The organism is Pseudoalteromonas tunicata (assembly GCF_002310815.1).
GTDB classification, from domain to species: Bacteria; Pseudomonadota; Gammaproteobacteria; order Enterobacterales; family Alteromonadaceae; genus Pseudoalteromonas; species Pseudoalteromonas tunicata.
This window is the reverse complement of record NZ_CP011032.1, coordinates 2,923,569-2,981,239: the sequence shown is the minus strand read 5'-3', so window position 1 is coordinate 2,981,239 and position 57,671 is coordinate 2,923,569. Positions and strand designations below refer to the sequence as shown.

Genomic DNA, 57,671 nt, shown 5'->3' with positions numbered 1-57,671 from the left:
CGGATAGCAAAGCGCTACAAAAGTTTGCCGCAGATAATCTGGTTAATCCAAAAGAAGTGCGTACTGACGACAGCAAACCAGCACTTGATAAAATTATTCATACTATGTATCGCTGTCATCGCGACCACAAACCTGAGAACTTATTAAGCTTAATTAATTTGGTCAATTGCGATCACGCGTTAATTTTTGCTCGCACTAAAAAAGACGTGACGTTTTTAACGCATCTATTAAATAGCAAAGGTTACAGCAGTGTGGGTATTCATAATGAAATCCCACAAAAGCAGCGCCAAGTAAGTTTAAATAGTTTTAAAAATCGCGAAGTTCAGTTTTTAGTGGCAACAGATATCGTATCGCGTGGTATTGATATTACCGATTTATATTACGTAATTAACTTTGATTTACCAGTTAACTGTAATGACTATATTCACCGCGTTGGTCGTACAGCACGTACTGCAAGCAGCCAGTCGGTTGATAAAGAAATGCTAGCAGAAAAAGCGAACAAACAAGCCGCTTCGCGTGAAATCACTGCCAGTAAATATGATTTTACCTCAGCACCTGCCGAAGTGGCCAAAGACATTCAAGGGCATATTTTCTCATTGGTATGTACAGAGCAAGATGCAATTGTGCCGCGCATTAGCAAAGCCGTTGGCAAAGAGATTAAAGTTGAATGGATTAAGTGGTAAAACCACGGTTAATCGATTTAAAAAAGCCTTTAGTATGTAACTAAAGGCTTTTTTTATTTCAGATTTTTAGTCGTTTAAAATCGGTTTTAAAGAGACAGTAATCAGACTTTATAAGGCATTGCGCCTAAATAATCTTTTTTACCGACATCAACACCATTATGACGCAAAATCGCATAGGCTGTTGTGATGTGGAAATATAGGTTTGGCATAGCATGCTCAATGGCAAACTCAGCACCTGTAACGTATTTTCCTTCCCAGCGCGGTTGACTAATTTGGCGCTCGCTTGCACCTGCAAAATCACTTTCGCTGAAACTTGCTAAATAGTTTAATGTTTCTTCAATACGTGTTTTAAGTTCCGCTAAGGTTGTTTCGCTATCGTCATGCTTAGGTGCATCATCAACTTTACCAGTTAATCGTGCCGCAGCTAATTTTGCAGTATCACATGCAATTTGAATTTGGCGGATGAGGTTAAATTGATCAGGTGCTAGGCGGGCATTAAGCAGCACACTCATATCATATCGTTTTTGCACCGCAGCGAGTTCTGCTTTTTCTAATATTGCTGCTAAGTTATTGAGCATCTTGCTAAATTGCACCACTGTTATTTCGTAATACATTATCATTTCCTCTGAAGTTAAAAAGCTCCTCAGTATGGTGGAGCGGCTATTTAATAGCAATGTAGCTTTTTGTTTTTGGTTGTTTAAAAGTAATTTATTGTTTAATTTCAATTAATCCAACTACTTTTTTTTGTTTGGCTGGATATGTTATGGTGCCAAAAAAATGAGAATTCAACATGAGTACAATTCCTAAATCGATCCCTCGGACCAATAGTCTACTTGGAAGATTGATCGGTACTTTAATTTTAAAGCTAACAGGCTGGACTGTGGTGGGGGCGTTTCCTGATTGCAGTAAATTTGTTGCCGCTGTCGCGCCACATACGTCTAATTGGGATTTTGTTATTGCCATTGGTGTTAAATTAAAGCTAGGTATTAAAATTCAATTTTTAGGTAAACATTCTATTTTTGTAGGACCGCTTGGTTGGTTGCTAAGGCGTATGGGGGGGATCCCAGTAGAGCGCAGTGCAGCTCATGGAATGGTTGAGCAAATAAGTGCTCGATTTAGCCAGCAAGATGCGCTGATTTTAGGCATTGCGCCAGAAGGAACTCGAAAATATAGTCCAAAATGGAAAAGTGGTTTTTTACACATAGCCAAAGCGGCCCAAGTGCCTGTTGTGCCAATGATATTGGATTATCGCAGCAAACAGTTTGTGATTTTACCTGCGATTTTTATTCAAGGGGATATTGATACTGAGCTGCAAAATGTACAAGATTTATATGTCATTGAAATGGCGAAATACCCACAACAAGTATCGGGTGATATGCAATCAGTATCAGCAAAACCAGACTAATAATATTTAAATCAATCAATTAATTAAGGCCAAAATATATTTTAGCCACAGGCTAGCCAAAGTGAGTATGGGTGTTATTCTTTGGCTTAACTTGACTCATATTTTTGGATAGTCCTTTGGCACACTTAGACTCAGCTTCTACAGCATTTGGTACGTTATTAGGCTATGCCCCAGGTTGTGTTGCCGCTTATTCTAGCGATTATGAAACTGCCTCAAAGCTGCAATACCCCAAGCGTAGTGCGTTTCGTAGTCATTATGATGGCATTTACATGGGTTACAAATGGCAATGTGTCGAATTTGCAAGGCGTTATATGTACATCAATCATGGTTATATTTTTGATGATGTTGCGATGGCGTACGATATTTTTGATTTACGCACGGTCCGAGATGTCAAAGAAAACCAATTATTACCCTTCAATGCTTTTGTTAATGGTAATAAACGCCATCCTGAAGTGGGGTGTTTGTTAATTTGGAAAGAAGGGGGTGAGTTTGAAGAAACAGGGCATGTAGCAATTGTTACCGAAGTGACCGAGCAATTTGTGCGTATTGCGGAGCAAAATGTGGGTCATGCTCTGTGGTCTGAAGGTGCCAATTACGCACGTCAACTTAAAGCTAAAGTGACAAAGGAGGGGGAATATTGGATCACCTGCTCTTACGGGGACGCACAAATTCTAGGCTGGATGATCCAAACCGATGATAACGAATATGCCGAACCTCATAACGAAAAAAATACCGCTTTATTCCAGTTGCATAGTAACCATGCTAACGAGATAACCGATGCCAAAAAGTCATGGTTAAATATTGCCAATGAAGATGAAGCGGCCTTTGTTGATGCAATGGGTGGTCACTACCTCACTTCGGTTATTGGTGAGCAAACTCGTTATTTTATTGCCTCACAGTCGGCAGAAACAGCATTAGAATATGCGACTAATGAGCTGCATAACATGTTTATGCACGCCACCGATTATGTACTTGAACATCCTGAATTGCTTGAAAAGTTTAATTTGCCTAACTCGGTATTGCCTAAAATACGCCAGTCGTGGGATAACCGCCTTAATCAATTGATCACCAGTCGCTTTGATTTTGCGATGACTAAAAACGGCCTTAAAGTTTATGAATATAACTGTGATTCAGCTTCGTGTTATATGGAGTCTGGCAAGGTACAGGGCAAATGGGCTCGTCATTATGGTATTAACGAAGGTCATGATGCCGGCAAAGATTTATTCAAAGACGTAGCTCGCGCCTGGAAAAAAAGTCATGCCAAAGGGGTGGTACATATTTTACGCGATGATGAAGCTGAGGAAGCCTATCATGCGCTCTTTATGCAAGATGCTCTGAAAAACGCCGGTATCGACAGTAAAATAATTATCGGTTTAACGGGGTTGCAGTGGAGTGAGCAAGGTGCAGTGATTGATGCCGAAGGTGAGCAGGTGCAGTGGGTATGGAAAACATGGTCATGGGAAACGGCGCTCGATCAAATTCGCAGTGAATGCGATGAAGAGACGCTCAATACAGGTGTTTATGAACCTGATTGGCAGCGCAATCAACCTCTACGTTTATCTGACGTACTATTGCGTGAAAACATCATGGTCTTTGAACCTTTATGGTCATTAATTCCAAGTAACAAAGCGATTTTACCAGTATTGTGGTCGTTGTTTCCAAATCATCCACTATTACTTAATAGTGCGTTTGAACTTACGCCAGAGCTCCAAGCCACTGGTTATGTTAAAAAACCGATAGTCGGACGTTGTGGCGCCAATATAGAGCTTATTGACCACAACGATACCGTAGTGGAAGCGACCCAAGGGAGCTTTGCCAGTCAAGATATGATTTACCAGCAGTTATTTGCATTGCCCAATATTGACGGTTATTTCACGCAAGTCTGTACCTTTACCGCAGCAGGTAGTTATGCTGGCAGTGGGATACGGGCCGATAAATCGATGGTGATTAATAAAGACAGTGATTGTTTTGCTCTGCGTTTTTACAGTGATAAAACCTTTTTAACTGAGTTTTAATATTTTAGATTTAAAGCGTGATCTCACAAGGTCTTGAAATGAGCGTTTTAATTCATATTCCAGCGGTGTTATTTTTGCTTAATAAGTGTTGCTGGCTATAGTTTACTTCAAGGTAACCAACCTGTGTTTGCCGTGAGGAAAAATATGGATATCAATAAAATACGCATTAAATACACCGCAGCTTTTTGTAGTATTGCGATTTTCTTTGTTGTGCTGCTAACAATGAATTATTTATTAGTAGCAAAAACGCAAACAGGGCTGTCGCTGTTAGGTCAAACTTTTAATCCTGCAATTTCTGCAGTACTTAATGCCGATAGAGATTTATATCAAGCAAAAGAAGCTGAGCTCAAAGCGCTGCTTAAATATGGCAATGCTAACTCAGCTAAATACTATCAAGATTATCAAGAAAATGTTCAGCAAGCCTACGATCGGATGCACAGCTATAAAAACTTCATGGCGCAATATCCGCAAGCTCAACAAAAGATTGCCCAGTTTGAGGGCGCATTTTTACAATGGAAAACCGAATCGCAAAAAGTATTTGATGCTCTTAATAACCAAGATTTGGCTTTAGCAACCAGTCAGAGCATCGGGGCGTCTAGTAGCAGTTTTAAGCAGTTACGGAGTTTTTATAATGAAGCGGGTGAAACTGCAGATGAAATCAGTGCAACAACAAGCCTGCAAATCACAGCATCAGTTGATAAGGGATTAATCTGGGTAACGGTAATTAGTGCCTTAGTGGTACTTATGACCTTTTTAGCTGGGATTATTGCTCCAAAAACCATGGCTGATGCGCTTGAGGATTTATCTCATAAAATTAGAGGGTTAAATAATGGTGATGGGGATTTAACGAAACGGATTAACTCAAAACGAAAAGATGAAATTGGCGATTTAGCCCATGAATTTGATCAGTTAATTGAGGGGCTTGCCTCACTCATTCAATCCATCGTCGGGCAATCAAATCAAGTGGTGCAAGGTATTGGCGAAGTTACACTCGGAGCACAACAAATTCAAAAAACCAGCTGCGGGCAACTAAAATCGGTTGAGACAATTGTCTTTGCCGTCAATGAATTGAGTGATGCAATTGCTGGTGTGGCGCAAAATGCTCAGCAAACTTCAGACGAGCTCTCTCAAGTGAACCAGCTGACAAGTGAAGGAAGTGAGATTACCCGCACCGCAGTGACTGAAATTGCAGGTTTATCGCAAACAGTAAATCAGGCTGCATCCGTAATTTCAAAACTATCCGAAAACTCTAAAGACATTTCATCCGTACTTGATGTGATTCGGGGGATTGCTGAACAAACAAATCTTTTAGCGCTAAATGCCGCAATAGAAGCGGCTCGAGCTGGTGAGCAAGGCCGTGGTTTTGCGGTCGTCGCTGATGAGGTTAGAAGCCTTGCAAGTAAAACCCAGCAATCAACACAAAGTATTCAAACGATGATTGAAACGCTGCAGCAGGGAGTTGAAGAAGCGGTGAGTTCAATTGCTAAAGGCAATGAAGCGACTCAAACAAGTGTTGAGCTTTCGAAGCAAACCCTTAATGCATTAGATAAAATTAGTGCCGCGTCGCATCGACTTGCAACAACCGCTTCACAAACCGCTGAAGCCACAGATGAACAAAGTAAAGTGGCTGCCGATATTAGTCAGAATTTAAGCCTGCTTTGTGATCAAACTAACGAGAACTTGCAAGTTGCAGAACTCAACAGCAAACACGCTCAGTCAACAAGCCAATTGGCTAATACGTTAACAAGTTCGGTGGCGCGTTTTAAATTGAGTTAATTGAATCCCCCCAACAATGAGGAGTGAGTTGCAGCCTATAGTTTAGGTTATTTAGCCACTGAGCGTGATGGCTCGTGACCATCGTAGTGAGGTAATGTGCAATCTAGGCTGTCCCAGTTTGCTTTGGAACTGACAAAGTTATGTGAAATCGGTTTTTCAGTAATTGCAGAATCTAAAATGCCTAAACGTAAGCGAACTCGTGTTGGTTCGGCTGCATTATCGCTAAAAATGGGGGAAGCACATTGGCGGCAAAAATGGCGCTTTTTACCAGGGCGCAACTCAAAAGATTGCAGCATGTCTTGACCTTTGGTGATCACTAAATCATTGGTTTGCACAAAGCCATTTGTCGCAAAAGCAGAGCCAGTCGATTTTCGACATAAAGAGCAATGACAATGAATAATATCTGAAATTGTGCCTGTAATTGTTAATGTAATTGACCCGCATAAACAGCTTCCTTGGTACATCATCTCACCTTTTTAAGTTACAAAACGTTAAGCGTAATTGCTCTTTGTGCTGGTAAGTGTAAGGGATTTGTTATTGATTTTTAATCATTTTATAGCTCAGTGGTGAGAATTTTTATTTTTGAGTTTATTTGTTAGCGGTATTTAGTTGGCTTAAATGCGGTTTTTTTGGCTTTGCATTAGTTTCTGGCTGATCATTTTGTTGCGATACGAGAAATAAGTGTTTGTTTAATATTCACTTTTTATTTTTGGGCTAAACTTATTTGACGAAAGAATGGGATGTCTATGTTTAACATTATTTATGCTATTAGAATGAGGTATCGGTGGGCGCTGATTGCGATTGCTATACTCGTCAGTTGTTCTGGTGTATTGATACAATATTTATTATCAATTCAAAAAACCGATAGCAAAATCATTAATATTGCTGGTAAGCAACGAATGCTTTCGCAAAAAATTGCGCTCGAAGCAAATATCTTAATCAATAGCTTAAATAATCCAGCCAATCTGATTGATATCGCATCACAACAACAACGATTACGTGATTCTTTAACCACATTTGTTGAAAATCATCACTTTCTTACCGCTAAAAATAATGCGGGTCATTATCACTACTTAAACCCACAATTGATTAGTATATACTTTAAACCACCTGTTTTACTTGATGAAAAAGTGGCTCTTTTTAGTCAAGAAGTTGAAACGATTTTAGCACGCAGCAATACATCTCTTGCTCAAACAGACATGTTGGATCTAGTTCAACTTTCGCTTTTGCTGCAACAGTTAAATCAAGCTGTAGCGCTCTTTGAGCGTGCTGCGGTAGATAAAGTAAATTTAATTTCACGTATTGAAGTTGTATTTTGGTCTATCACGTTACTTTTGCTTTTAATTGAATTGAAATTTATTTTTCAACCTATGGAAAAGCTAGTGATTGAATCAATTGAAAAAGTTGAGCTCCAAAAAAGCCAGCTAAAGCAAAGTTATCAATTAAAAGAGCGTTTTATTGCCAGAGCGAGTCATGAATTCCGTACGCCATTACAAGTTGTTATGGCAGCTATCGATGAATCACTGGCTAAAGACTCTAATAATAGTGCTTTGCAGCAAGCAAAAAAAAGCACCTTAAAAATAATCTCTTTGGTTGATGATTTAACCAAGCTTCAAACCTTACAAAGAGGGCAATGGCAGCTAGACCCTAAAGTGAGTAATTTAAAGGCTACGCTCACTACAGCGATTGCGCCTTTTAAAGCCCAATGTGAAGAGTTGCACTTAGCATGGCATGAATCAATAGCCTCTGAGCTAGATGTGTCGGTTTATTGTGACCATCACGCTTTGGCTCAGATAGCCATCGAGCTTTTGACTAACGCGGTCAAATTTACCTCAACTGGCGCGATTACTTTCACTGCAAAGTGGCAAGTATCAAATGATAGTGTGCTCAGTGTACTGATTAGTGATACAGGTGATGGTTTTGTTGATGGTTTTCCTTATCTAATTGAGGCGGATCAAAAAAACTACAACACTCATTTCCAAGGAATGCAAACAGGACTCGAACGAGTGCAGTATATGTTAGCTGCAATGTCAGCAACCATAACTTTAGTAGCCAACAGCCTGCATGGCGCTCAATTGCAGCTTGCGGTGCCAATGACATTAGTGACGCGAGCAGTATTACCTATAGTTATTACGTCTTGTTTAATCGTTGAAGATAATCCACTTAATGCCTTGGTTTTATCGCAATCACTACAAAAGTTAGCGATTGAAAGCCAGATTGTAGCCAATGGTCAAGCAGCACTTGATGTGCTTAATCACACATCATTTGATGTTATTTTTATGGATTTAAATATGCCGATATTAGATGGGTTTGAAACTACAACTGAAATTCGAAATACGCTAAAGCTGTCGACCCCTATTATTGTTGTGACCGCCAATACTGCCCAAAGTGAGATTCATCGTGCATATCAATGTGGTGCAAATTATCATATTCATAAGCCTTTTGATTTAGCTAACCTTAAAGCCGCTATTTCTGCATTGAGTTAATACGTATTCAAAGTTCTTGATATTTTTCCTTAACAAAAGAGTAAATCAGTCATGACAGTGATTTTAGATTGAGTAATGCCTGCTTAGTATATTATGATGTTGGTTCTTAATTTGAGACACCTATGCCTAAATTTTTTATCAGACTTCTGTTATTAACCATAGTGATGCTGACACATGCTGCTTTTGCGTGTGAGAGTACGGTTATGCATTTGCCTGCTGAAAATCACTCTTTGTCGATGTTAGATGCTAATACAGGTCATGACATTGTTGCGCATGCTGAACATCATCAAGGCCATGCCCTAGACTATCCCCATGAGGATGAAAGTGACGATGAACATCATTCTCCTCACGCTCATGTTACCTGTTACGTTACCAATCTTTATCATTTTGCGGCTTCACCAATTTTAGATACCGCCATTATCAGCAATGCTTTTTCATGGTTGCCTATTAGCTATAGCCCACCCGTACCACCGCCAAACGCTTAAATAAAATTCAATTTAAACAAAACCTTAAATTACTCTTTAAATTAATTTTATTGGAGCATAGTTATGACTATGACATTTTCATTTGCCGGCCTAATGCTGCCTGCAGACATGTGTTTGGCCACCGTTTTTAGCCACAATTGGTCAGTTTTTACCTTACAGGCTAAGGCATTTTCATCTGATTTATTGGTAGTTTTAAACACCATCAGCAGTGATTTCTTATTCATGCCGTTTTCTATTTTTGACTCTTTGGGAGCTGGACTATGAAATCATTATGGATAAAAGCGCGCTTATTTTTTAACAGTATCATGTTGTTTTTAATGGTGTTGACGTTTGTTGTGGGCAATGCAGAGGGCAGTAACATTATTAACTTTGCCTCTAAAGACTCTCACCAGCATGAGACTTTTGACAATCAAGACTCTCACCAGCATGAGACTTTTGACAATCAAGACTCGCAGCACACAGATGAGTCTTTGGATGATCATGATGAACGGATTGTCATGAGCGATGAGATTGTACAAAAAGCGGGGATAGGCATAAAGCATGCAGCTCCAGAAACCATTAAGCACACCTTGCAACTTTTTGGTGAAATTACCGCTATTCCCGAACAGCAATTTTTAGTGAGTGCACCTTATAGTGGTTTAGTTGAATCTCTTAAAGTGAAAGTTGGAGACTTGGTGGTTAAAGGCCAAGTGCTGGCAACTATTCATAATACTGCCAGTTTAAATAGTTACGATGTTGTTGCACCTGCAAGCGGTGAAATTAGCCACAAATATGTGCGCTTAGGAGAGCGCATCACCGAACAACCCTTGTTCGAAATTACCGATTTATCGACCGTTAGGCTACAAATGTCTGCTTTTAGTGCTGATTTAGAGCAATTAGCCTTAGGTCAAACGGTGCAAGTGCGCGATTTACACGACCACAATGCCACACTTACACAAATCAGCTATCTCTCAGCTCGGATGAATACGCAGCATATCGCGCAAGCTCAAGCGGTATTACCCAATAACATGGGTTTTTGGCGCCCAGGTGCCCATGTTAAAGCCGATGTCACGGTATCAAATCGTCAAGTAAAGGTTGTAGTCGCCAAAACAGCATTACAGCAATTTGAAAATCAATTAGTGGTCTTTGTGCGCCAAGATAATGCCTTTATTGTCAAGCCTGTGCAATTAGGTCAGGCCGATGATACCTATGTTGAGATTATCTCGGGTCTTGTGGCGGGGGAGCGTTATGCCAGTGACAATAGTTTTGTTTTAAAAGCAGACCTGATGAAGGCCAGCGCTAATCATGCACACTAGGAGAAAACCATGATAGATACGCTCTTAAAAGCCTCTTTAGCAAAGCCGTGGCGAGTTATGTTTTTGACCTTGCTGCTTGGTCTGTTTGCACTTTGGCAAGCGACAAAATTACCCGTAGATGCAGTGCCCGATATTACGAATGTGCAAGTGCAAATTAATACGGTGAGTGATGGTTTCTCGCCACTTGAAACCGAACAACGTATCACTTATGCCATTGAAACGGCTATGGCTGGTTTACCACAATTGGCTTATACCCGTTCTTTATCGCGCTTTGGTTTATCGCAAGTGACGGTGATTTTTAAAGAAGGAACCGATATTTATTGGGCGCGGCAATTAGTCTCTGAGCGTTTACAGCTGGCACGAGCCGAGCTTCCTGTGGGCATTGAGCCACAAATGGGCCCGATAGTGTCAGGCTTGGGTGAAATATTTTCGTATTCAGTCACCGCATTGCCAAATGCACAAAAACCCGATGGCAGCTTCTATAACGCTGAAGATTTAAGAACCTTACAAGATTGGGTGATCAAACCGCAATTGTTAAAAGTGGTAGGTGTCACTGAAATCAATACCATAGGTGGTTTTGTGCGTGAATATCAGGTTATCCCCGATCCGTTTAAATTATTGGCGATGAAATTGACCTTTGAGCAGTTGGCAAAGGTGCTTGAGCGTAACAATAACAATGTTGGTGCTGGGTTTATTGAGCAAAATGGTGAGCAATGGTTAATCCGTTCAGTTGGCCAATTGGGTGATATTCAAGACATCGAAAACCTAGTGATCGCATCAAAAGACAGTGCACTCATTCGTATTAAAGATGTGGCCGATGTCATTATTGCTAAGCAGTTACGCACCGGTGCCGCGACACAAAATGGTCAAGAGGTGGTACTTGGTACAGTCATGATGTTGTTAGGTGAGAACAGTCGTACGGTCGCAATTGATGTTGCTAAGCAATTAACCGCGATTAACAGTCGATTGCCAACCGGAGTGCTGGCGCAGGTTAATTACAATCGTACCACCTTGGTGGATAAAACGATTGCCACGGTTCGCACCAATTTGTTTGAAGGTGCGTTGCTGGTGGTGATTGTTCTGTTGTTGTTTTTAGGCAATATACGCGCAGCAATAATCACGGCATTAGTGATCCCGCTCAGTATGCTGTTTGCCCTTACAGGCATGGCAGCAAATAATATGAGTGGTAACTTAATGAGTTTAGGTGCAATTGATTTTGGCTTGATTGTGGATGGTTCGGTAATTGTGGTTGAAAACTGTTTGCGCCAACTGGGGATCGCTCAGCAGCAACGAGGTCGATTATTAGATTTAGGAGAGCGCCTTGCAATTGTGTTTGCTGCCACTAAAGCGGTAATGACACCTGCGCTATTTGGTGTGGGGATTATTATGCTGGTCTATGTGCCAATTTTTGCACTGGATGGTGTTGAAGGAAAAATGTTTCAACCAATGGCATTTACCGTTATTGCAGCACTTTTTGGTGCGCTTGTCCTTGCAATGACGTTTGTACCTGCAGCTATTGCTTTGTTTGTTAAGGGGCCTATCAGCGAGCATGAAAATAAACTGATGGTTTTGCTACGTAGCATGTACCGGCCTTTATTAAGTACGGCATTACGCTTACCTTTGGTGGTGATGATACTTGCTTTAGTAGTACTGATAAGTGCGTTTTGGCAAGCAAAACAAATGGGCTCTGAATTTTTACCTAAGCTTGATGAAGGTGATGTGGCAATGCATGCCATGCGAATTGTGGGCACCAGCTTGAGCCAATCTGTTGCAATGCAGCAATTGATTGAGCAAGAAATTATAACCCTTCCTCAAGTATTGCGGGTGTTTTCAAAAATTGGCACGCCTGAGGTTGCAACCGACCCCATGCCGCCAAATGTTGCTGATACCTTTATTATTTTAAAACCAAGAGCGCAATGGCCAGACCCTACTCTTACCCGCGAGCAGTTGGTGAACCAGATCCGTGAAAAAGTAACCCCTCTGCCGGGTAATAATTATGAGTTTACTCAGCCAATTGAAATGCGGTTTAACGAACTAATAGCGGGGGTGAGAAGTGATATTGCGGTACGAGTGTATGGTGATGACTTAGAAACATTACAGCAAGTTGGTAAGCAGCTGACAAAGGTATTAGAGAGTGTTGCTGGTACAAAAGATGTTGCGATGGAGCAGGCCGCTGGTTTACCTGTTATTTCAATCACGCCTAAAGCTGAGCATCTGGCGCTGGCTGGAATGGATGTGGCGACTATGCAGCAGGTTTTACAAAATGCCGTAGGTGGTCAACAGGTTGGCGTTATATTTGAGGGAGATAAGCGATTTAATTTAGTTGTAAGATTACCTGAAAATCAAAGAAGCAATATAGAAGCTCTGGGCCGTATTCCAATCGCACTGGCACAAGAAGGGCATGCAGAATTACAATTTTTGCCTTTGGCTGAGGTGGCGAGTTTGACTGAGCAAATTGGGCCTAATCAGATTAATAGGGAAAGTGGCAAACGCAATGTCGTGATCACGGCCAATGTCAGTGGACGAGATTTAGGATCTGTAATAAGTGACATTCAACAAAAAATGGCCGCAGTTTCGTTACCACCCGGTTATTGGCTTGATTATGGTGGCACGTTTAAGCAACTGCAATCGGCTACGGCGCGCTTAACTCTGGTCGTTCCACTGACGTTATTATTAATTTTGCTCATGCTTTACAGCGCATTAAATAATTGGCGTGATACTTTAGTGGTGTTTAGTGGTGTGCCTTTTGCGTTATGTGGTGGCGTGTTTGCATTGTTACTTCGTGATATGCCAATTTCTATTTCTGCAGCGGTTGGTTTTATCGCATTATGTGGTATTGCGGTACTCAATGGCATTGTGATGGTGAGCTTTATTCGTCAATTGCAATATCAGGGGCAATCCTTAGATGAAGCAATCATGTCGGGGGCGATGTCACGTTTGCGACCTGTGCTGATGACGGCTTTAGTTGCAAGCTTAGGGTTTATTCCGATGGCCTTTAATATTGGGACCGGCGCAGAAATTCAGCGCCCTTTAGCAACAGTCGTTATTGGCGGTATTGTGAGCTCAACCTTGCTGACGTTATTAGTCTTGCCTGCCATTTATCGTTTAGCAGAGCGTTTACGGATTAAATAACTAAATTAGCCCGTTACTACAAGAGCCTATTTTTAGGCTCTTTAATTGCTCTCAATTTCAGGTTAATTACGTCCTGTTACTGCCAAAAAACAGCAAGGTTTGTTAAAATGCGCCGTAATAGGAGCGTTTATGCAAATTTTTGAGTATCACCCACCCATAGAGCCTTGGCTTAATATTGTCCATGTAGATAAAGATATCATCGTGATTGATAAGCAATCGGGATTACTATCAAATCCTGGACGTGCTGCACATACTTTTGATTGCGCTTTAACACGGCTTCAACAAGCGTATCCCGAAACCTTATTAGTTCATCGGCTCGATTGTGCCACTTCAGGCATTATGGTGTTTGCTCGCTCTAAAAAAGCGGAATCTCATCTTAAAACTCAGTTTCAAGACCGACAAAATAAAAAGGTTTATATTGCTGAAGTTGCAGGACATTTAGCAGAGCCTAATGGCACTATTTTAGCTCTTTTAATGGCAGATAAAGAAAATCCCCCGTATCAAAAAGTAAGTCCGCTAGGTAAATCGGCAATTAGCCATTATAAGGTATTAGAGCAACGACCTGATAGCAGTTTAGTTGAGTTAACCCTTGAAACAGGCCGCACTCATCAGTTACGGGTGCATATGTTGCATTTGGGTCATCCAATTTTAGGGGATGATTTTTATGGCGATGAGGCGATTGTGAACGCTCGACCGCGATTATGTTTGCATGCAACTGAGCTTAGTATTATCCACCCGTACAGCGGTAAAACCCTGTCCTTTACTAGTCCACATCCATTTTAAGCATTGCAAGTTCAGCCGTTAGGCTGGGGTTGCAATTTGTGCTTGGGCATCAATCATTAAATTGACCAGCTCATCGTCAAGTTCAAACAATTCAGGTTCGATTTGACTTAGGCTTTGGTCTTGCTTTAAAGCTGTTTCGATAGTCTCGGCTAGTTGTTTAAGTTTTGGAACGCCAGTGTAACAACAGGCGCCATGAAATTTATGCACAATGTTAAGCACTCGTTGTTTATCTTCAAGCTCCGTTGCATCTCTTAGCTCGGCCAGCGTTTCTGGTACGCTTAATAACAACATGTTGAGCATTTCATGAGCGAGCTCTACTTTGCCGCCTGCGCGTTGTAGTGCAAGGGGCCAATCAATGCGTTTGCTGTCAAAAGGTGCAACAACAGGCTTGCTTTCAATGGGTTGGGCGATCAGCGTTTTGCTTTTGCCAAAATCAGGGCTGTACTCAAAAATTGTTTGTCTTAATACTTCTTCATCGAGTGGTTTGGTAAGGTAATTTTTAAAGCCAACTTTCAGTAAGTTTTCTTTTTCACCCGCTAAAGCGTGTGCGGTAACCGCAATAATAGGAGTTGATTCATTAATGGATGATTCAATTATTAGTTTACATGCCGTAACGCCATCCATTATGGGCATTTGAATATCTAAAAAGATTAAATCGTACTTATGAGTTTTAGCTAAGCTGAGCGCTTGTGAACCATTATGAGCAGTATCAATAAATTCTATTTGTTCCGCTAATAAGGTGCACATAAGTTTTAAATTAGCGTCGTTATCATCAACTACAAGTACTTTAATGGGTAATATTCGCTGGGCTTGTTCAGGAGTTTGAATGCTTGGATGATCAAGCCGATAAGGTGCCGCAAGGCTTTCGCATAGTTTACGATGATTAAGTGGTTTGCTTAAACAGGCATCGGCTCCTGTGCCAATAAAGGCTTCGCGCATATTATGGGAAACCGTATTGACCATTAAATATAGGTAATCGCACTGTGGTCGCACTCGATTAACTAATGACTTGATTTCACTCATGTTATCAAGCGATGCTGCATGGCCTAAAATTGCAATGTCAAAGCTAAACTCTCCCGTAAGAGCTTGTTCTAATTCGGCCAAACTTAAGCAGGCCGTAACATGCATATTCCAGCTTTGTAAAAGAGATTGAGTTGCTTCATGGGTATGGTGATGGGTTTCGAAATACAGAACGCGTTTTTGCTCAAGTGGCGTTGTCGGTAAATTATCACTGTAATGACGTTTTGGTTGTTCAAAAAAAGCATTAAAGGTAAAGCAGCTACCTTTACCAACCGCCGAATTTAATGAAATATGGCCGCCCATGGCTTCAACTAAATGTTTAGTGATGATTAAACCTAACCCTGTGCCACCAAATTTACGGGTAATACTAGAGTCTGCTTGGCCAAAGGCTGAAAACAGCGCATCTTGTTTATTGGCACTTATGCCAATGCCGCTGTCGTTAATTGCAACAAAAATAGACGTACGTTGGTTGGCATAATGGCGGCAATCAACATCAATTAAAACATGGCCAGACTCAGTAAATTTAATGGCGTTACTGATAAGGTTGATTAAAATTTGCTTAAAGCGCGTAGGGTCGCCAATTAAGCTGTCGGGCACGTTGTCATGAATGTTAATTGAAAGCTCTAAATTTTTATCATGAGCAGATGGGGCTAAGAGTGTCAGTACTTCGTTAACGGTATCACGTAATTGAAAGTGAATGCTTTCTAACTCCATAGCACCAGCTTCTAATTTCGAAAAATCTAAAATGTCATTAATAATTGCTAGCAAGCTATTGGCTGAAAGCTCAATGGTATCGAGATAATCTTTTTGGTGTTTATTGAGTGGCGTTTTATAAAGTTGACGAGTGAATCCTACTACACCATTAAGTGGCGTGCGCAGCTCATGACTCATTTTAGCTAAGAAGTCAGATTTGACTCGGTTGGCATCTTGGGCTTCTTTTTTGGCGATGTTTAGCTGAATATTTTGTGTTTCGTATTGTTCTAATGTTTCGCGGTAGTCACTGATTGCTTGGTCGATATGTTTTTGCATTTCATCTTTTTGCAGCATCATATTATGCGCAATGCTATTTAATCCTTGGCGTAATAATTCAAATTCCCCTCTCATGGGTTCATTAATTGAGGTGTCTTGGTCGCCTTCTTTGAGTTTATCAATAGCAAAGAGCAGCTTACTCATGGGGGTTAGAAATAACTTACTAAAGCGTAGCGCCATGAGAATGCTAATAAAAAAAGCCAGTAAAATAATAAAACCACTGACTAAAAGAGCTTTTTGCTGGCCAACTAACGCTTGATTTTGATTCAGTTCAAGTACGATATAACCAAGTAACGTTTGCTCAGCCGTAAGTAATAAACCGTTATCTAAGTTGTTATGGTCTAAAATCGGCAGTGATAAAACTAAATGGTTGTCGGTTTCTTTGCTGGTTAACCCTTGGTTTGGCACTACATTAAATGGGGTGAGCAAATGAAAATCTTTATGATAATTACTGGTGATGAGTAATTCTTTATTGGCATCAAAAATAGCGATGCTTTTAATTAATGGCGCGTGTTTATTGTGACTTTGGCTAACTAAACGATTGAGCAGTTTTTTATTGCGCTCAGCCAAGGGTTGCTCTGTTGCAATCGCCAATGGCTCAATAATGGTTATCCCTTGATCAAGCAGAAAATCATTCAGATCCAAATAACGATTTAGTGTAAAATAACCACCAAGCAGTAACCCTATGAGCAAGGTTGGTACTGAGGCTAATACTAAAATCCAATCTCTTAAGCCTAATTTGGTCATAAAACAGCATTTGGTTACAATTATTTAATCTTTGAAGAGTAAAGCTAAACTCTCGCTTTATCAATATGAAAGGCACTTTATGGCGCAGTTTTTTAAACCTCAAAAAGCCACACAAACTAAGACTAAACGTGAAATAACGATTGACTCTCTAGACCATGAAGGTGTGGGTGTAAGCCGTGAAAATAATAAAGTGTGTTTTGTCGAAGGGGCGTTGACAGGCGAAACAGTGTTGGCGCAGCCACAGCAGAGTAAAGCTAAGTTTGAACGTTTAACCACAGTTAAAGTTTTAAATGCCAGTGCGCATCGGGTAAAGCCTTTTTGTGTGCACTTTAGCCAGTGCGGAGGGTGCTCGTTACAGCATCTTGAATTATCACAGCAACTGGTCGAAAAACAACATGCGGTAACGCAACTGTTTAATAAATTTGCCAAAATCGATCAGCTCAATTGGCAGCCTGCTATTGAATCAGCCCCTTTACACTATCGACGTAGTGCTCGTATTGCGGTGTTTTACGATAAAGTAAAACGTAGTTTTAATGTCGGATTTAGGCAAAAAGGGTCAAAGAAAATTGTTGATATTGGCCAATGTGATGTACTCGATATCCGTTATCAAGCAGTGTTTCGTGAGTTTTCGAGCTTATTACCACAATTAAAAAATGGCCAAGCCATTACCCATTTACAGCTATGTGGTGTTGAACATGCGCATTTAGTGGTGCGCCATATTGCCCCTTTAGCAGCTAGTGATATCGCCGCAATTGAACGAGTATGTTTAACTCATCAATGGTTGCTGGTTTTACAAGGACAAGCGGGAGAAGTTGAATTAAACGACTTAGCCCCACCGAGTTATCAATTAAGTGAGCAGTCGCTTCGCTTTGAATTTGGGTTAGATAATTTTATTCAAGTGAATGCTGCGGTTAATCAGCAAATGTTATCTCAAGCAATCAATTGGTTAGCGCTTGATAAAAATGAAAAAGTGCTGGACTTATTCTGTGGGATCGGTAACTTCAGTTTAGTCATGGCGACCAACGCATTGGCGGTAGTTGGGGTTGAAGGTGTTGAATCTTCGGTACAAATGGCTAAGCACAATAGTGCACTTAATCAGCTTTCAAATACTCAATTTTATTGCCAAGACTTAAGTCAAGATATGGCAAGCCAAGCTTGGTTTAGCGAACATTATGATGTTTTAGTACTTGATCCTTCGCGCACGGGCGCTTTTGAAATTCTACAACAACTAAAACTTAAACGGTTTAAGCGCATTTTATATGTTTCATGTGATCCTGTGACACTCGCTCGAGATAGCCAGTTGATTACTCAGGCAGGATTTACACTCGATAAAATCGCATTAATGAATATGTTTCCACATACAGGTCATATCGAAACGATGGTCTTGTTTGTTAAGAGGTAGTGAGCATGGTTTCTATACGTAAGTCTCATTTAAATGCTAGTCAGGCAAGTCAACAAGCGTGGCTTGAACACTTAAATTTAGTGCCTGAAAAAAGTAAAAAATTACACCAAGCTATTGAGTTTTGTGCCGCGCTTGATGAAAACCTGCCTTTTGCCACCGCGCGCGAAATGGTCGAGATTTTAGCTGAGCTGAATTTAGATGATGATACGTTGGCAACCGCTTACTTAACGCCTTTCTTTTTAGCCGATGCATTAGTACTTGAAACGATTGAAAAACAACTAGGCAAATCGGTCGCGATTTTATTAAGTGGTGTAGTGCAAATGGCAACCATTAGCATGCTAGCCTATCAAGATAAAGAATCCGTACAAATCGATAATATTCGCCGTATGCTGCTTGCGATGGTTGAAGATGTGCGTGCCGTAGTGATTAAACTTGCCCAGCAAGTATGCCATCTACGCGCTGTTAAAAATGCGACGGAAGAAGAGCGTGTTATTGCTGCCAAAGAAACAGCGAATATTTTTGCACCTTTGGCAAATCGTTTGGGGATTGGTCAATTAAAGTGGGAGCTTGAAGACCTTTCATTTCGCTATTTACACCCAGATACATACAAAAAAATTGCCAAGTTATTAGAAGACAAACGTCTTGATCGTGAAAGTTACATGGTCAATATGGTCAAGGTGATAGAAGATAAACTGGCAGAAGCCGGTATTGGCGCGCAAGTATATGGTCGTCCAAAGCATATCTATAGCATCTATAAAAAGATGTATAAGAAAAACTATGAATTTGACCAGCTATTTGATATTCGCGCTTTGCGAGTTGTGGTCGATAAAATTCAAGATTGTTATGCTGCTTTAGGCATCGTTCACACCAATTGGCGTCATCTAAATAAAGAATTTGATGATTACATTGCCACGCCAAAAACCAATGGCTACCAATCAATTCATACTGTCGTTGTAGGCCCTGAGGGCAAAACGGTGGAAATTCAAATTCGCACCCACGAAATGCATCAAGATGCAGAGCTAGGTGTAGCAGCACATTGGCTGTATAAAGAAGGTTCGTTACCTGGACGCAATTCGGGTTATGAGCAAAAAATAAATTGGTTACGCAAAATATTGCAGTGGCAAGAAGAAGTCACTGATGGCACTGAAATCGCTGATGAATTAAAAAACCAAGTGATTGAAGATAGGGTGTATGTCTTTACCCCGCGTGGCGATATTATTGATTTACCTCTTGGCGCGACGCCGCTTGATTTTGCTTATTACATTCACTCAAACGTAGGGCATCGTTGTATCGGCGCCAAAGTGTTTGGCAAAATCGTACCTTTTACCCATCAATTAAGCACGGGCGATCAAGTTGAGATTTTAACTCAAAAAGAACCCAACCCAAGTCGTGATTGGCTTAATCCATCACTTGGTTATGTTAAGTCGTCACGAGCACGAGCCAAAATTCATCATTGGTTTAAGCAACTCGATCGCGATAAAAATCTCCAAGCCGGTAAAGAGATTATCGACAGTGAGTTAACTAAGTTATCGCTGACCAATAAAGATTTAAAAGATGTTTTGGCAAAATATAACTTTAACCATATCGATGATTTGCTGGTGGCAGTTGGGGCGGGTGATATCCGCTTAAATCAGTTGCTTAATTATCTACAAAGTAATCAAGTGGTTGAAGAAGAGCCTAAATTTAAGCGTTATAGCCGACCTGCGAATAAAAAAGGGGATAAAAACGGCATTGTTGTTGATGGTGTAGGTAGTTTAATGAGCCACGTTGCTGGCTGTTGTCAGCCGGTACCGGGTGAATTAATCGGTGGTTATATTACTCAAGGTCGTGGAATTGGCGTACATCGAGCCGATTGCGAGCAATACGAAGTATTGAAAAAAAGCCATCCAGAGCGCGTTATTGCAGTGAGTTGGGCGGCGGATGTCAGCAATATTTATACGCTTACTGTGCGCATTGAAGCCAATGATCGCCCAGGTTTAATTCGTGATATTAGTGGTGTATTGGCCAATGAGCGGATCAACGTACAAAACATGAATGTACGAACGCTTTCAGAGCAACAATTGGCTATTTTTGAAATGAAATTAGAAGTGGCTGATATTGAAACCATGAATCGAGTGCTTGGTAAAATAGCGCAAATAGAAGGCGTTTATGAAGCGCAGCGTTCAAATTAAGGTGCAGCATGACTAAATCAGCCATGGCGCAATTGTTAGAAATAATGCAGCAACTGCGCGACCCACAAACAGGTTGCCCTTGGGATATTAAACAAACCTTTGAATCTATCGTGCCCCATACCCTTGAAGAAGCGTATGAAGTCGCCGATGCGATTGAAAAAGGCGACTTAGCAGGTTTAAAAAGTGAGCTTGGTGATTTATTGTTTCAGGTTATCTTTTATTCTCAATTAGCAAAAGAACAGCAGTTATTTGATTTTAATGATGTAGTTAATACGCTGAATGAAAAGTTGGTTCGACGCCACCCCCATGTTTTTAGTGATGAGGCAATGACCCTCAATGACAGCCAATTAGCACAGCAATGGCAAGCAATTAAGGCTCAAGAGCGCCAAGCTTTGCAGCCTAATGGCGAAATTAAAGCTAAGATGTTTGATACTGTTTTGCCAAACTTACCTGCGCTTAGTCGTGCAAATAAAATTCAGCAAAAAGTCGCGGCCTTAGGTTTTGATTGGCCCGAAATTAGTGGTGCGTTTGCTAAAGTGCAAGAAGAAGTTGAAGAAGTGGCAGTTGAAATTAACGACAACCCTTATTCCGATAAAACAGCTGAAGAGCTGGGAGATCTATTATTTGCTGTTGTTAATGTTGCGCGCCACGGTAAACACGATCCTGAACAATTATTGCGCAACGCAAATCGAAAGTTTTGCCTACGATTTGAACAGGTTGAAGTCATTTTAACCAAGCAAGGAATAAGCCTTGAAACAGCAACATTAACGCAAATGGATGAGGCTTGGGAGCAAGTTAAACGGTCAAACTTAACACAAAGTTAACGTTTTTATTGGTTTAGCGCGTGGTAAAAAGGAGCTCGGTCTAAAAATAGTTGGGCTGATTTAGCTAAATTATTTGAGTGTCTGGGTGCTTTTTAGTATAATGCTTTCCCGTCTTGTTTCTTATTTATTCCATTTTAATTCCTGACATCTTAGGGTTCGCATGAGTACAAAATTTATCTTCGTAACGGGTGGTGTTGTATCCTCCTTGGGTAAAGGTATTGCCGCAGCTTCATTGGCCGCTATCTTAGAGGCACGTGGTTTAAAAGTCACCATGCTAAAGCTCGATCCATACATCAATGTAGACCCAGGCACGATGAGCCCAATCCAACACGGTGAAGTATTCGTCACAGAAGACGGTGCAGAGACAGATCTGGATTTAGGTCATTATGAGCGTTTTATTCGCACTAAAATGACCAAGAAAAACAACTTCACACAAGGTCGTGTATTTGAAGATGTACTACGTCGTGAGCGTCGTGGTGAATTCTTAGGTGCAACGATCCAAGTGATCCCACATATCACTAACGATATTAAACGTCGTGTACTTGAAGGTGCAGAAGGCTGTGACATTGCGATTGTTGAAATCGGCGGCACAGTAGGTGATATCGAATCACAACCGTTTTTAGAAGCAATTCGCCAGTTAGGTACAGAATTGGGCCGTGAAGCGGCACTTTATATGCACTTAACGCTAGTACCACATTTAGGTGCTGCTGGTGAGCTAAAAACTAAACCAACTCAGCACTCAGTAAAAGAGCTGCGCTCAATTGGTATTCAACCAGATATCTTAATTTGTCGTTCAGACCGTGCAATTCCTGCCAATGAGCGTGCAAAAATTGCGTTATTTACTAACGTAGAAGAAAAAGCGGTTATTTCACTCAAAGATGTATCGAGTATTTACCAAATCCCATCGATTTTAAAAACTCAGGGTTTAGATGACCTAGTTTGTCGTCGTTTCTACTTAGATTGTCCTGAAGCCGACTTAGCTGAATGGGAACAAGTATTGTATCAAGAGTCGAACCCTACGGGTGAAGTGACCATTGGTATGGTAGGTAAATACATCGAATTACCTGATGCGTACAAATCAGTAAACGAAGCGCTAAAACATGCGGGTCTTAAAAACCGTGTGACGGTAAACATTCAATATGTTGATTCTCAAGATGTTGAAAGTAAAGGCGTAGAAATTTTATCTGGTTTAGATGCGATATTAGTACCAGGTGGTTTTGGCCATCGTGGTGTTGAAGGTAAGATTTTAGCGGCTAAATATGCACGTGAAAACAAAGTACCTTACCTTGGTATTTGTTTAGGGATGCAAGTAGCGTTAATTGAATATGCGCGAAATGTTGCAGGCCTTGCCGGTGCTAACTCAACTGAATTTGACCCAGCAAGCCCACACCCAGTTGTTGGTTTAATTACTGAGTGGTTAGATGCAGAAGGTAATGTTGAATTACGTGATGAAGCATCTGATTTAGGTGGCACCATGCGTTTAGGTTCGCAGTTATGTCATTTAACTGAAGGCTCAAAAGTGCATCAGGTTTACGGTTCAGCTGAAATTGTAGAGCGTCATCGTCACCGTTATGAAGTTAATAACAACTACGTTGAGCGTTTAGAACAAGCTGGCCTTGCATTTACTGGCTTATCTGAAGATAAAAAGTTAGTCGAAATTATTGAAAACAAAGATCACCCTTGGTTTATCGCGGCTCAGTTCCATCCTGAGTTCACGTCAACACCTCGTGATGGTCACCCTCTGTTTGAAGGGTTTGTAGCTGCCGCTCGTGACTTTCAAAAAGCGTCATCATAATCAAATTTAAAATAGGCCGTGATTTATCACGGCCTATTTGTTTTAGCAACCAAAGTTTGGGAAAGAGGAAAAAAGATGTCAAAAATAGTTAAAGTGATTGGTCGTGAGATTATGGATTCACGTGGTAACCCAACTGTCGAAGCAGATGTACATCTGGAATGTGGCGCTTGGGGACGTGCGTGCGCGCCATCAGGGGCATCTACCGGTACTCGTGAAGCACTGGAATTACGTGATGGGGATAAATCACGTTACTTAGGCAAAGGCGTTTTAACCGCTGTAAACTTTGTCAACACGGATATTGCTAATGCTGTTGCAGGTCAAAATGCAATTGAGCAAGCAAAAATTGACGGCATCATGATTGAGCTTGATGGCACTGAAAATAAAGAAAAATTTGGTGCAAATGCCATCCTAGCTGTGTCATTAGCGGTAGCGAAAGCTGCAGCTCAAGCTAAAGGTGTACAACTTTATGAGCATATCGCTGATTTAAATGGTACTCCTGGCCAGTATTCAATGCCAGTTCCAATGATGAATATCATCAATGGTGGTGAGCATGCAGATAACAACGTTGATATTCAAGAGTTTATGATCCAACCAGTTGGCGCTCCGAATTTCCGTGAAGCATTACGCATGGGCGCTGAAATCTTCCATACACTGAAAAAAGTATTAAGCGCGCGTGGCTTAAGCACTGCGGTAGGTGATGAAGGTGGTTTTGCACCAGACCTTAAATCAAACGAAGAAGCACTTGCTGTGATTGTTGAAGCGGTAGAAGGCGCTGGTTATGTCATGAATAAAGACATTACGTTAGCGTTAGATTGTGCTTCATCTGAGTTTTATCATGATGGTGTTTACGACTTAAAAGGCGAAGGTAAAACATTCAATTCTGAAGGTTTTGCTGACTTCTTAGCCGATTTAAGTGTACGTTACCCAATCGTATCAATCGAAGATGGTTTAGACGAAAGTGACTGGGATGGTTGGAAAGTATTAACCGATAAAATAGGTGATAAAGTTCAACTTGTGGGTGATGATTTATTTGTTACCAATACCAAGATTTTAAAACGTGGGATTGATAACGGGATTGGTAATTCAATCTTAATCAAATTTAACCAAATTGGTTCACTCACTGAAACGTTAGAAGCGATTAACATGGCAAAAGCGGCAGGCTTTACCGTGGTTATCTCTCATCGTTCAGGTGAAACTGAAGATGCAACAATTGCTGATTTAGCTGTTGGTACTGCAGCGGGCCAAATTAAAACAGGTTCGTTATGTCGTTCAGATCGCGTATCAAAGTATAACCAATTACTTCGTATTGAAGAGCAATTAGGTGCTGCGGTTAAATATAACGGTCGTAGCGAAATTAAAGGTCAGTAATCTGATACTTTATTAAAAACCACCTTCGGGTGGTTTTTTTATGCCTTTAAGCCGAGCAGCAGGCATTTGAGGTGGTGTGAAATTTTGCTATTCGCCAAAGAGGTTACAGGCCAAATTGCTGCGATAAAATCGCTTGGGTAAAGTGAGTTTTTAGGTAATAACCTCTTGGTAGTGTTTGAATAATACTACCGTTTGGCCCAATTGCATTGGTCAATGCTTTGGCATTGGCTGCCTTTGGCCGAATTTGCATCACTTGGCCATATTTACCATTTATTTTGTCTATTTCACCGAGGGCTATCATCTCGGTAAGCTCTTCCCAGTCTTGGCGCAATTGTGCTTCTTGTAATGCGGTTGGTTGCCATAAAAATCCAGAACCAATAATACGTTGATCGGGTCGAATGTCACGTTCAGATAAAATAGGCAACCACAAAACATGGTTCAGCTTTTTTTTCACTACACTATTTTGCCATGTTGCGTTTTGCAAATTAATTAATGGTGTCACTGAAACATACGTTGTTTCGAGAGGTTTACCTGTGTATGAAATTGGTATGGTTTTTAACTCAATGCCTAATTCAGGGAAGTCTGGTTCAGGGCGAGAGCCCGCCGAAGCCCCTAAAACCCATTCAATCAGTTGTCCAATCCAGCCTTTGTCTTTGAGTAAGTCTTTTGGTGTCTTAAAGTGATAATGCGCCGCAAGCTCTCCTAAAGTTAAGCCTGCAATAGCATCAACTCGAGTCATCAGTTGCGCAATGCTAGTTGGAGGAGTTGGTTTGCTCGGAAAAGTCATCGAAATAATTACTCAAGATCAGTTTTGTCTATTAAGAAGGGAGTTTACTGGGCAAGGCAAAAGTTATAAAGAATTTATTCATTATTGAATAATTTGAGTGAATAAAGGATTGACAAAATCAACAAGAAAATAAGTTATCCAAGGTAAAAGTGAAAATGTGCACTTTTTTAGCGTAAATTGACGATAAAAAGTGCATAACTTTGCTTTTGGTTGAAAAGTGAGCTGGTTGTTTTTTGAGTGCTGTTTAGTGGGCGATTTTTTGTTTTTTTAATTCAAGCTTATGTTTTTGTTTGGTTTATTTTGTTTTGTATCTAAGATGATACAAAGTTACAAGAGGTTTGGTGATTGAAATACAAGAATATGAACACACTTATCCACAGAAACTGTGGAGAACCTTAGTTTAATGGCGTTATATTGTGGATTTGTTTGTAAAATGTTCATCTTTACTCACCGTATTGGGTAAGGTGTGAATAAGGTGAGTAAAAGCTGGATTTATATTTGCCGTAACTCAGGGATTGTGGAACAATCAGTAAAAGTCGACAGATTACGAGGCTCTATAGGTGATTGATGCCGAAGGATTTCGAGCCAATGTCGGAATTGTGATTTGTAATAATCAAGGACAGGTTTTTTGGGCGAAGCGTTATGGTCAACATTCGTGGCAATTTCCACAAGGCGGTGTTGATGATGGTGAAACCCCAGAACAAACTATGTTTCGAGAGTTACATGAAGAAGTAGGGCTGTTACCAGAAGATGTTGAAATTTTGGCAAGCTCTAAACATTGGTTACGATATAAATTACCAAAAAGACTGATCCGTAAAGATTCAAGTCCAGTCTGTGTTGGTCAAAAACAAAAGTGGTTTTTACTCAAGCTCAAGTGTAAAGACGAAGATGTAAACTTACTCAAAACGCATCACCCAGAGTTTGATGGTTGGCGCTGGGTAAGTTATTGGTATCCCGTTCGTCAAGTGGTGTCTTTTAAACGCGATGTTTACCGTCGTGTGATGAAGGAATTTGCGCCAATTGCGATGCCATTTTATAAAAAAGAAATTACCCGAGAGGTTTGGCGCTCACACAATTAAGGAAGAATCATGACATCAATTCAATTCAATGCAGCTACTGATTACCTTGTTGTGTGGCTTGTATGTTAGCCGTATTACGTAAAATTGCAGAGGCGGTGTCTCAGCAGCCTAATTTACATAGTGCGTTGAGTTGTTTTGTTTTGTCTGTCAAAGAGGCCATCAATACAGAATGTTGCTCGGTGTATTTTGCCGATTATTCGCAAGATGATTTTGTTTTGATGGCAACCGAAGGGTTAAACCCTGAAGCAGTGGGTAAGTTTCGTATTGGATTTACCGAAGGTCTTGTTGGTTTAGTTGCGCAGCGCGAAGAGCCAATTAACTTAGCTTTTGCGCAAACCCATCCTCGTTTTATGCATGCTCCAGAAGTAAAAGAAGATAACTATAATGCTTTTTTAGCGGTGCCAATAGTGCATCAAAAAAAGGTGTTGGGCGTTATTGTTGTGCAGCAAAAAATTGCTCGGGTGTTTACGCAAGACGAAGAGTCTTTGTTAGTTACGCTATCGGCACAGTTAGCATCTCAGCTGGCTTTGGTCGAACTAAAGGAAATTCTAAAGCAAGATGAGCTTGGTCATCAAACCTCTTGCTTAAAAGGCTTATCGGGTGCCCCAGGTATTGCGATTGGCCATGCATTTGTGGTGTTGCCTGAGCTTACATTTAACAGTTTTGAAATTCGAAAGCATAGTGATGTCACTGCTGAGCTAACCTTGTTTCGCCAAGCGGTTAGTGCCACACGTCATGATTTTAATTTAATGTCACAAGAGCTTGCGGGCAGCCTTTCTGAAGAAACTGTGGCTGTATTTCATGTTTATCAAAATTTACTCGATGCCAAAAGTTTAGGTAACAGTGTTGAAAATGAAATTAAAGCGGGTTGGTGTGCAAAAAGCGCGTTAAAGCTTGTGATTGAAAAGCTTGTGAGCCAATTTATGGCGATGCAAGATACCTACTTAAAAGAACGTGCCATCGATATTCAAGATATCGGTTTACGTGTATTGCACCACATGCACGATACGCAGCAGGCCTACAAATCGTATCCCGAAAATACCATTCTTGTCGCTGATGTACTTACTCCAACCATGCTGGCTGATGTGCCAAAAGATAAAATTGCCGGTGTGATCAGTGTCAGTGGTGCAGCCAATTCTCATGCTTCAATTTTAACGCGAGCACTTGGGATCCCTGCAATTTGGGGGGTGAGTGAGTTACCTATTTTGCAAGTTGAAGGTAAAGAAATCATATTAGATGCTTATGCTGGGCGTTTATATGTGTCACCTTCAAAAATGCTTCTTAGCGAATATACCCAACTTAAAAAGCAAGAAGGGATATTGCATGACCAATTTGCATCTGAGCATCATTTAGCGGCTGAAACCTTAGATGGAGAACATATTCGCTTACTGGTTAATGCGGGGCTTGAAATTTCAGCTGATTTAGCCAATGCCAATTACATTGACGGAGTTGGTTTATATCGCACCGAAGCGTGGTTTATGCAGCGCAGTACCTTTCCAACTCAAAATGAGCAAGAGCTTTGGTATCGCCAAGTGCTGAGCGCTTATCACCCATCTCCTGTGGTAATGCGAACCCTCGATATTGGTGGGGATAAAATGCTCAGCTACTTTGATGTAAAAGAAGAAAATCCATTTTTAGGTTGGCGTGGTATTCGGGTAAGTTTAGATCACCCAGAGCTGTTTTTAGATCAACTCAAAGCCATGCTTAAAGCCAATGCCGGTTTAGGTAATTTAAAAATACTATTCCCTATGGTTACAGAAGTCAGCGAAGTAGCTCAAGCAAAGCAATTGTTAGAGCGCGCTTATTATGAATTAGCTGATGAGTGGGCTGATCAGTTTTGCCAAATTGAAATGCCTGAAATTGGTGTCATGCTCGAAGTGCCTTCAAGCACTTGGCTTATTCCTGAATGGGCAGGAAAAGTCGATTTTTGTTCCGTGGGTAGTAACGATTTAACCCAATATTTACTGGCTGTAGACAGAACGAATAGCAGAGTTGCTGAGCTATTTAATCCATTTCACCCAGCGGTGCTGCGGGTTTTAAATAATATTGCCGAGCAATGTCAGCAGTTTGAGTTACCGTTTAGTTTATGTGGTGAGCTTGCGGCTGATCCGGAAGGCGCAATTTTACTGGTTGCGATGGGGTATCGCAGTTTAAGTATGAACCCAAGCTCAATTAACCAAGTTAAATGGGCTTTACGTCGCCTTGAAGTACGTTATATGAAAGACTTACTTGCTGAATGTTTACGTCAGCCAAGTGCCATTTTAGTGCAGCGTTTAGTGCGCAATTTTATTGTTGAACATGGCTTAAGTCAGCTACTTTATACTTGTCACGGCATGTCTGAATCAATTTAGTGACTGTTTTATCTAAAAAAATTAACTATAATCATAAAGAATAAGTATATAGCTATTTTGAATTTGGATGTGTATGACAGACTTTATTTCAATCATTACCTTTTGTGCTTTACTCGGTTGTATCGTTGGATTTTTGGCCGGATTATTAGGCATTGGGGGAGGGTTAATTATTGTCCCTGCGCTGTGTTTTTTATTGGTCAAATTCCATGTATTAACATCAGATCATGTGTTTGTTGTAGCAATAGCCACTTCTTTAGCTTCAATCATATTTACCTCTACCTCATCGGCGTTCGCGCATCATAAAAATCACAATATTCCTTGGGATATCGCTCCTGCTGTGCTGGTTGGTGTCGCTGTTGGGGCGTTATTAAGTGGCTTTTTGGCCAGTTTTATTCCGGTACAATTTCTAAAAAGTGTGTTTGCAATTAGTGTGGTATTTATTGCACTTCGTATGATGCTCAGCCGACCAAGTAAAATAGTTAGAACCTTGCCAAATCGTTTGATTTTAACAACCAGTACCGCTGTTTTAGGTGGTGTTTCGGGGTTAATAGGCATTGGCGGCGGGGCTCTGTTAGTTCCATTTTTAACTTTCTTTTCAGTTAATATGAAAAAAGCGATTGGCTGCTCTGCTGCAAGCGGCATCGTCATTGCCGTATTTGGTACTATTGGTTACGTATCATCGGGTTTAAGCACTACAAATCTTGATGATGGTTTTGTCGGATTTGTTTATTTGCCGGCATTGTTTGGTATAGTAGTGACTTCGGCAATTTTTGCTCAATTAGGAGCAAAAGCAACCCACTATTTACCTGTGGGTATGATAAAAAAAATCTTTGCACTGTTATTGGTAATAGTCGCAATACGAATGTTATTTTCTTAAAGGCATAAATGAATGGCGTTAGCGTTTCCTGAAATCGATCCGATAATTTTTTCTGTTGGACCCTTAAGTGTTCGTTGGTACGGCATGATGTACTTAATTGGTTTTGCCTGTGCGATGTTTTTAGCTAATCGCCAAGCACAAAAAAGCCAAGGTGCGTGGACCAAAGATCAGGTGAGTGACTTGCTATTTTATGGCATGTTGGGCGTGATTTTAGGAGGACGAGTTGGCTATGTGCTGTTCTACCAATTTAGTTATTTCCTCGAAAATCCACTTTATTTATTTCGCATCGATCAAGGTGGCATGTCTTTTCATGGTGGTGTAATCGGCGTTTCTTTAGCTGTTATGTGGTTTGCGAAAACACGTAAAAAGGCTTTGTTAGCCGTAGGTGATTTTGTTGCACCTCTGGTGCCGCTTGGTTTGCTTGCCGGACGCATAGGTAATTTTATTAATGGTGAATTATGGGGCCGCACTACTGATGTCTCATGGGGGATTATTTTTCCGGGGGCAGGCCCAATTGCACGCCACCCATCGCAATTATATGAAGCTTTACTTGAGGGGTTAGTGCTGTTTCTTATCTTACAATGGTTTATTAAAAAGCCCCGTCCTGCAGGCAGTGTTGCCGGTGTATTCTTACTTGGCTATGGTAGTTTCCGCTTTATAGTTGAGTATTTTAGAGAGCCCGATGCGCATTTAGGTTTGTTTGCGGGCGTGATTTCTATGGGGCAAATTTTATCAACCCCAATGATTTTTGCGGGGATTGGCTTTTTAATTTGGGCCTATCGCAGTAATCAAAAAACCGTATTAAATTAATGTAGAAGCACAAAATGAAACAGTATTTAGAATTAATGCGCCATGTAAAAGAACATGGTGTTAAAAAAGAAGATAGAACAGGCACGGGTACAATCAGTGTATTTGGTTATCAAATGCGCTTTAATTTGAGTGAAGGTTTTCCGCTGGTAACCACTAAAAAATGCCATTTAAAATCAATCATTCATGAACTGCTATGGTTTTTAGCCGGTGATACCAATATTAAGTATTTAACCGATAATGGCGTGAAAATTTGGGATGGTTGGGCAACTGAAGAGGGCGAACTTGGGCCTGTTTATGGCGCACAGTGGCGCTCTTGGCAAGGCCTTGATGGGCAAGTGATTGACCAAATTGCAGAGCTTATCAAGCAAATCAAAACCAACCCTGATTCGCGTCGGTTAATTGTCAGTGCTTGGAACCCTGCGGTATTACCCGATACCCAATTTTCACCAAGCGAAAATGCGGCGATGGGTAAACAAGCCTTGCCGCCTTGCCATACGTTATTTCAGTTTTATGTACTCGAAGGTAAATTATCGTGTCAGCTGTATCAACGTAGCGCTGACATTTTATTAGGCGTGCCGTTTAATATCGCCAGCTATGCATTATTAACTATGATGATTGCACAAGTGTGTGATTTAAAAGTGGGTGATTTTGTTCATACCTTTGGTGATGCGCATTTATATTCTAATCATTTAGAGCAAGTTGATGAGCAGCTTTCACGCACGCCATTTCCAAAGCCAACAATGAAAATAAACCCAGCAGTAAAAGATATTTTTGCGTTTAAGTTCGAAGACTTTGAACTTGAGAATTATCAAGCGCATCCGCATATTAAGGCGCCTGTCGCAATTTAACTTAATTCATAAACAAGGTTGTTAGATGATGAAAAAAATTCAAAAAGCAGTGATCCCAGTGGCTGGTTTGGGCACCAGGATGTTGCCTGCCACCAAAGCTATTCCAAAAGAAATGTTGCCGATTGTTGATAAACCACTGATCCAATATGTTGTTGCTGAAGCCATTGCTGCTGGTATAAAAGAAATAGTATTAGTGACTCACGCCAGTAAAAACTCAATTGAAAACCATTTTGATACCAGTTTTGAGTTAGAAGCCACACTTGAAAAGCGCGTTAAACGTCAGCTTTTGGCCGAGGTGCAAAGTATTTGCCCAAAAGATGTGACAATTATTCATGTGCGCCAAGGTGAAGCCAAAGGCTTAGGCCATGCTATTGCATGTGCGGCGCCTATTATTGGTGATCAACCTTTTGCGGTAATTTTACCCGATGTTATTTTAGATGATGCGACTTGCAATCTTAAACAAGACAATCTTGCAGCTATGATTGCTAAATATAATCAAGATGGGCTTAGCCAAATTATGGTTGAAGAAGTGCCGCATCATGATGTTGATAAATTTGGTGTTGTCGATATTCAAGGGGTTAGGCTCAACGCGGGGGAATCAGCTAAAATTGTTGCTATGGTTGAAAAACCACCTGTGGATGAAGCACCCTCAAATTTAGCGGTGGTGGGTCGTTATGTCTTAAACGAAAAAATTTGGCAGATGCTAAAACGTACACCCCCCGGTGCTGGTGATGAAATTCAGCTCACCGATTCCATTGCATTGCTGATGGAAACAGATGACGTTGAAGCCTATTACATGAAAGGTAAAAGCCATGACTGTGGCAGTAAGCTTGGTTATATGAAAGCAAATATATCTTATGCGTTGCGCCGTGATGATTTAAAAGATGAATTAACAACCTACATAAAAACGTTATTGTAGTTACCAATTGCTTGTTCGAAGTTGACTGATGTAATTATTACGCTAGTGTATAAAGATTACGTCGGTTAGCTTTTAAGCCGATGACTGACGTTTTCTCGTTACAAAATATTTCAGCAGAACGTTAAAGAAAAGCCGAGATCGGCCGTTATAGCAGATAACGATTATCCAAAATTTATCCATGTATTTATTTCGATAATTTCCCTTTTGCTAGATTGTTTAAGTCATAGCGGTTTTTAGGAGTTTTCAATGAAGCAATTACTATTAATTAGCATGGCTGTTTCGCTGTTTGTACCGCCAGTTTTAAGTCAAGGGAATGAGTCGGGTTACACGGCTGTCAGAAGCGTTAATATTGGCCAGGGGAGCTACTTTGCCACCGAACCTTATTTCTCCTCCGCTGAAGATATAAATGGTCATCCGGCAGCGTATAACCAACTTGGTAGCGCCATTAATAGTGATCAGCGTAATATGCAATTTTTTGTTCAGCAACTTTGCGCAGAATTATTGCCAAATCTAGCAGGTATTGTCAAAGGTGCTCCTGTTGCGGTTGCAAGCTTTGTAATGCTTGATGGCGATTTGATGAAAACTAATTTATTTGGCCAGCAGCTTTCAGAAAACTTCATTCATGAATTATATAAAGCGGGAATAGCAGTAATTGATTTTAAGGTGACGGATTATTTGCGTGTTGCTCCAAGTGGTGATTATATTTTAAGCCGCGATTATTTAGAGCTTGGCAATGATATTGCCACTCAGTTTATTTTAGCGGGTACCTTAGTCAAACACCGCACTGGTTACTTAGTGAATGCACGTGTCGTTGGGGTTAAATCGAAATTAGTAGTCGCCTCTGCCCATGGTTTGATCCCAAATTATGTCACCGCAGGCTTAGTTAGCTCTGACTTTAGAGATGGCGTACGGGTTCGATAATCAATCAGCCTTTTCTTATTTTACTACTTGGCATTTTACTTGCTTAATATTTAGATAATTACATCTTTATAGGCGTGTATAAATGAACAAGTCACAGTATTGCTATCTTCCAGCTGCGTTATGCATGTTATTTTTAACCGGTTGTAAAATTAGTACACCGCTATTCTTTTCAAGCGATCCAGCGCCTGTACGCACAACAGTGATGGATCAGGATCAGCCTGTTATTCAAAGTTATGCCGCACAGCTTGTTTCACAATTGCTCGCCAAACCGCTTAACTTTCCGCCCAATGCTCGCGTAGCGGTTGGCACTTTTTTGCCGTCGATGGCAGAGCCGACTTCGCAGCAGCTTCAGTTAGGTGCACAATTGCAAGATAGTTTAGCCACCGTAATGACGCAGGCAGGGTTTAAATTAACCGAACTGACATTACGCCAACGTATTAAAATCTCACCTGAAGCTGATTTGTTTTTATCACGCGACCCTTCGCAGCTGCATCAAGACGCCAATGCCCAATATTTAGTGGTTGGTACACTCAATTCAGAGCAAACAAAAACACAGGTTAATTTACGCTTGGTTAATACGAGCGATCAAAGTGTGGTGGCTGCGGCCACAACGTATATTCCAAACAATGTTGCTTGGGGGCATGAAAAGGTATCACTTCGTGCAGGTCAGCTTAATCGCAGTGCTTATTAAGGAGGTCTTATGAAAAAGTTACTGTTTATTAGCCTGTGTATTGGGTTGACTGGTTGTGAGTCAATTGAAAAATGGAGTCAGCTCGATAGCCAACCAAAAACTCAAGCCAGTATTAAAAATGAGGCTAAATTAAATGATGATGCACTTGAGCAATCATTAGTGTTTGATCAATATGGTACTTATTTAAATAGCGTATCAGCAGCTGGATTTAATAATTCACCAGATATAGGTAAAGTTTATAGCAACGCTGCAAACCGCAATATTAATCATTATATTCGTGGTATCACCCATGATCTGATTGAAAACTTAACCTATGTTAATGAACAAACGCCTATTGGTATTGCTAGTTTTGTATTGATAGATGGCACTCTCGATAGCGCCGGTGTGCTTGGTAAACAAATCGCTGAAAGTTTCCAACACGAAATTTATAAATTTGGTATTCCGGTGATAGATTTTAAAACCACCGACTTTTTTCGGGTAACACCTGAAGGGGACTTTATATTAAGTCGTGATTATCTCGAGCTAAAACCAAACCTACCGATTGAATACGTATTACTTGGCACCTTAGTCAAACACGATGCAGGTTACTTGGTAAATGCGCGAATTGTAGGGCTTGAGTCAAAGGCAATTGTGGCATCAGCTCAGGGTTTTTTACCGCAAGTGATCACTGATTCCTTGTTAGGTAGTCAAAAAATGGCAAATATCCGTCTAGAATAAATTTGGGTTGTTTATTTCACTCCGATGCAGGTCTGGTTTAAAACATAAAAGGTGCACTTGTGCACCTTTTATGTTTTAAGATTAATTTATATTAAGACTTTATTTTTTAATAAAAACGTTAAATAAAGAATTTAAATCAAGTTAGCTAGGGTTTTATAGTTTTTTCAAGAGCAAAAGCAGGGTATACCTTACTACTTAATCACATCGCAATGGGCAATATCTACAATGCTAAATACTTTCATCTCATCCATTTCAACATATTCAAAATGACCACCTTGGTCTATTAAATAGCCTGCGGTTAAATCTAAAATGGCGCCTTCTTGTTCACGCTTAGCTTGGCCTTTGACTCCAATGAGTGCTTTGCTACCATCAGCATCAATTTCAAGTACTTTGCCAAAATAGTTTTCTTGGTAAGTACAAATTAAGTCATTAACTTTAACCGTAACCGGAGTTTGTGCTGTTGGAGTTAGGGCCGAGTTTAACGTTGATACTTCCACCACTTCAGAGCTAGTGATTACGTTACTCGCCGAATTATTGTTTGTTAAAACTGTACTTTGAGTTGAAGCTTCAAAATAGCCTGATGGTTTAAATAACTGATTTGCAACAAACTCTTCAAAGTCAGAGAATGTAGCGAACGAAGTGGAGTTCTCTTGTAACTTATGAAGTTTGATTATTAATTGATCATTTGAGAACTCTAAATTTATTAAGTTATCCTCTGTTTCAATCAAATTAGAATAAAAAGAAAGTAACTCAGGTTTTAGTGCTTGGTAAAAAAAAGCAAAATGGGTGTAATAGCCAATTAATTTATCATAGCGGGGTTCATCAATACGCTCGCAGCGCCAGCTACAAATAAATTTGTTGGTCAAATCTGGGTTAAGTAAATCAACACGGTATTCATCCAAAGGTGCTGTTAGGCTAATTTTATCAAAATAATACTTTTTGCCCCATTGATCATCTTTAAATTTGAGCTCAGCGGTTAATGTTAAGCCTGCATTTCGGTAAATAATTGCCGCACTTTGTGCCATTGACTGCCATTGTTGCAATGAATAATTGTAAGCTACTCCACTTTGCAGTGAGGTTTGCTGCGGGCTCTGGCAGCTTTGTAAAAAAAATCCGCTACAAAAAAATAGTAGGCATGCATTTTGCTTTTTAATCATATCAGGCAATTCTTAGAATGTGTTCTTGATGATTAAAAGCAAAATTTATGCCGATGTTTTTTTGACGCACTATCTTGCTGAATGATCTTATTTTAAAGAGTTTAAAATAAATAAATCCTTTAAAATTTAGATGGTTAGTTTTTTTTTTGTTATTTATTGAAAAAAAACTAAAGATATTTTGGAATAGCCCGATACATTACTTGAGTAAATCATTAATAAATGAATTTAAGCGGGGGCAAAATAAGATGTATTGCCTGTTTATTGATTCATTTTAACATTAGAGGAATTTAACATGGGACATAAACCAATTAACATGAAGCCGCTAGCCATGGTAGGTCTGTTGGCGGCTTCATTTTCAAGCATCGCTGCTGATGGTGACAATATTGGAACTGTTACGTTTAAAACAGCGCAAGAAGCGAGCATGATTCAGCAAAAACCACTTGATTTTGGTAAAGAGTTAGCTGTTAGAAATGGCGCTACCTGTACTTTTATGGTTAAGTATGCAAAAGACGGCGCAGCAGCGGGTGAGTATAAATTAGATAATACTGATGTTGCAGCTTCTGATTTTACCAGTACAGATTGTGGTGGAGCTTCAGGAACTGTGGTTGGTGCTGCAGCTCAAACTTCGATGGATGCAGCTGGTATTGTTCCTGCAGTTTTTAAAATTACAGGGCTTAGAAATCAAAGTGTAGTAGTCAAAATAGATGAAGTCGCGGATGAATTTTTGAAGTTTACTCCTACCTATCATTATTACCCTGCTGCGGTTGACGCGTTTACTGAAAATGACTTTACACCTGCAGATGACGAAGATTTAGCCGCAGGTAGTAGCAATACGTTAGCTTTAGGAACTTTACGTTCAATTGTTCAGGGGCAGCCCCATCCTCAGGCAGTTGGTACTCTTGTGGTTGTTGGTACATTAGAAACCCAACAACGATTAGATACGAGTAAAGATTATGAATTGACCTATTCAATTGATATTACGTACCAATAAGGAGACATGATTATGAAGAAATTATTAACAACAACGACATTGCTTGCCACTGCGTTGTTAACAACTCCAGTATTGGTCAATGCGGCAACAGATGCAATTCTTAAAGTACGTACAGTTGATCAAGTCGGTGCTACAGAGCAAAAATCGATTAATTTGGGTCAAATAGCTGCATCCCCAGGCTATGAGTGTATGGTTCCTCAAAGAATAGACATTTCGACTCAGGCTGGTACGAATACTGATTTTCAAATTGATACTATTTCATATGGTACTTTACCAGCAGGCGTAAATGCATGTGGCAGTTCTACAGCTGGGTATTTTTCTTTAAAAGGTGTTCCAAATCAAAATGTTAGAATTACCTTTGCAAAAGATCCAAGTAGTACTGTTGGTTCATTCCAACCTGAGGGTGTTTATAAAGCAGCCGCTTATGCTGATGTTGCAGATCCATTAGATTTAGCTGCAGTTCAGGCTGGTGTTACAGTTGATGATGTTCCAGTTCAAACTGTTTATGATGAAGTCGCTAAGACTTTGATCCAGATCTTTGATGCTGAAGATGTTAAATTAAGCGCGTCGGGTGATGGTATGATTGCTATAGGTGGAACATTAAAAATTAATGAGAGCCTAATGCCAGATACAACCTATACAGTTAACTATATTGTAAATGTAACTTACCTTTAAGTTCTTATGTAAGTTGTTTAAAAATGCCTAACTATCTACGTTAGGCATTTTTATATAAAAACTATTATCTACAATTCACAATCATTCACTAAACATCCAAAGCGATCGATTTATAGGATTGTTTAAATGTATCTTATTATCACTCTTCAAATTTTACTCGAGCTTTAATTTACTCTAGCTACTGCACTGCTAATCTATTAATTCAACGATCCTAGTTATTGAGTAGATATTGCACTCTAGCCATAGTTTACTAATTGTAATAAATAATACGGTTAATTTGGTTAAAGGTTAATTTATTGACGCTTTTTTGGCTTAGTATTTGCATTGTGTGTTTAACGTTTTTAGGAGGATAACATGAAAAAAACTTTACTATTACTACCCGCACTATCGGTATTATCCGTGTTATATAGCCAGCAAGCATTTGCCGGCGCAGCATCTATTTCATTTGACCGTTACAGAGTTTTACTCGATCAAAATACACAAACGGTAGAACTTACGTTAAAAAATACTGAATCTAAAAATGCAGAATGCCTACTTAATTTAAACCATTTCAACTTTTCACCTTCAAATGAACTAATTAACTTAAGTTCAGACGCTGAGGCATTTATGCCTGCCAATAAGTTGTTACGTTATTCACCTCGCTCAGTAACCATTGCAGGGCTTAGTAACCAAAAAGTAAAAATAGGTTACCGCCATCGGGCTAATTTGACACCTGGCGAGTATGTCAGTTTTTTTCAAATAGCATGCAGTGAAAAAAATGAAAACTTAGTTAAAGGACAGCCAACGGTTGGTGCTCAGGTAAATTATAACCTACCTGTACATGTTCGCATTGGTGATATTAGTGCAACTACATCACTGGAGTTTATTTCAGCTAGAAAAGGCGGGGAAGGTTATACGATTTCTTTAAAACAATATCGTACAGGTGAGCGCTCAGTAATTGGTGACCTTAAAGTCATTGATAAAAGCTCTGGAGAAGTATTAACTGAATATCGCAACGAAACAGTTTATCGCCCTGCTGATTATAAAATTCATAATTTAACCTTTAATAAGAAACCGGAGGGAGATGTTTTAATTGAGTTTAGTGAACGTAATAATGTATTTAACGCTATAAACACTTCAATTGAGATTTCGAACTCTCTTTTTAATTAATGAAATCATTAATCTAAATACTTTATTATTAATCCATCGCAGTCGTTATTTAGAATGGCGACTGTGCTGGATTTTTTAACTTGCCATACGTAATTAATAAGCTTTTTTGCACGATTTCATCTATAGAAAATACCGTTAAATTTATTCCATTCAAAATACTTTACCTTCCTCAATTAGAAAAAATATAAAAGTTTCAACTATAAAATCACTAAATAAAACAGCCTATTTTTATGTCTGTTTCTTGTTGGCACGAAGCTTGATAGGTTAGTTACAGGTGGGCTTGACTTTTTATAGGTGCCAAATGTTTGACAATAAAGTTATCGTAAGCTTTTTTAAGCAATATCTCGTATTGCTTGTTGTATGCATGAGTTTGTCTAGTGCAAAGGTATATGCTGAAAGCTTTACAAAGGTGGTTGTTGATGAAAATGAATATATTTTAGTTGATGTAGCAGTCAATGATTGGACTTTATTAACAAATATTGAGATCTATCAGGTTGGAGAGCAGTATTTTATCCCTTTTCTTACTATTGCTGAAGCTTTAGAGATCAAAAATAGCTCAAGATTAAATGATAATTATCTTAATGTTGTTATTGGAGATAAAAGCTACTGGCTTGATATTAATAAGCAGCAATCCAATCTTGAAGCTGCTAGTACTTTATTGTTGAGTTGGGCCGATAGTGATTTTGACCGGTTACTTAGCCTTGAACTTTTCTCTTTACTAATCGATTCGAATATTGAATATGATAGTTCTAAATTAAAAATTAATATCACATCAAAAAAAGAAGAGTTTTTATTTCCTGTTGAAATCAGAATGAATCGAAGCCAAGAAGATAAACGAATTAAGAAAATGAGGATTAGCAATAAAGAGCCTGCATTTTTTAAAAGCCAAGAAGTGCTATTAGATCATTATCATCTGATCACTCCACCGTCTGGTAATGTCGGATTTTCTGTTTTTTCATCCAATAAAAATAATCTAAATTATTCAACGGGTATTAATTTAAGTAGCGATCTTTTATTTCATTCCGCAATTTTAAGCTTAGGTAAAGGTAAAGATTCAGACTTAAGGGGAAATCTTCGTTTTTTTGGTGCACCAGATTCTCCAGACGAAAAACTTCCATTTGGTATAACCAATTATGAGTTTGGTGATATTAGTATGGCTAGTACTGGGGTTAATGCTAGCGGTTATGGTGTGGGGGTGACTTTTCGAAGTGATAATAAAAACTATAGCCGTGATTTTGGTAAAACTGTCATTGAAGGTCAAGCCGTGCCTGGATGGGAGGCTGAGCTTTATAGTGGTAGTTATTTTATCGCTCAGCAAAAAGTATCAGAAAATGGTACATATCGATTTGAAGATGTTGTCACAGAATATGGAGTTAATACTTTTAAAGTAAAGCTTTTTGGCCCATATGGTGAATCTGAGGAAAGAATAGAAACGATCAAAATATCAGGCAGTTGGCTCAAACCAGGTGAAAATCGATTTAAAGGTGGTTTTGTTGATAATAATAGTTTTTTATTACATGGTGGTGTAAATGGTTACTCACCTGATAATTTATATTACGCTTGGGATTATGGTATTAGTGATGATTATCAGCTGGGGATAGGCTTAGCTGCACAGCGTAACCGAGATACAGATCCGTTTGATAAGGAGTTAACTTTAAAGTTACAAAGCACTTTTACAGATTTAATCGTTAATAATGAATTATCAATTGATAATAATAAAGATATTAATGCTTCAGTAGAGGGATTAGGTCAAATTAATGAAAGTTATAACTATGGCTTTAGATATAATTATTTTAAACGAAATATAGAAACTGGAAATTTATCAAGAGATTTTGATACTCACTCATTAAGTGCAAATATAAATGGGTACAGTGATTTTATTTTCCCGCTTGGCTACAGCCTAGGTGCAGGAGCAATTAATACTTCAGAGGGAACTCGCTTAAATAGAGTGAATGCTAGAGTATCGTGGAATACATTTGATATGAATTTTTATAATAACCTTGAGTATGTACCTGTTGAAAATAAAAAGGACTATTACAGAGGTAGCTTTGGGTTTTCAACCCATGCTGCTGGTGGTCGAATTAATATGGAAACAAGTTATAAATATGAAGATACATTTGATTTAACAAGCACTAGGATTAATTTTAATAAAGATTTTGAAAATGGCTATAGCATGAATGGTAGAGCAGAGTATTTTCGTTATCTAGATGAGAACAATCCACTTTTGAAAGAGTGGACTGATGAGTGGGAAGTAACCAGCAGTGTTACTAAATCATTTGAATTATTTAATGTGTCAGCATTAGCTCAATTTGACTCTGAACATAATTGGTCGATAGGTTTAGGTGTTAACTTCTCACTAGGGTATGACCATATTAATAATGAGTTACAAATAGCAAATGGAGGGCTCTTTGGCGGTGGAACTCTCGATTTAACTGCCTATTTAGATCGAAACTCCAATAATATTCTCGATGAAAATGATTTAGCCTTAGAGGGCGTAGAATTTGGGCCTTATCAAAGTTGGAAAGGGCGCAAAACAGGCTCTACAGGCCGAGTTGTAATGCAAGGTGTGCCTAGCAATAAAGTAGTTAACTTCTCTGGTGCCTGGAAACGTGGAGTCTCACCAAGCGTATCGAGTTATAGCTTATATACCCACAATGGTGGTTATATTAAAGCTAATATTCCTTTTACAATAAAAACAGATGTTATAGGCTTTTTATATTCAGGGATTAACGATTCTGGTGATGCAATTAAAGATGTCGAGATTCAACTAGTTGATCATAATCAAAAATTGATAGGTAAAACTATTACTAGCCATGATGGTTATTATGAATTTACTAATGTTAATGCGGGTAATTATCATATACGTATAGACCTTGCTTTCTTAGATGCCCGTGGACTTAAAAGTCAACCAGGGGTTTTTGAATTATCGACACCGCCTCAAGGGGGGTTTGTTGAAGTTGAGCCTTTTTATGTGTATGCAAGAAATAATGATGTAGCTATTGATGCAGTTAAAAAAGTAGAATTTAACACTGAAAACTATGATCCTGCGATTGAACAAACAACAGCCGGAAAAGGCATATTTGTTAAAGCAGACAAAAAAATATTTAAAGAATCTACCTTTAAAAGAAAACCTGTACAGTTGAAGTCCGCTACAGTTGTTAAAAATAATTTCACACAAGTTAAAGCTGAAAATAGTTTTATTGAAACAAAAATTAATGGTTCTGATGTAATTTCAGAAATTGAAAGCACAGCTCCCTCAATAGAACAAAATGAAATAGAGACTATCCCTGCTGATGTTATTGCTGAGGTGAATGTACCTGTGAAAGTTAATAATGACTGGGGTTTACAGTTTGGTTCTTATGAAAATGAGGCTAATGCTCAGGATGATTTGAATAAATTGAGTAGAAAAATACCAAACTTAAAATTGCAAGTTGTTAGCCTTGATAATTTTTTCAAGTTACTTGCCATTGGATTTAGTAGTTATGATGAAGCAGCAGTAAGCAGTCAGCAATTACGATTAGAACAAAATGTAGATTCATTTGTAACGAAGGTAAAAAGTAACCTAGCTAAGGTGGTAAATAATCCCAAGATTAGTCAAATTGAGTATGATAATTATTTCTCAATACAGGTTGCTGCTGTAAAAAGCCTAGAACAAGCTAAAGAAATCTATAAAAAACTACCAGCAGATTTTGATTATTACACCGGTGAGAATCAAAAGAATATCATCTTGTTTATTGGTCTTTATAGCAATAAACAAGAAGCATTAGCTGCATTGGAAACTAACGTTGGGCTAAATGGTTGGGTGCGTAGCCTGAAGAATGTTAAAAACATTAATAAAGTAAATTAAATTATATTGTGGTGTATATTATGAAAAATTCTGAACGCTGTTTTAAAAGTCTTATGATTGCTGCTTTATTTATATCTTTAAATGCTACAGCGGAAAATAGAGATATTATCTTACAAAAAATCTCTAATGTTGATTTTGATACTGTTAATATTAGAGCTGGAAGCTGTAATTTTGATAGTGCTACAGAAACAATGAGCGGGGATGGTAAAAGAAATATTTGCTCTAGTTATAAAGGAAGTAAAGGTGTTTTTAAACTTACTGCTGAGCCAAATAAATTAATAGAGGTTGAATTTAAATCAACAAGAACTCCGAATGGATTAATTCAATTTAATCCCAAGGGAGTCGCTAGATCTGATTTCAAAGAGTATCAGCTAGTTTATGATGTACCAGTTCAATTTATGGTAGGCACTTCTGGTATTGTTGATATTGAGATGGGAGGGGAGCTTGAATTTTTTGGTCCATTAAATCATAGCTCAAATTACAGTATAGATTATGATATTAAGTATAAATACATAGAAGTAACTAAGTAACTAAGTAACTAATTTTTACTAAAAAGCCCTGTTTTAAGCAGGGCTTTTTAGTTTTTAACGTTAAATTATTTTCAATAACATTTAACTTTTTATCTTAGTTCATTCAATCTGGATATTAATAACCGGTCAAAATTATTTTAGGAATAAGCTGTGACGAAGCCGCTAAAATGGTATTAGTTTTTAAACCGACAATTCGAGCATTCACTAAAATACCATCACGACGTTTAGTTAAGGTACCTGACAAAACATAGCCAATTTTTTGCTCTTCTTTTACTTGGTGAGGGTCGCGTGATAATACAAAATCACCATCTTGTGTCATTAAAATCTCACCAGTAGCACGGTGTTCTGCTAATGGGAAGTTAGCTTTCATTAATTCTGTAATAAATGATTCGGATAATTCTTGGCCAAGCTGATTGGTAATGTTTAAATCGGTATCGAGTTCGACAAACGAGGCAACTGCAATTGGATATCGAACTTGATGAGCGCTAATGGTCATTTGCATTTCCATTACCATTTGCTCTATGTATTCTTCTAATTTTACATGGTGTTTTACACTAAATGTTTCGCTACCATTTGTGGAACCATTTCCAGAACCTTCATTTGTTGTATCAGTATAAATTTTACGGCGCTTATTAGTATAACTACTCAGTGCTTGATCACTACCACATTTGTGATACACCCCTTTTGGTGTTAAACACAGTCGTGTTGTTTCGGGTAAATCTGGTAACTTTAACTGAGAAAGCAAATTACTACAGCCCGTTAGCAATACCGACAATGCAATCAGTGATTTTTTCATTTTTGTGCGCCTCAATACCAAGAAAATAAACCCAAACTAGATTGGGTTCTTTTAAAATATGCAAATTTTAGACCAGTAAAAATTATGTACTAGTAAATAATATTGACTGTGTACTCTGAATAATTATCGACTGATGGCCTAAGTCGCTCGTCGCTGTTTATTGTAAGTGCTCCTCCTACATATAAGGTGGTTTCACCTTCGATAGAAAACTTGGTAATTAAATTTGATTGTGAATTTGAATGCTGGCTGGTACTGCTGATACCACGAGGCTCAAATTTCCACTTGTTTTGGTAAGTGGGTACGAGTTGAATATTAATATTGGCTTGTGATAGGCCGTGTAATTTGAATATAGCAGGTGTTAACGCAGCATCAGGTTTACAAATATCTGAATTCAAAGAGGGTTTTATATCTATATCATCAATGCTATTCATTTTAGTGGTGGTATTTTTTAGTGAAACTTCTATTTCACAATGACCACGAGCACTTAAAAGGGCATCGTCAAAATTAAGTTCTTGTATTTGATGAGTGTAGATAGGTGATACTGTTCTGACTCTGAGAATACTCGTAAACGTTGATGCCGCAATCATGGATGGCATAACCGTGAGTGCCGTTGTTAGTGTAAAGGCTGAAACTTTCATAATTCACCATTAACATTATGATCTAAAAGATCTTTTTCATTCGATACCTTGATATTGCAAATGGTGTTCCGAAGTGTTGTGAATTATGAATTTATTTTTGTTCGTATCTTTTTGATTTATAATGCTTTATTTTTTATTTTATTCGTGCGTGATGACAATAAATTGACTGTTTTTTGATTGAAAAGTGAGATGGTTTTTGCGGTGTTTAAAAGGCAAAATTATCACTAGGCGCTAATTAAAAAATTTGTTAAATTACACAGGGTTACTAAGGCCTCTTAGTTAAATGGATATAACGGCCCCCTCCTAAGGGGCAATTACAGGTTCGATTCCTGTAGGGGCTACCAGTTTTTTGACGCTTACTTTTTAAAAACCATAAAAAAAGCAAAACCCGAAGGTTTTGCTTATCAAATACAGCTTTATGAAATTAACGAGTTGTTAGCGGGCTAAAAATTCGGCTAAATCGTCTGAGCCACCAATGTGCACGCCATCGATAAATACCTGCGGTACAGTTTGGCGCCCAGATAGCGCTTTTAAACTGGTTAGCGAGGCATCTTTTCCTAAAACAATTTCTTCAAATGGCATATTGTTTTCAGTTAACAATAACTTAGCTTTATGGCAATAAGGACATGTTGGTTTGGTAATTAATGTGATTGCTTTACACGGCTCTTGATTTGGGTTGATATAATTGAGCATGGTATCGGCATCAGATACTTCAAATGGATCGCCTGGTAAATCAGGCTCAATAAACATTTTATCAATCACGCCATCTTTTACTAACATCGAATAACGCCAGCTACGTTTGCCAAAACCAATGTCACTTTTATCAACCAACATGCCCATGGCTTCAGTGAATAATCCTGCGCCATCAGGAATAACGTCGATGTTGTCGGCTTCTTGATCTTTGACCCATGCATTCATAACAAAGGTATCGTTGACCGACATGCAAATAATACTATCAATGCCGTTTGCTTTAAAAATCGGCGCAAGTTCATTGTAACGAGGTAAATGGGTTGAAGAACAGGTGGGTGTAAACGCACCTGGCAATGAGAAAACAATTACATTCTTGCCTTTAAAGATTTCTTCTGTCGTAATGGCGTGCCATTGATCGTCTTTACGAAATGGAAAAGTCACTGTTGGAATATGTTGGCCTGTTTTATCTTGTAACATGGTTTAATCTCTCAAATGCGTTGATGAATTGTAGTGTGCCCTAAATGTTTATTTTTGCATAATTGATTGTATTGATTTTTTGAATCGATTTATTAGATTGAATCTTGTTGTTATCATATTTTTTCATCTAATACTTTAAGTAATTTGAGTCGTTTCCCAAATTTAAATGAAGTAGTAGTTAATCTGCTTATAACTCAGGCTCTTGCCATTCAATTAAGAGCACCAAGTCACTTCGCTGAATATTGGCAAGTAATTCATCAGAAATACTACTCGCTATTGCTGAGTGCTGAAATACTTGTTCAATTCTTACTTTGTTATTGCTTTCGATTATGTAAGGTCTTGATTGTCCGTTGGTATCGAGAATATTTGATTTATATGCAATGGCGAAGCTTTGACCTTTTTTGACCCCTTGTTCTGAGCCTAAATTGATAACTATAGTATTGTCGGTAATGTTTCTTATTTGTCCTTGTAATGGCAAGCAGCTCAGTGTATCTCGAAGCTCTAAGCTTATTTGGCGAGTCAGTTGGTCAATGGCAGAGCCGAATTCTGAGCGCCAAAATTTATTGCTAAATACATCTGGACGGGCGGTTTTGTCAAAACGCCAAACCCCACTGGTTTGATAATCTTGTTGCCAAACTAACTCATGGGTCAGGGCGTTCATTAAAATAAATTCGATGGAAAAAAAGCGCTCGAATTGTCTATCTTGCCAAAAGAGTAGTTTGGAGTTTTGTTGTTCGCCCATAGAGGTATCAGAGATTTGCGATAACAACACATATTGACTGTTGGTGGTATCGGCTATCTGCTCAATCATACGCGGATCGAGTTGTAGTTGTTCGGTAAAGTAATTGTTGACCCGTATTGCTTTTTTGAAATAGGCCCTAGGTGAGAGTGCTTGTTCGTTATTTTTAATGGTTTGGTATAAGCGTTCGCTAAAGGCTTTGTTGATGTCAAAAATTTGGCCTTCAAGCGCATGCTCTCTATTATTAAATTGGGTTTGAGTAATTGCGACGGATTTTTTAAATTCCGATGCAAAACATTGTTTGTCTTGGGCAAAAATATCAAGCCTTAAGGTGACTGAAACATAATCAGCAGAATAGGTTTCATCAATCATTTCAATATTGTTTATTTCACCGTGAGAGCGCACTTTTAGCTGATCTTGCATGATAACGCCATCAGCAACGCTTTGTATGCTTGAAACGGATGCACCAGCATAGACAAGCGCCTGTTTTATGGCATCTTCAGTAGCACGTGATTTAGCGCTTTTAGTATCGCCATCGCGTATTTGTGCTTGGCCTGTTGACTCATACCACTGCGCATTTAGGCTTGCGCACGAAAAAAATAGCAGTGCGAGAAGATATTTACTCATTGAACAGCCCTTAAATTATGTACTTATCGGGTAAAAGCAATTTATGTACCATGAATTTTGTTTTGTTATTTTGGGCATGTATTGTGCATAAAGTTTACTAAGTATTTTCAATAAGTGAATCATGATGAAACGAATTGCTATTTTAACAAGTGTGATGATAAGTCTATCTGGTTGTGCGCAACTATTTGATAAACATATTGAATACGCTTATCAACAACCTGACTCTTTCCCTGTTTTGAAAGCGGTTGGATATGCACCGATTAGTTTGCAGCCAGGTAAAAGTGAGCAGCAAAAATCTATTTTGGCTATTAAAGCATCAAAACTAGAGGCCTATCGAGAACTTGCAGAGCAGGTATATGGCCAAAAAATTACAGCCAGCACCTCAGTGCGCGCGATGGTCGCGAGTAATGATTCATTAAATGCGCAAGTTAATGGGGTTGTTCGAGGTGCAAAGGTCGTGAAGTCTTATGCAGTTGGCGATACTTATGCCACAGAGTTAGAGCTTGATATGAAGCTAGTATACGATTTGTATATTGGGGAAGTGAAACCAAGAAGTGTTAAAAAAGTGACGTATTACTAACATCATATATTGCTTAGCTTTTATAATTTATTTATGTGCAAAAAAAGCTAAGCTTTAATTCCTTTTCCGAGCAATGAGCCGCCTTCTGCAGCACCTTTTTTGCCATAAGTGAGTACCTTATTTGCACCAAGCAAAATGTCTTTCACTTTATTCACTGCAATGCTGGTTTGGTGTGCTGCATGTGCATTGATTTCATTTTGTTGTTGGCAATGACTAAGTAAGGTTTTTATTTCTTCAACAAGCGCTGCAATATCTTCAGATTCTATTGTCATTTGTGCTAAAGAGCACGATTGCAATTGTTTATCTTTCTTCTGAATTTTTTCCAACAGCATTAATTTTGCATTGGCACTTTCGGTTAGTTTATCTGCATCACGTGTACTAATGGCTGCAATTTCAGCATTGAGTTCATTCTCAAGCGCGAGCATGTTCTCTTTTTGTTGCAAAAGAATGGCTGTAACTACACTGTGATCGGCATAACTATCAACCATATAAATTAAACTCGAAGTTTGCGATATTTTTAGCTAGTTTCTCAGCATCTATTTGGTAGCTGCCTTCACTAATTGCTTTTTTCAACTCGTGCATTTTTTTAGTGTCAAAACCAGGCGTGCTTTCAGCTTTTACTTGCAAGTTTTTAATTTGCTGAGCCTGAGCTGTGATCACGACTGAATCTGCCGGAGTTTTAGCCGCTGTTGGGCTTTGTGGTAATGATGCCGCATTACTTTTATCACTACTGACAGTTTGCTGTTTGTTGTCAGCATAAGTGACATTATGCGAATTTCTGCTATTTACTTGATTTACCATGATCTTTCCCAAACCTATTAAAGCTAGTACTTTAGTATCGGCCACGTGCTGGAATACTTTAGCATAAATTTAGTTTATTAAGCACTTTTACATCATAGTGGATCTTGTGGTTAATAGGAATAATAATTAAAGCTAAAAATAACACGTAAAGTTATTTTATTTCAATGCTATAGGTTCACTATCACGTCATTAGTATTCATTACTTGCGCCTGAATTTTTTTGCCAGATTTACTATTTTGCACACTAATGTTTTCGCCTAACAAACCATTCTCGAGCGCTTCACCATTAGTTTTTATCACTAAATTAGGTTGTTTTGCGTAAATAGTGACTTTGTCACCTTTGCAAATCATACAAATTTGATTCAAGTTTATTGGGTTTCCGGCTCTGATTGAGCGAGTTGCTCTGCTGCCTATGAGCATCTTGATATCATCAATATTTTGATTGCGAACTAAATGAGTTGGGCGCATTTCTGTAACAATATCTTGCGCAGTAATTAACTGGCCTTTTGCAATGGGATTTTGGGTAATCACTATTTCGGCAAGCTCGGTGGTTCGCACTTGAACATACTGCAACCACTTTATTTCATCTAAACACTTAATTTGTACTGTGGTCTGCCGATTACTGTAATTGGCATTTGCACTACTGATTTCAAGTTCAGACTCACAGTGGCGTTCATCAATGCGATCGTCCAGTTTTGAGGCACTAAAATTACGCTCGCCATTCGTCAGTGGTTCTTGCTGACTTGAGATAAACTCGATGGCAAGGTTTTGCAACTCAGTGCTGCTATAAGTTTTTGCATTTGTTGCTTTTGTAGACAATAGTAACGTTAATGCAATTAAAACTATTTTCGAACAGTTATTTTTAAACAAACTCATATGGTTTCGACTATGCTTTAGGTTGAAAACAGGGTATAAATATTTTGCGTCAATTTTCAGGCGCTTGCTGTACTATAACTAACATTAAGCAAAAACCATTCCGTAAGTTTTGTTTTTGTCGAGGAGATTAAAATGGCGGGAGTTTTAGACTCGGTTAACCAGCGCACGCAGCTGGTTGGACAAAATAGATTGGAACTATTGTTATTTAGATTAAGAGGTCGCCAACGTTTTGGTATTAATGTTTTTAAAGTCCGCGAAGTTCTTCAATGCCCAAATTTGACTGCTCTACCAAAATCAAACCATTTCATTCGTGGTGTCGCTCATATACGTGGTCAAACCATTTCGGTTATTGACTTATCTCTGGCGGTTGGCGGCCCACGCATTGAAGATGTAAAAAACAGTTTTGTAATTATTGCTGAGTACAATCGTTCTGTTCAAGGGTTTCTTGTAGGTTCAGTCGAGCGAATCGTCAATATGAATTGGGAGGCAATAATGCCACCTCCTTCTGGTTCTGGCCGTTATTCTTATCTGACTGCTGTGACTGAAATAGAAAAAGAGCTGGTTGAAATACTCGATGTTGAAAAAATTCTTAATGAAATTTGCCCAGTTAATACCGAAGTAAACGCCGCAATTTTAGATGATGGCGAAATGAAACGGGATTTAGGCGAGCGTATTGTATTTATTGCTGATGATTCTGCTGTTGCTCGAAATCAGGTTAAGCGCGCTTTAGAGCCTTTGGGTGTGCAGACTGAGCTGGCAAAAAATGGTAAAGAAGCATTAATTCGTTTACGTGAAATAGCAGCTCAAGATTGTAAACATGATATCACTGAGCGTGTAGCGCTATTAATTTCTGATGTTGAAATGCCTGAAATGGATGGTTATACATTAACAGCCGAAATTAAAGCGGATCCTAAGCTCGCTCCTTTACATGTGATTCTGCATACTTCTTTAAGTGGAGTATTTAATCAGGCGATGATCGAAAAGGTAGGCGCGGATGACTTTATTGCTAAATTTAATCCTGATGAATTAGCAACCGCGGTCAAGAAATGGGTCCATTGCGACTAATTAATGCAGGTGAATTCGTTTGAGTAATAAACATCTAGAACAAAGTGAATATGATAAGTTTCGCACTTTTTTGGAGCAGCAATGTGGTATTGTGCTTGGCGACAATAAACTCTATTTAGTTAAAAGTCGTTTAGGGCCTTTAATGACTCGCTTTGAAGTGGAATCTTTGTCTGAACTTGTCAATAAAACCTTAAGTCCACGGGAACGGCAATTACGTGCCGCAGTGGTTGATGCCATGACTACCAATGAGACATTATGGTTTCGCGATCAATATCCATTTGAATTATTAAAGACAAAACTATTCCCAGAACTTAAAGATTTACGTCGGCCAATAAAAATTTGGTCTGCGGCAAGTTCTTCTGGGCAAGAACCTTATTCGATAGCGATGACGGTAGCAGAATATCAAGCCCAAAAACCGGGTGCATTATCGCAAGGTGCACAAATTATAGGTACAGATATTTCAAATACCATGCTGGATTTGTGTAAAAATGCAGAATATGATTCTTTGGCGTTAGCGAGGGGATTATCGGCTGAACGTCGCACTAAGTTTTTTCAAAATAGTGAGCGTGGCATGGCGAAGGTGAATGACAGTGTTCGTAAAAATGTTAGTTTTCGCCATCTCAACTTACTTGATTCATATGCGTTGCTTGGTAAGTTCGACATTATTTTTTGTCGCAACGTATTGATTTATTTTGCTCCTGATGTAAAAGCCAAGATAATTGCTCAGTTTGCCCAATCGCTAAATCCTAAAGGTTATTTATTTTTAGGTGCTTCAGAATCGATGACTGGTTTAAGCAACGAATTTGAAATGATCCGTTGTAATCCAGGTATAATTTACCAAAAACGCACTTAATTCCTCTTCAAAATCTTCATTTTTAGGCCAACTCTTTTGAGTTGGCCTATCATTTGCATTGCTTTTTCTAAGTCAATTTATTGGAGAAAGTTATGGCTATCAGTTTTGATAAAGCATTTGGGATCCATCCCAATGCGATGTTAGCCAGAGTGCAGCGTGCTGAAGTATTAGCGAGTAATATCGCCAATGCAGACACTCCTGGATATAAAGCAAAAGACATCGATTTTGCACAAGCGCTTAAAAGTGCCAAATCTGCCCAGAGTAGTCAATTGAGCCGTACTCATGAAAAGCATTTTAGTATCAATACTTCTTCAATAGATTCAATTAGTCAATTTCGTAATCCAAATCAGCCAGATACCGGCGATGGTAACTCTGTTGATGTACAAGTGGAACGAAACTTGTATGTACAAAACTCAATAGAGTATCAGGCAAGTCTCAGATTCATGACTGGTAAAATTCAGGGCTTGAAAAAAGCCTTAGGTAGTCAAGGAGCTTAATTATGAGTTTATTTAACGTATTTGATATATCAGCAACGGGAATGAGTGCACAGTCGGTGCGCTTAAATACCACGGCAAGTAATATGTCTAATGCTAATAGTGTGAGCTCTAGTATTGATCAAACCTATCGAGCAAGACATCCAGTTTTTGCCGCTGAGTTGACAAAAGCTGCCGCTTCCCAACAAGGGGAATCTGTGGGAGTGAAAGTACTAGGCATTGTTGAAAGTGATAAGCCACTTCAAATTGAATTTAATCCAACTCACCCAATGGCAGATAAAGATGGTTTTATTTACAAATCTAATGTCAATGTGGTTGAGGAAATGGCGAATATGATTTCGGCCTCTCGAGCATATCAAACGAACGTACAATTAGCTGATGCGGCAAAAAGTATGTTAAGTAAAACAATAATGCTTGGTCAACGCTAATAGGAGTTTGCAATGTTTAATCCTATCAATGGGTCACAAAGTAGTAGTTTTGTCGATAGTTTAAGAAGCACTAAAGACGAGAAAATTCAAACAGCTGAAGAGGCGAATGAACTTTCACAATCGGATTTTTTTACGCTGATGACAAAACAACTATCAATGCAAGATCCGATGAACCCAACAGACAATGAAGCCATGATGGCGCAAATGACCAATATGTCTATTGCTGAAGGTGTCAGCAATATGGCCACTAAGTTTGATCAATTTGCCGTTTCTATGACTTCAAACCAAGCGTTACAGGCATCGAGTTTAGTTGGTCGTAACGTCTTAATAGATACGCATTATGTGCAAAATACCCCAGGTGAACCAATTACAGGCCGTATTCCTTTAGAAGGACCAGCCTCAGATATCAAAGTCCGTATTGAAGATGAGCGTGGCATTGTGGTGGGTGAAATTCCGTTACCTGCTTCAAATGGTGGCAATATTGAGTTTGCTTGGGATGGTAAGGATTCTCAGGGAAATGTTGTTCCTGAAGGAATGTATAAAATTCGTGCGGTAGGTTTAATGCAAAACGTACCAGACGAAAACGGTGTATTAAAAGCCAGACATGTTGAACTATCGGTACAAGCACGCTCTCGAGTTGACAGTGTGAGTATGGGACAAAATGGTACAGGCTTAGTCCTCAATTTTAATGGCCTTGGCAGTGTTAAATTCCAAGACGTTTTAGAAGTAAGTTAATAGGGTAGGTTAATTATGTCATTCAATATCGCATTAAGTGGCTTAAAAGCTGCGCAAAAAGATCTTGATGTAACCGCAAATAATATTGCGAACGTCAATACTTATGGTTTTAAGGAATCAAGAGCAGAGTTTGCGGATGTATTCTCGACCTCCTTATTTTCAAATGCTAAAACGCAAAATGGTGAAGGTGTTTTAACTCAGGTTGTAGCACAACAATTTCATCAAGGCAGTTTACTCTTTACCTCTAACGCTTTAGATATGGCAATTAACGGTAATGGTTTTTTTGTCACCACAGATAGTCCACTGAGTCGTGATTTTACCTATACTCGAAGTGGTGCATTTAAACTCGATGCTGATAATCGCTTAGTGACCGCAGGTGGTGATTTTTTACAAGGTTTACCTGTAAATGAAGATGGCTCGGTTAAATCGGTTAGTTTAAGTACAACGGCACCAATTCAAATTCCAGATAGTGCAGGTTCACCATCGGCAACTGGTGCGGTGGATATGAGCTTTAATTTAGACTCCAATGCTAAAGCGTTAGATCCTTATAAATTTAATCCACTTGATACCACAACATACACAGCATCAACTTCAACGGTTATTTATGATTCGTTAGGTAATAGCCGTATTGCTTCATTTTATTATGTCAAAGTGGCCGATCCTACCACGACTAATGCGGCTGCGACGGTACCAGGCTCTGGTTTTGATGCGTTACCAGCCGATCCGAATGACGCAACAAATGCTAATTCATGGGTGATGTTTTCGACAGTAACCGATGATGCTGGAGTGCAGAAAAAGGTTGATCTAGGTAACGATCTATTATCTGGTGGTGCGCCTGATGCTCGGACATTCTCAACCGGCGATCCGGTGGGCGATCCAACGTCTCATACCGGCATGTTATTACAGTTTGATTCATCGGGTTCTCCCGTTGCTTCAACTTTTCCGGTGCCAAAAACAGAGCCGCTAGGTACGCCGCTTAACGTAACTATTACACCGCCACCAACAGCCCCATATGATGGCGCAAGTGTGGTAACAAACGGCGCGAATCCGGATCAACAATTTAATATCAATATGAGTAATTTAACGCAGTTCTCATCAGCGTTTGAAATTACTGCGCTTAGTCAAGATGGCCAAACCGTTGGTCGTTTAACGGGGATTTCAATTGGTGGTGATGGTTTAATTGAAGCTAAATATTCAAATGGTGATGCACAAGCAATTAGTAAAGTAGCTTTAGCGCGTTTTCCTAATGAGCAAGGTTTAACCCAAATCGGAAATACCTCTTGGACCCCGAGTCGTGAATCGGGTGAAGCGTTAGCGGGTGAGCCAGACTCAGGTACATTTGGTTCAATTCGTTCAGGTACGCTCGAGCAAGCGAACGTCAACTTAACCGGTGAGCTGGTTGACTTAATTGCTGCGCAGCGTAATTTCCAAGCCAACTCTCGTGCGCTTGAAGTAAATAACCAAATATCACAAAACATCCTGCAGATCCGATAATCAGTTTTTGCATTAAAAATGGCCATCTTATGATGGCCATTTTTTTTGGCATTAATATTGCTTTGATAGACTAAGTATCAAATTTTTGGCGTATTGAAATGGATAAATTGCTTTATATCTCCATGAGCGGCGCAAAACAAAATTTACTCGGAGTTGCGGTCAATGCCAATAATTTGGCTAACGCAAAAACCGTTGGATTTAAGTCTGATTTTGAGCAAGCCCGTTCGATGCAAGCATTTGGCGAAGGCTTACCAACGCGCGTTTTTGCAATGGAAGAGCGACCTGGTTCTAAAATGGCAATGGGCGCTTTATCAACCACAGGGCGCAATCTTGATGTTGCTGTCAGTGGCGGCGGATGGTTGGTCGTTCAAGATCAAAACGGTGAAGAAGCCTTTACTCGTGGTGGCAATTTACAGATCACCAGCACAGGGCAATTACTCACCGCTAAAGGCGAAGCTGTGATTGGCGAAGGTGGTCCGATTATCCTGCCGGTGCCGCTTGAAAAAGTTCAAATCAGCACCGATGGCACTATTCAAGTCCGGCCACAAGGCGCGCCTGCTAGCTTTTTAGAAGATGTGGAGCGCTTAAAAGTTGTCGTACCACAAAATCAAAATTTACTCGAAAAAGGCTTAGATGGTCTGTTTCGTCCAAAAGATAAATCGACCTTTAAAGATCAATGTGACTTTTGTGACACCAATTTAGAAGTGCAGGTAATAAGTGGCGCGTTAGAAATGTCGAATGTTAACCCAGTTGATGAAATGGTTGGCATGATAGCGCATCAGCGCCAGTTCGAATTACAAGTCAAGATGATGAAAACAGCAGAGAAGATGGACGAAAGTCAGGCTTCTTTATTACGAATTATTTAGTAGTTGACGGAGAATAAATTATGCATCCGGCATTGTGGATTAGTAAAACCGGGCTTGACGCCCAACAAACTGATATTTCGGTTATTTCAAATAACTTAGCGAATGCGAGTACTGTTGGCTATAAAAAGAGCCGCGCAGTATTTGAAGATTTGCTTTATCAAAATATTAATCAACCAGGTGGTCGCTCGTCACAAGACACCGAAATGCCTTCCGGGTTAATGCTCGGTGCGGGTACTAAAGTAGTCGCCACGCAAAAAAACTTTTCTCAAGGCAATATGATCACCACAGATAACTCGATGGATTGGATGATCCAAGGTCAAGGTTTTTTTGAGGTGTTATTACCCGACGGTAGTTTAGCGTATTCACGTGCTGGCCAATTTACTACTGATGGTGATGGCCGAGTGGTGACATCGGGTGCTGGTTTTCCTGTACAGCCTGAAATGAATGTTCCTAATGATGCGCAGTCACTTACTATTTCACAAGACGGTGAAGTATCGGTGCGTGTTCGTGGTCAGGCCGATAACGTGGTCATTGGACAGCTCACGATTTCGGATTTTATTAATCCATCAGGTCTTGAGCCGATGGGGCAAAATTTATTTACCGAAACAGCGGTAAGTGGTGCGCCCATTCAGGGTAACCCCGGTGCCGATGGCTTAGGTGTCATTGTACAAGGTGCGCTTGAAACATCGAATGTAAATACCACCGAAGAATTAGTGAACTTGATTGAAACCCAACGTATTTATGAAATGAACTCAAAAGTAATTTCATCAGTTGATCAGATGTTGAACTTCATTAATCAACAACTTTAAGCAGTAGGAGAGGGTCATGAAAAATACTCTAATTAGTTTGTGTGCTATTTTTCTCTCAGTTGGCTGTGTGTCGACTGGCAATCGCAATGTTATTGTCGATGATCCTTATTTTACCCCTATTCCAGCAGAAGCTGAAACAGAACCTATGGTGCAAACCGGTTCCTTATTTGATGCTTATAATTCAAACGATTTATACAGCGATAAAAAAGCGGTTCGTGTTGGCGATATCATTACCGTCATGCTTAATGAGTCAACTCAAGCATCTAAAAGTGCCAAAACCGAAAGCGGCAAAGCGACTGATATTGCTTTAAACCCACTCGTTGGCCTTGGTGGCAAAAACGTTAATATTGGTGGTCAAAGTATTGAGTTGGGGCTCAAGTCCGATTCCTCATACAAAGGGGATGCAAAGTCCAATCAATCTAACAGCTTAAGCGGTAATATTTCAGTTAATGTGATGCGTGTTTTACCCAATGGTAATTTAATGATCCGAGGCGAAAAGTGGCTCACGCTAAATACGGGTGAAGAGTTTATTCGTTTAGAGGGGGTTGTTCGTGCATCTGATGTTGCTGCCGATAATACTGTGGAATCAAATCGTATCGCGAATGCCCGTATTCAGTATTCTGGTAAAGGGGATCTTCAAGATGCTCAAAGCAGTGGTTGGTTGTCGCGCTTTTTTATGAGTGCATTATTTCCTTTTTAAGGGGAAGTTAAATGAAAAATTTTCTATGCTCAATCGCGCTATTTTTATTACTCTTTAGCACCGCGAGTGTTGCTGAGCGCATCAAAGATGTTTCAATGGTTGAAGGGGTGCGAGACAATCAATTGGTCGGTTATGGTTTAGTGGTAGGTTTGCCTGGTACCGGTGAGCAAAGCCGATTTACCGAACAAACCTTTAAAGCTATGTTAAGTGGTTTTGGTATTGCATTACCTGATAATTTAAAACCTAAAATTAAAAATGTTGCAGCCGTCGCGGTGCATGCAAAATTACCCCCTTTTATAAAACCTGGGCAAACAATAGATGTCACAGTGTCATCTATCGGCAGTGCGGGCAGTTTACGTGGCGGTACATTGTTACAAACTTTTTTAAAAGGGATTGATGGTAATGTCTATGCGATTGCTCAAGGTAGTCTTATTGTCAGTGGTTTAGGAGCTGAAGGTGGAGATGGCAGTCGAATTTTAGTTAATACGCCAACCGTTGGTAGAGTGCCAAATGGTGCAACTGTTGAGCGAGCTGTGCCAAACCCGTTCTCACAAGGTGATTTTATTACTTTCAATTTGCATCGCCCAGATTTTACCACTGCAAAACGATTAGCCGAAACCATCAATAATTTGGTTGGCCCTAATTCAGCTAGTGCACAAGATGCAGCATCGGTTCGGGTTATTGCACCTAGGGATGTATCGCAGCGAGTTGCGTATTTATCAACCCTTGAAAATCTTGAGTTTAAACCGGCAGATACGTCAGCCAAAATTTTAGTTAACTCACGAACTGGCACTATTGTGATTGGTAAAGATGTTAAATTACAACCCGCTGCGATTACTCATGGTGGTTTAACGGTCACAATTGCAGAAAACCAAGATGTCTCTCAACCAAACCCTCTTGCAACGGGCGATACGACGGTCACAACACAAAGCATTATAGATGTTTCTCGAGATGACTCGCGGGCCTTTGTATTTAATCCTGGAGTCAGTTTAGATGATTTGGTGCGAGCAATTAATGAAGTTGGCGCGGCGCCGGGGGATTTAATGGCTATTTTAGAGGCACTTAAAGAAGCTGGGGCAATAAGTGGCCAGTTGATTGTCATTTAGCGGCAAAACCGAGTATTTAATTTTGTAGCAATTAATAAAAACGGGCTAGTTAAGCTCGTTTTTTTATTTTTAGTTTGGCTCAAAAAAAGTTATTTTTTTGCTTTTCAACCAGCAGTATAAATTTTTATTAATT

At 39.4% G+C, this 57,671-nt stretch carries 52 protein-coding genes and 1 tRNA gene (1 of these 53 only partly in view); 41 read left to right on the top strand and 12 right to left on the bottom strand.

What is annotated here, in order from left to right:
- Positions 1 to 683, top strand: the 3' portion of a protein-coding gene (locus PTUN_RS13570) for a DEAD/DEAH box helicase (RefSeq protein ID WP_009837497.1). Its footprint begins 568 nt before the window's first position; the window shows 683 of its 1,251 coding nt (coding positions 569-1,251); the start codon falls outside the window, past its left edge; the stop codon is at positions 681 to 683.
- Positions 684 to 784: 101 nt separating this feature from the next.
- Here PTUN_RS13570 and PTUN_RS13565 read toward each other — a convergent pair whose 3' ends face one another.
- Complete coding sequence (locus tag PTUN_RS13565; protein WP_040643663.1) at positions 785 to 1,297, bottom strand: DUF1993 domain-containing protein; 513 nt, start codon at positions 1,295 to 1,297, stop codon at positions 785 to 787.
- A 176-nt stretch (positions 1,298 to 1,473) separates the two neighbouring features.
- Here PTUN_RS13565 and PTUN_RS13560 point away from each other — a divergent pair, with 176 nt between their 5' ends.
- From PTUN_RS13560 to PTUN_RS13550, 3 genes are all read left to right on the top strand, one after another.
- A complete protein-coding gene (locus PTUN_RS13560; protein WP_040643662.1) occupies positions 1,474 to 2,088 on the top strand; it encodes a lysophospholipid acyltransferase family protein in 615 nt (204 codons plus the stop codon).
- Between the two features lie 116 nt (positions 2,089 to 2,204).
- The gene (gss, locus tag PTUN_RS13555) at positions 2,205 to 4,103 is read left to right on the top strand and encodes a bifunctional glutathionylspermidine amidase/synthase (RefSeq protein ID WP_040643661.1); all 1,899 of its coding nucleotides are present in this window, start codon (positions 2,205 to 2,207) and stop codon (positions 4,101 to 4,103) included.
- Positions 4,104 to 4,247: 144 nt separating this feature from the next.
- The gene (locus PTUN_RS13550) at positions 4,248 to 5,879 is read left to right on the top strand and encodes a methyl-accepting chemotaxis protein (protein WP_009837492.1); all 1,632 of its coding nucleotides are present in this window, start codon (positions 4,248 to 4,250) and stop codon (positions 5,877 to 5,879) included.
- Between the two features lie 47 nt (positions 5,880 to 5,926).
- On the opposite strand, the gene PTUN_RS13545 is transcribed toward PTUN_RS13550, so the two are convergent.
- Positions 5,927 to 6,343, bottom strand: coding sequence for a GFA family protein (locus PTUN_RS13545; protein ID WP_009837491.1), 417 nt, complete (start codon positions 6,341 to 6,343; stop codon positions 5,927 to 5,929).
- Between the two features lie 282 nt (positions 6,344 to 6,625).
- Here PTUN_RS13545 and PTUN_RS13540 point away from each other — a divergent pair, with 282 nt between their 5' ends.
- The 6 genes from PTUN_RS13540 (at position 6,626) to PTUN_RS13515 (ending at position 14,060) form a co-directional block, all read left to right on the top strand.
- Positions 6,626 to 8,365 (top strand): response regulator, encoded by a 1,740-nt coding sequence (locus PTUN_RS13540; RefSeq protein WP_009837490.1) that lies wholly within the window; start codon positions 6,626 to 6,628, stop codon positions 8,363 to 8,365.
- A 122-nt stretch (positions 8,366 to 8,487) separates the two neighbouring features.
- Positions 8,488 to 8,850: a hypothetical protein gene (locus PTUN_RS13535; protein ID WP_009837489.1), complete on the top strand. Its 363-nt coding sequence runs from the start codon at positions 8,488 to 8,490 to the stop codon at positions 8,848 to 8,850.
- A 63-nt stretch (positions 8,851 to 8,913) separates the two neighbouring features.
- Positions 8,914 to 9,114 carry a hypothetical protein gene (locus tag PTUN_RS13530; protein ID WP_040643659.1) on the top strand — a complete coding sequence of 67 codons (201 nt, stop codon included), beginning with the start codon at positions 8,914 to 8,916 and terminating at the stop codon, positions 9,112 to 9,114.
- Complete coding sequence (locus tag PTUN_RS13525; protein WP_009837487.1) at positions 9,111 to 10,145, top strand: efflux RND transporter periplasmic adaptor subunit; 1,035 nt, start codon at positions 9,111 to 9,113, stop codon at positions 10,143 to 10,145. Before PTUN_RS13530 ends, PTUN_RS13525 begins: the two co-directional genes overlap by 4 nt.
- 9 nt (positions 10,146 to 10,154) lie before the next feature.
- Positions 10,155 to 13,277 (top strand): efflux RND transporter permease subunit, encoded by a 3,123-nt coding sequence (locus PTUN_RS13520; RefSeq protein ID WP_009837486.1) that lies wholly within the window; start codon positions 10,155 to 10,157, stop codon positions 13,275 to 13,277.
- Positions 13,278 to 13,406: 129 nt separating this feature from the next.
- The gene (locus PTUN_RS13515) at positions 13,407 to 14,060 is read left to right on the top strand and encodes an RluA family pseudouridine synthase (protein ID WP_009837485.1); all 654 of its coding nucleotides are present in this window, start codon (positions 13,407 to 13,409) and stop codon (positions 14,058 to 14,060) included.
- Between the two features lie 18 nt (positions 14,061 to 14,078).
- On the opposite strand, the gene barA is transcribed toward PTUN_RS13515, so the two are convergent.
- Positions 14,079 to 16,856 carry a two-component sensor histidine kinase BarA gene (gene barA, locus PTUN_RS13510; RefSeq protein WP_009837484.1) on the bottom strand — a complete coding sequence of 926 codons (2,778 nt, stop codon included), beginning with the start codon at positions 16,854 to 16,856 and terminating at the stop codon, positions 14,079 to 14,081.
- A 79-nt stretch (positions 16,857 to 16,935) separates the two neighbouring features.
- On the opposite strand from barA, the gene rlmD reads away from it, so the two are divergent.
- The 5 genes from rlmD (at position 16,936) to eno (ending at position 24,416) form a co-directional block, all read left to right on the top strand.
- Positions 16,936 to 18,258 (top strand): 23S rRNA (uracil(1939)-C(5))-methyltransferase RlmD, encoded by a 1,323-nt coding sequence (gene rlmD / locus PTUN_RS13505; RefSeq protein WP_009837483.1) that lies wholly within the window; start codon positions 16,936 to 16,938, stop codon positions 18,256 to 18,258.
- Between the two features lie 5 nt (positions 18,259 to 18,263).
- Complete coding sequence (relA, locus tag PTUN_RS13500; protein WP_009837482.1) at positions 18,264 to 20,429, top strand: GTP diphosphokinase; 2,166 nt, start codon at positions 18,264 to 18,266, stop codon at positions 20,427 to 20,429.
- 8 nt (positions 20,430 to 20,437) lie between these two features.
- Positions 20,438 to 21,253 carry a nucleoside triphosphate pyrophosphohydrolase gene (gene mazG, locus PTUN_RS13495; RefSeq protein WP_096035255.1) on the top strand — a complete coding sequence of 272 codons (816 nt, stop codon included), beginning with the start codon at positions 20,438 to 20,440 and terminating at the stop codon, positions 21,251 to 21,253.
- 160 nt (positions 21,254 to 21,413) lie between these two features.
- The gene (locus tag PTUN_RS13490; protein ID WP_009837479.1) at positions 21,414 to 23,048 is read left to right on the top strand and encodes a CTP synthase; all 1,635 of its coding nucleotides are present in this window, start codon (positions 21,414 to 21,416) and stop codon (positions 23,046 to 23,048) included.
- Between the two features lie 75 nt (positions 23,049 to 23,123).
- Complete coding sequence (gene eno, locus PTUN_RS13485; protein WP_009837478.1) at positions 23,124 to 24,416, top strand: phosphopyruvate hydratase; 1,293 nt, start codon at positions 23,124 to 23,126, stop codon at positions 24,414 to 24,416.
- A gap of 103 nt (positions 24,417 to 24,519) precedes the next feature.
- Here eno and mutH read toward each other — a convergent pair whose 3' ends face one another.
- The gene (gene mutH / locus PTUN_RS13480) at positions 24,520 to 25,203 is read right to left on the bottom strand and encodes a DNA mismatch repair endonuclease MutH (protein WP_009837477.1); all 684 of its coding nucleotides are present in this window, start codon (positions 25,201 to 25,203) and stop codon (positions 24,520 to 24,522) included.
- A gap of 560 nt (positions 25,204 to 25,763) precedes the next feature.
- On the opposite strand from mutH, the gene rppH reads away from it, so the two are divergent.
- The 9 genes from rppH to PTUN_RS13435 all read left to right on the top strand — a co-directional run bounded on the left by rppH (position 25,764) and on the right by PTUN_RS13435 (position 34,416).
- Positions 25,764 to 26,282, top strand: coding sequence for an RNA pyrophosphohydrolase (gene rppH / locus PTUN_RS13475; protein WP_009837476.1), 519 nt, complete (start codon positions 25,764 to 25,766; stop codon positions 26,280 to 26,282).
- Positions 26,283 to 26,344: 62 nt separating this feature from the next.
- Positions 26,345 to 28,633 (top strand): phosphoenolpyruvate--protein phosphotransferase, encoded by a 2,289-nt coding sequence (ptsP, locus tag PTUN_RS13470; protein WP_009837475.1) that lies wholly within the window; start codon positions 26,345 to 26,347, stop codon positions 28,631 to 28,633.
- A gap of 73 nt (positions 28,634 to 28,706) precedes the next feature.
- A complete protein-coding gene (locus PTUN_RS13465; RefSeq protein WP_009837474.1) occupies positions 28,707 to 29,510 on the top strand; it encodes a sulfite exporter TauE/SafE family protein in 804 nt (267 codons plus the stop codon).
- A gap of 12 nt (positions 29,511 to 29,522) precedes the next feature.
- Positions 29,523 to 30,320, top strand: coding sequence for a prolipoprotein diacylglyceryl transferase (gene lgt, locus PTUN_RS13460; protein WP_009837473.1), 798 nt, complete (start codon positions 29,523 to 29,525; stop codon positions 30,318 to 30,320).
- Positions 30,321 to 30,334: 14 nt separating this feature from the next.
- Positions 30,335 to 31,168, top strand: coding sequence for a thymidylate synthase (locus PTUN_RS13455; protein ID WP_009837472.1), 834 nt, complete (start codon positions 30,335 to 30,337; stop codon positions 31,166 to 31,168).
- Between the two features lie 28 nt (positions 31,169 to 31,196).
- Positions 31,197 to 32,087, top strand: a complete 891-nt coding sequence (gene galU / locus PTUN_RS13450; RefSeq protein WP_009837471.1) for a UTP--glucose-1-phosphate uridylyltransferase GalU — start codon at positions 31,197 to 31,199, stop codon at positions 32,085 to 32,087.
- 246 nt (positions 32,088 to 32,333) lie between these two features.
- Positions 32,334 to 33,008 carry a FlgO family outer membrane protein gene (locus tag PTUN_RS13445; protein ID WP_009837470.1) on the top strand — a complete coding sequence of 225 codons (675 nt, stop codon included), beginning with the start codon at positions 32,334 to 32,336 and terminating at the stop codon, positions 33,006 to 33,008.
- 82 nt (positions 33,009 to 33,090) lie between these two features.
- On the top strand, positions 33,091 to 33,699 hold the full coding sequence (locus PTUN_RS13440; RefSeq protein WP_050760016.1) for a FlgO family outer membrane protein: 609 nt from the start codon (positions 33,091 to 33,093) through the stop codon (positions 33,697 to 33,699).
- 9 nt (positions 33,700 to 33,708) lie between these two features.
- Entirely contained in the window at positions 33,709 to 34,416 is a 708-nt protein-coding gene (locus PTUN_RS13435; protein WP_009837468.1) for a FlgO family outer membrane protein, read from the top strand.
- Positions 34,417 to 34,607: 191 nt separating this feature from the next.
- On the opposite strand, the gene PTUN_RS13430 is transcribed toward PTUN_RS13435, so the two are convergent.
- Positions 34,608 to 35,573 (bottom strand): hypothetical protein, encoded by a 966-nt coding sequence (locus PTUN_RS13430; RefSeq protein WP_009837467.1) that lies wholly within the window; start codon positions 35,571 to 35,573, stop codon positions 34,608 to 34,610.
- Positions 35,574 to 35,865: 292 nt separating this feature from the next.
- Between PTUN_RS13430 and PTUN_RS13425 the strand changes: the two genes are divergently transcribed.
- The 5 genes from PTUN_RS13425 to PTUN_RS13405 all read left to right on the top strand — a co-directional run bounded on the left by PTUN_RS13425 (position 35,866) and on the right by PTUN_RS13405 (position 42,765).
- Positions 35,866 to 36,564 (top strand): hypothetical protein, encoded by a 699-nt coding sequence (locus tag PTUN_RS13425; RefSeq protein ID WP_009837466.1) that lies wholly within the window; start codon positions 35,866 to 35,868, stop codon positions 36,562 to 36,564.
- Positions 36,565 to 36,576: 12 nt separating this feature from the next.
- The gene (locus tag PTUN_RS13420; RefSeq protein WP_040643658.1) at positions 36,577 to 37,239 is read left to right on the top strand and encodes a hypothetical protein; all 663 of its coding nucleotides are present in this window, start codon (positions 36,577 to 36,579) and stop codon (positions 37,237 to 37,239) included.
- A gap of 354 nt (positions 37,240 to 37,593) precedes the next feature.
- Positions 37,594 to 38,388: a hypothetical protein gene (locus tag PTUN_RS13415; protein ID WP_009837464.1), complete on the top strand. Its 795-nt coding sequence runs from the start codon at positions 37,594 to 37,596 to the stop codon at positions 38,386 to 38,388.
- Between the two features lie 301 nt (positions 38,389 to 38,689).
- Positions 38,690 to 42,235, top strand: coding sequence for an SPOR domain-containing protein (locus PTUN_RS13410; protein WP_009837463.1), 3,546 nt, complete (start codon positions 38,690 to 38,692; stop codon positions 42,233 to 42,235).
- Positions 42,236 to 42,255: 20 nt separating this feature from the next.
- A complete protein-coding gene (locus tag PTUN_RS13405) occupies positions 42,256 to 42,765 on the top strand; it encodes a hypothetical protein (protein WP_009837462.1) in 510 nt (169 codons plus the stop codon).
- 115 nt (positions 42,766 to 42,880) lie between these two features.
- On the opposite strand, the gene PTUN_RS13400 is transcribed toward PTUN_RS13405, so the two are convergent.
- Both PTUN_RS13400 and PTUN_RS13395 read right to left on the bottom strand, forming a co-directional pair.
- Positions 42,881 to 43,561: a FlgO family outer membrane protein gene (locus tag PTUN_RS13400; protein WP_009837461.1), complete on the bottom strand. Its 681-nt coding sequence runs from the start codon at positions 43,559 to 43,561 to the stop codon at positions 42,881 to 42,883.
- A gap of 89 nt (positions 43,562 to 43,650) precedes the next feature.
- A complete protein-coding gene (locus PTUN_RS13395) occupies positions 43,651 to 44,199 on the bottom strand; it encodes a hypothetical protein (protein WP_009837460.1) in 549 nt (182 codons plus the stop codon).
- Positions 44,200 to 44,468: 269 nt separating this feature from the next.
- On the opposite strand from PTUN_RS13395, the gene PTUN_RS13390 reads away from it, so the two are divergent.
- Positions 44,469 to 44,543 (top strand) — tRNA-Arg (locus PTUN_RS13390).
- 91 nt (positions 44,544 to 44,634) lie between these two features.
- Here the strand turns inward: PTUN_RS13390 and PTUN_RS13385 are convergent.
- Entirely contained in the window at positions 44,635 to 45,366 is a 732-nt protein-coding gene (locus PTUN_RS13385; protein WP_009837458.1) for a glutathione peroxidase, read from the bottom strand.
- A gap of 187 nt (positions 45,367 to 45,553) precedes the next feature.
- Positions 45,554 to 46,732, bottom strand: a complete 1,179-nt coding sequence (locus PTUN_RS13380) for a flagella assembly protein FlgT (RefSeq protein WP_009837457.1) — start codon at positions 46,730 to 46,732, stop codon at positions 45,554 to 45,556.
- A gap of 124 nt (positions 46,733 to 46,856) precedes the next feature.
- On the opposite strand from PTUN_RS13380, the gene PTUN_RS13375 reads away from it, so the two are divergent.
- Entirely contained in the window at positions 46,857 to 47,312 is a 456-nt protein-coding gene (locus PTUN_RS13375; protein ID WP_009837456.1) for an LPP20 family lipoprotein, read from the top strand.
- A 47-nt stretch (positions 47,313 to 47,359) separates the two neighbouring features.
- Here the strand turns inward: PTUN_RS13375 and flgN are convergent, their stop codons facing one another.
- From flgN to flgA, 3 genes are all read right to left on the bottom strand, one after another.
- Complete coding sequence (gene flgN, locus PTUN_RS13370; protein ID WP_009837455.1) at positions 47,360 to 47,800, bottom strand: flagellar export chaperone FlgN; 441 nt, start codon at positions 47,798 to 47,800, stop codon at positions 47,360 to 47,362.
- Positions 47,793 to 48,113 carry a flagellar biosynthesis anti-sigma factor FlgM gene (gene flgM, locus PTUN_RS13365; RefSeq protein ID WP_009837454.1) on the bottom strand — a complete coding sequence of 107 codons (321 nt, stop codon included), beginning with the start codon at positions 48,111 to 48,113 and terminating at the stop codon, positions 47,793 to 47,795. Before flgM ends, flgN begins: the two co-directional genes overlap by 8 nt.
- Positions 48,114 to 48,280: 167 nt before the next feature.
- Positions 48,281 to 48,988 carry a flagellar basal body P-ring formation chaperone FlgA gene (gene flgA, locus PTUN_RS13360; RefSeq protein ID WP_009837453.1) on the bottom strand — a complete coding sequence of 236 codons (708 nt, stop codon included), beginning with the start codon at positions 48,986 to 48,988 and terminating at the stop codon, positions 48,281 to 48,283.
- A gap of 132 nt (positions 48,989 to 49,120) precedes the next feature.
- Between flgA and PTUN_RS13355 the strand changes: the two genes are divergently transcribed.
- From PTUN_RS13355 to PTUN_RS13310, 10 genes are all read left to right on the top strand, one after another.
- A complete protein-coding gene (locus PTUN_RS13355) occupies positions 49,121 to 50,053 on the top strand; it encodes a chemotaxis protein (protein ID WP_009837452.1) in 933 nt (310 codons plus the stop codon).
- Between the two features lie 19 nt (positions 50,054 to 50,072).
- The gene (locus PTUN_RS13350) at positions 50,073 to 50,906 is read left to right on the top strand and encodes a CheR family methyltransferase (protein ID WP_009837451.1); all 834 of its coding nucleotides are present in this window, start codon (positions 50,073 to 50,075) and stop codon (positions 50,904 to 50,906) included.
- Positions 50,907 to 50,998: 92 nt separating this feature from the next.
- Positions 50,999 to 51,403 carry a flagellar basal body rod protein FlgB gene (gene flgB, locus PTUN_RS13345; RefSeq protein ID WP_009837450.1) on the top strand — a complete coding sequence of 135 codons (405 nt, stop codon included), beginning with the start codon at positions 50,999 to 51,001 and terminating at the stop codon, positions 51,401 to 51,403.
- A gap of 2 nt (positions 51,404 to 51,405) precedes the next feature.
- Complete coding sequence (flgC, locus tag PTUN_RS13340) at positions 51,406 to 51,828, top strand: flagellar basal body rod protein FlgC (RefSeq protein ID WP_009837449.1); 423 nt, start codon at positions 51,406 to 51,408, stop codon at positions 51,826 to 51,828.
- Positions 51,829 to 51,840: 12 nt separating this feature from the next.
- Positions 51,841 to 52,563, top strand: coding sequence for a flagellar hook assembly protein FlgD (locus tag PTUN_RS13335; protein WP_009837448.1), 723 nt, complete (start codon positions 51,841 to 51,843; stop codon positions 52,561 to 52,563).
- 15 nt (positions 52,564 to 52,578) lie between these two features.
- Positions 52,579 to 54,057 (top strand): flagellar hook protein FlgE, encoded by a 1,479-nt coding sequence (gene flgE, locus PTUN_RS13330; protein WP_009837447.1) that lies wholly within the window; start codon positions 52,579 to 52,581, stop codon positions 54,055 to 54,057.
- Between the two features lie 98 nt (positions 54,058 to 54,155).
- A complete protein-coding gene (locus PTUN_RS13325) occupies positions 54,156 to 54,923 on the top strand; it encodes a flagellar basal body rod protein FlgF (protein ID WP_009837446.1) in 768 nt (255 codons plus the stop codon).
- Between the two features lie 20 nt (positions 54,924 to 54,943).
- Positions 54,944 to 55,732, top strand: coding sequence for a flagellar basal-body rod protein FlgG (flgG, locus tag PTUN_RS13320; RefSeq protein ID WP_009837445.1), 789 nt, complete (start codon positions 54,944 to 54,946; stop codon positions 55,730 to 55,732).
- 16 nt (positions 55,733 to 55,748) lie between these two features.
- On the top strand, positions 55,749 to 56,432 hold the full coding sequence (flgH, locus tag PTUN_RS13315; protein WP_009837444.1) for a flagellar basal body L-ring protein FlgH: 684 nt from the start codon (positions 55,749 to 55,751) through the stop codon (positions 56,430 to 56,432).
- Between the two features lie 11 nt (positions 56,433 to 56,443).
- Positions 56,444 to 57,538, top strand: a complete 1,095-nt coding sequence (locus tag PTUN_RS13310) for a flagellar basal body P-ring protein FlgI (RefSeq protein WP_009837443.1) — start codon at positions 56,444 to 56,446, stop codon at positions 57,536 to 57,538.
- Positions 57,539 to 57,671: the final 133 nt, after the last annotated feature.

Coding starts and splice junctions, on each gene's coding strand:
- PTUN_RS13565 (WP_040643663.1), bottom strand. CDS start 1,297: ATGTATTACGAAATAACAGTGGTGCAATTTAGCAAGATGCTCAATAAC.
- PTUN_RS13560 (WP_040643662.1), top strand. CDS start 1,474: ATGAGTACAATTCCTAAATCGATCCCTCGGACCAATAGTCTACTTGGA.
- PTUN_RS13550 (WP_009837492.1), top strand. CDS start 4,248: ATGGATATCAATAAAATACGCATTAAATACACCGCAGCTTTTTGTAGT.
- PTUN_RS13545 (WP_009837491.1), bottom strand. CDS start 6,343: ATGTACCAAGGAAGCTGTTTATGCGGGTCAATTACATTAACAATTACA.
- PTUN_RS13540 (WP_009837490.1), top strand. CDS start 6,626: ATGTTTAACATTATTTATGCTATTAGAATGAGGTATCGGTGGGCGCTG.
- PTUN_RS13535 (WP_009837489.1), top strand. CDS start 8,488: ATGCCTAAATTTTTTATCAGACTTCTGTTATTAACCATAGTGATGCTG.
- PTUN_RS13530 (WP_040643659.1), top strand. CDS start 8,914: ATGACTATGACATTTTCATTTGCCGGCCTAATGCTGCCTGCAGACATG.
- PTUN_RS13525 (WP_009837487.1), top strand. CDS start 9,111: ATGAAATCATTATGGATAAAAGCGCGCTTATTTTTTAACAGTATCATG.
- PTUN_RS13520 (WP_009837486.1), top strand. CDS start 10,155: ATGATAGATACGCTCTTAAAAGCCTCTTTAGCAAAGCCGTGGCGAGTT.
- PTUN_RS13515 (WP_009837485.1), top strand. CDS start 13,407: ATGCAAATTTTTGAGTATCACCCACCCATAGAGCCTTGGCTTAATATT.
- barA (WP_009837484.1), bottom strand. CDS start 16,856: ATGACCAAATTAGGCTTAAGAGATTGGATTTTAGTATTAGCCTCAGTA.
- rlmD (WP_009837483.1), top strand. CDS start 16,936: ATGGCGCAGTTTTTTAAACCTCAAAAAGCCACACAAACTAAGACTAAA.
- relA (WP_009837482.1), top strand. CDS start 18,264: ATGGTTTCTATACGTAAGTCTCATTTAAATGCTAGTCAGGCAAGTCAA.
- mazG (WP_096035255.1), top strand. CDS start 20,438: ATGACTAAATCAGCCATGGCGCAATTGTTAGAAATAATGCAGCAACTG.
- PTUN_RS13490 (WP_009837479.1), top strand. CDS start 21,414: ATGAGTACAAAATTTATCTTCGTAACGGGTGGTGTTGTATCCTCCTTG.
- eno (WP_009837478.1), top strand. CDS start 23,124: ATGTCAAAAATAGTTAAAGTGATTGGTCGTGAGATTATGGATTCACGT.
- mutH (WP_009837477.1), bottom strand. CDS start 25,203: ATGACTTTTCCGAGCAAACCAACTCCTCCAACTAGCATTGCGCAACTG.
- ptsP (WP_009837475.1), top strand. CDS start 26,345: ATGTTAGCCGTATTACGTAAAATTGCAGAGGCGGTGTCTCAGCAGCCT.
- PTUN_RS13465 (WP_009837474.1), top strand. CDS start 28,707: ATGACAGACTTTATTTCAATCATTACCTTTTGTGCTTTACTCGGTTGT.
- lgt (WP_009837473.1), top strand. CDS start 29,523: ATGGCGTTAGCGTTTCCTGAAATCGATCCGATAATTTTTTCTGTTGGA.
- PTUN_RS13455 (WP_009837472.1), top strand. CDS start 30,335: ATGAAACAGTATTTAGAATTAATGCGCCATGTAAAAGAACATGGTGTT.
- galU (WP_009837471.1), top strand. CDS start 31,197: ATGAAAAAAATTCAAAAAGCAGTGATCCCAGTGGCTGGTTTGGGCACC.
- PTUN_RS13445 (WP_009837470.1), top strand. CDS start 32,334: ATGAAGCAATTACTATTAATTAGCATGGCTGTTTCGCTGTTTGTACCG.
- PTUN_RS13440 (WP_050760016.1), top strand. CDS start 33,091: ATGAACAAGTCACAGTATTGCTATCTTCCAGCTGCGTTATGCATGTTA.
- PTUN_RS13435 (WP_009837468.1), top strand. CDS start 33,709: ATGAAAAAGTTACTGTTTATTAGCCTGTGTATTGGGTTGACTGGTTGT.
- PTUN_RS13430 (WP_009837467.1), bottom strand. CDS start 35,573: ATGATTAAAAAGCAAAATGCATGCCTACTATTTTTTTGTAGCGGATTT.
- PTUN_RS13425 (WP_009837466.1), top strand. CDS start 35,866: ATGGGACATAAACCAATTAACATGAAGCCGCTAGCCATGGTAGGTCTG.
- PTUN_RS13420 (WP_040643658.1), top strand. CDS start 36,577: ATGAAGAAATTATTAACAACAACGACATTGCTTGCCACTGCGTTGTTA.
- PTUN_RS13415 (WP_009837464.1), top strand. CDS start 37,594: ATGAAAAAAACTTTACTATTACTACCCGCACTATCGGTATTATCCGTG.
- PTUN_RS13410 (WP_009837463.1), top strand. CDS start 38,690: ATGTTTGACAATAAAGTTATCGTAAGCTTTTTTAAGCAATATCTCGTA.
- PTUN_RS13405 (WP_009837462.1), top strand. CDS start 42,256: ATGAAAAATTCTGAACGCTGTTTTAAAAGTCTTATGATTGCTGCTTTA.
- PTUN_RS13400 (WP_009837461.1), bottom strand. CDS start 43,561: ATGAAAAAATCACTGATTGCATTGTCGGTATTGCTAACGGGCTGTAGT.
- PTUN_RS13395 (WP_009837460.1), bottom strand. CDS start 44,199: ATGAAAGTTTCAGCCTTTACACTAACAACGGCACTCACGGTTATGCCA.
- PTUN_RS13385 (WP_009837458.1), bottom strand. CDS start 45,366: ATGTTACAAGATAAAACAGGCCAACATATTCCAACAGTGACTTTTCCA.
- PTUN_RS13380 (WP_009837457.1), bottom strand. CDS start 46,732: ATGAGTAAATATCTTCTCGCACTGCTATTTTTTTCGTGCGCAAGCCTA.
- PTUN_RS13375 (WP_009837456.1), top strand. CDS start 46,857: ATGAAACGAATTGCTATTTTAACAAGTGTGATGATAAGTCTATCTGGT.
- flgN (WP_009837455.1), bottom strand. CDS start 47,800: ATGGTTGATAGTTATGCCGATCACAGTGTAGTTACAGCCATTCTTTTG.
- flgM (WP_009837454.1), bottom strand. CDS start 48,113: ATGGTAAATCAAGTAAATAGCAGAAATTCGCATAATGTCACTTATGCT.
- flgA (WP_009837453.1), bottom strand. CDS start 48,988: ATGAGTTTGTTTAAAAATAACTGTTCGAAAATAGTTTTAATTGCATTA.
- PTUN_RS13355 (WP_009837452.1), top strand. CDS start 49,121: ATGGCGGGAGTTTTAGACTCGGTTAACCAGCGCACGCAGCTGGTTGGA.
- flgB (WP_009837450.1), top strand. CDS start 50,999: ATGGCTATCAGTTTTGATAAAGCATTTGGGATCCATCCCAATGCGATG.
- flgC (WP_009837449.1), top strand. CDS start 51,406: ATGAGTTTATTTAACGTATTTGATATATCAGCAACGGGAATGAGTGCA.
- PTUN_RS13335 (WP_009837448.1), top strand. CDS start 51,841: ATGTTTAATCCTATCAATGGGTCACAAAGTAGTAGTTTTGTCGATAGT.
- flgE (WP_009837447.1), top strand. CDS start 52,579: ATGTCATTCAATATCGCATTAAGTGGCTTAAAAGCTGCGCAAAAAGAT.
- PTUN_RS13325 (WP_009837446.1), top strand. CDS start 54,156: ATGGATAAATTGCTTTATATCTCCATGAGCGGCGCAAAACAAAATTTA.
- flgG (WP_009837445.1), top strand. CDS start 54,944: ATGCATCCGGCATTGTGGATTAGTAAAACCGGGCTTGACGCCCAACAA.
- flgH (WP_009837444.1), top strand. CDS start 55,749: ATGAAAAATACTCTAATTAGTTTGTGTGCTATTTTTCTCTCAGTTGGC.
- PTUN_RS13310 (WP_009837443.1), top strand. CDS start 56,444: ATGAAAAATTTTCTATGCTCAATCGCGCTATTTTTATTACTCTTTAGC.